This window comes from Microbacterium sp. NPDC058389, from assembly GCF_042722305.1.
Classification (GTDB): domain Bacteria; phylum Actinomycetota; class Actinomycetes; order Actinomycetales; family Microbacteriaceae; genus Microbacterium.
In genome coordinates this window covers 1-54971 of the sequence record NZ_JBHXJQ010000020.1, presented here as the reverse complement: position 1 = coordinate 54971, position 54971 = coordinate 1, and the positions used below count along the sequence as shown (strand labels likewise).

Sequence of the window (54971 nt, the reverse complement as noted above, 5' to 3'; positions counted from 1 at the left end):
TCCACGCCCCACACCGTCCGGGCGTCGCGGTCGCGCCCCGGCGAGCGCGACGTGCGCGGCATCCTGCGGTCGATGGCACGCGCCTCGCTCACCGCCTGACCGCCCGCGGTGGCCTAGTCTGGACCCACCATGGCGGGGCATGGCCGGCAGGACGACGCAGGCGGGGCGAGCCACGTCGACGGCACCGATACGTCCGGTGAAGACCGCGCGCCCGAAACGGGCGATGCCAGCTCGCGCCGCGACTTCTTGAAGCTGGGCGGCGTCGCTGCGGCGGGCCTGGTCGTCGGTGGCGCCGTCGGTGCGGCGGCCGGAGCGTCGATCGGCCACACCATCGGGTACCGCGAGGGATCCGTCGATCTCGGGAAGGTCCCCGCACGCTCCGAACCCGGCTTCGACCACGTCGTGGTGCTGATGGGCGAGAACCGCTCGTTCGACAACCTGCTCGGCTGGCTGTACACCCCCGAGACGCTTCCAGCCGGCGCCGCGTTCGACGGACTCGCCTTCGGCAGCTACGCCAACGAGGCCCCCTCCGGCGAGCGCGTCGCCGTCCACACCTACTCGGGGCCGACGGACGAGGTCATGGCGCGGCCAGATCCCGATCCCGGGGAGGAGTTCCCCCACGTCAACACCCAGCTGTTCGGCACGGTCGACCCGCCGGGCAACGCCGCGGCCCAGGTCGGCGATATGGCGGCGCCGTTCAACGCACCGCGGGCGGGCACGAAGCCACGGATGAGCGGGTTCCTGCGCGACTACTGGAACAATCTCACCCGCCTCCGCGGCGGGAAGCCCCCGACCCTCGACGAGGCCTCGCACATCATGGGCGGCTTCTCCCCCGAGCAGCTGCCGGTGCTGTCGACCCTCGCCAAGGGATTCGCCGTCTTCGACGCCTGGTTCGCCGCGGTGCCGTCGCAGACCTACTGCAACCGCTCGTTCTTCCACGCCTCGACATCGCACGGGTTCGTCACGAACAAGCACGGCGGCGGCTACGACAAGTGGCTGGACGCCGCGCAGCGGCCGACGATCTTCAACCGCCTCGAAGAGGCCGGCATCCCGTGGAAGGTGTACTTCGACGAGATGCAGCTGGTCTCGTTGACCGGCATCCTGCACGCACCGGTGCTCGAGGAGCATTGGCGCACGGGACGGTTCGGGCACATGTCGGAGTTCTATGAGGATGCCGCGGCCGGGCGTCTCCCCGCGTACGCCTTCATCGAGCCGCGCATGATCTATGACCACAACGACTTCCACCCGCCGTTCGGCGCGTTGCGCGAGAGCCGGGTCGACGGGTCCGAGGTCGTCGACTCTGCCGTCTCGGACGTCCGCGCCGGCGAGAGGCTGGTGGCCGACGTCTACAACGCGGTGAAGGACAGCGCGACCCCGGATGGGTCGAACGCGATGAACACCCTGCTGCTGATCACCTTCGACGAGCACGGCGGGACGTACGACCACGTGCCCCCTCCGGCTGCCACGCCTCCGGTGGCCGACGACGCACCCGGCGAGATGGGCTTCGCCTTCGACCGCCTGGGCGTACGGGTGCCCGCCATCGCGATCTCGGCATACACCAGGGCGGGCACCATCGTCCACGACGAGATGCACCACGCCGCCGTGGTGGCGACCATCACCCGGCTGCACGGGCTCCGACCGCTCACCCGGCGCGACGCCGAGGCCCGCGACCTGTTCTCGATCGTGAACCTCGACACCCCGCGCGATCCGTCGAGCTGGCCGATCGTGCACCCGATGTACGTGCCGCCGAATCCGGACGAGGACGAACTCTCGGATCTCAAGGACGGGCCGCACAAGGACAAGCCGCTGAGCCCGCCCGGCCGCGGGCTGCTGGGCCTCCTGCTCGCGCGCTACGGCACGTCGTCGTCGCCCGAGCCGGAGACTTACGCCGACGCGTACGCGGTGCTGCAGAAGCACGGGCTCGGACTGTTCTACCCCAAGAAGGACTGATCGGCCGGCCCCGCAGCACCGGCCGATCGACACCGCCGCACGGCTAGCGCAGCAGCATCGCCCTCCCCGGCTCGCGCAGCACGTCGGCGACCTCGACCATGAACCGCGACCCCTGCTCGCCGTCCACCAGTCGATGATCGAACGACAGCGCGAGCGTCATGACGTCGCGCAGCGCGATCTCACCGCGGTACTCCCACGGCTGGCGCCGCACCGCGCCGAGCGCGAGGATGCCCGCCTCCCCCGGGTTGATGATCGGCGTGCCGGCGTCGACGCCGAACACCCCGACGTTCGTGATGGAGAACGTGCCGCCCATCATGTCGGCGGGCGCCGTCTTGCCCGCGCGCGCGGTCTCGGCGAGCGCGCGGATCGCGTCGGCGAGCTCGACGAGCGTGAGCTCCTGCGCGTCTCGGATGTTGGGCACGACAAGGCCCCGCCCGGTGGCCGCCGCGATGCCGAGGTTCACGTAGTGATGCTCGACGATCTCACCGGCCTCGTCGTCCCATTTCGAATTGAGCCCGGGATGGCGGCCGAGAGCCATGCACACCGCCTTCGCGGCGACGGCCATCACCCCGATGCGGTGGTCCTGCAGCGCACGGTCGGCCTTCAGCGACGCGATGAGCTCGCTCGTCGCGGTGACGTCGACGGTGAGGAATGTCGTCACGTGCGGCGCCGTGAAGGCGCTCCGCACCATCGCGTCGGCCGTCATGCGGCGCACCCCGCGGATCGGCGTACGGGTCGTGCGCTCCCCCGGTGTGCGTGCGGGCCGGAGCGCCTCGGCGGTGTCGGGGATGCCGTCGGTCTCGGCCGGTGCCGCCGTCGCGGTCGCCGCGACCCCGACCCGCTCCGCGTACGCCTCGACGTCGCCGCGGGTGATGACGCCCGATGCGCCCGTGGCCTCGACGAGCGCCAGGTCGATCCCGAGCTGCTTCGCGAGCGCCCGCACCGGCGGCGTCGACCGCGGGCGCTCCAGCGGAGCGTCGATCGACCCGCCGAACGTCGGAGCGTCCAGGACGATCGCATCGTGCGGCGCCGCCTCGAGCACGGCGGTGTCGGAATGGGCGGATGCCGGTCCCGCGACGCGTGTGCGGCGCTGGGGCCGTCCGGCCCCGCGCGGGGCGGCGCCGTAGCCGACGAGGTTCGGCTCGGCCTTCTCGGCCGCGGCCGCGACGGCCGGCTCGGCGGTCTCGGCGACGGGCTGAGGCGGGGCATCCGTCCCCCCGGTGTCGAACGTGATGAGCACCGAGCCCACCTCGATGACGTCACCGGCCTCGGCGTGGAGGGCCGTGATCGCACCGGCGTACGGTGACGGGAGCTCGACGACGGCCTTGGCGGTCTCGACCTCGGCGATCGTCTGGTTGAGCGCGACCGTGTCGCCGACGGCGACCAGCCACTGCACGAGCTCGGCCTCGGGAAGACCCTCGCCGAGATCCGGAAGACGGAAGTCCTGCGTCATCGGTCCGCCACCCCCGAAAGGCTGTTGGGCCGGTCCAGGACGCGGTCCACGGCGTCGAGGATCCGGTCGAGGTCGGGCAGGTGGTGCTTCTCGAGCTTCGCCGGCGGATACGGGATGTCGTGACCCGTGACGCGCTGCGGAGCGGCCTCCAGGTAATTGAAGCAGCGCTCCGTGACGCTTGCGATGAGCTCCGCGCCCACCCCGGCCTCGCGCGCCGCCTCGTGCGTGACGACGACGCGTCCGGTCTTGCGGACAGAGGCCGTCACCGTGCGGTAGTCGACGGGAGAGATCGATCGCAGATCGATGACCTCGATCGACACGCCGTCGTCCTCGGCGGCGGTGGCGGCATCCATCGCGGTCCCCACCTGCGCGCCGTACGTGAGGAGCGTGACGTCGGTGCCCGGCCGCACGACGCGCGCAAGCCCCATGGGCGGCGCATCCGCCAAGTGCAGGTCGAGGTCGACCTCGCCCTTGGAGTGGTACAGCCGCTTGGGCTCGAAGTACACGACGGGGTCGCTGGAGGCGATCGCCTGGCGCAGCATGACGTATGCGTCCTGGGGGTTCGACACCGCGACCACGCGCAGCCCCGACGTGTGCACGAAGTACGCCTCAGGCGACTCCGAATGGTGCTCGGCGGCACCCACGCCGCCGGCCCACGGGATGCGGATCGTGATCGGCATCGTGACGTTGCCGCGCGTGCGGTAGTGCAGCTTCGCGACCTGGCACACGATCTGGTCGAACGCCGGATAGACGAAGCCGTCGAACTGGATCTCGACCACCGGCCGGTAGCCGCGGAACGCGAGGCCGACGGCCGTTCCCATGATGCCCGCCTCGGCGAGCGGCGTGTCGATCACGCGCTGTGCGCCGAACTGGGACTGCAGGCCGTCGGTGACGCGGAACACGCCGCCGAGCTTGCCGATGTCCTCGCCCATGACGAGGACCTTGTCGTCGTCCGCCATCGCATGGCGGAGACCTTCGTTGATGGCCTTCGCCATCGTGAGCTGAACCATCGTCACACCCCCTGCGCGCCCGTGCTGAGCTCCGTCGGAGCGAAGCCGTCGAGGTACGCGCCGAACCACTCGCGCTGCTCGTCGATGCCCGAGTGCGGCTCGGCGTACACGTTGTCGAACACCGTGAGCGGTGCGCGCGTCTGCGCCGTCATGGCGGCCTCGCGGACGGACGCGGCCAGCGTGTCGGCATCCGCCTCCACGCTCGCGACGAACGCGTCGTCGAACTCGCCACGCGCACGCAGCAGCGCCTCGACGCGGGCGATCGGGTCGCGGCGACGCCACTTCTCGACCTCGTCCTTGTCGCGGTAGCGCGTCGGGTCGTCGGACGTGGTGTGCGGACCCATGCGGTAGGTCACGGCCTCGATGAAGGCGGGTCCCTTTCCGCTGCGCGCGTGGTCGAGCGCCCAGCGCATCGCTGCGAAGCACGCCAGCACATCGTTACCGTCGACGCGCATGCTCGGGATGCCGAAGCCCGGCGCGCGGCCGGCGATCGGCGCCTTCGCCTGCAGGGCGACGGGCTCGGAGATGGCCCACTGGTTGTTCGTGCACACGAACACCACCGGCGCCCCGAACGACGACGCGAACACCATCGCCTCGTTGACATCACCCTGGCTGGAGGCGCCGTCGCCGAAGTACGCGACCGAGACCTGGTCCGTGCCGTCGCGCTGGACGCCCATCGCGTAGCCGACCGCGTGCAGCGCCTGCGCGCCGATGATGATCTGCTGGGTCGCGGTGTTGAGCTCGTACGGGTCGTAGGTGGAGTGCTCCTCGCCGCGCCACGCGAGCACGAAGTCGGAGGGCTTGCCGCCGCGGGCGTAGACGACGCCGGTCTCGCGGTAGCTCGGGAAGGCGAAGTCATCGGCACGCAGTGCGCGGGCGGTGCCGATCTGCGTCGCCTCCTGCCCCTGACAGGGCGGCCACAGGCCGAGCTGTCCCTGCCGCTGCAGGGCGACGCCCTCGACGTCGATGCGTCGCAGCAGCACCATGTCGCGGTACAGCGACCGCAGGGCCGCGGTGTCGACGTCGGCGATCCAGCGGTCGAGCTCGGGATCGGCGATGCGCTCGCCGTCAGGGGTGAGCAGGCGGGCGACATCCTCGATATCGGTGCCGAGATCCGCCGTGGGGGTCAGGGTGTGCGTCATCGTCATCACTCCTCGTTGCGGGCCCCCTTGTGAGGAGCCGCCTCGTGTGCGCGCCGGCCTCTTCGCCGACACCTCGAGGCTACGTCTGGGTCGCACCTCGCTCAAGCATTCGAGAGTTGCTTGAGCATGTTGACAAATTCAGACCCTGAAACCCGTGCTAACGTTTCGCACTATGAGTGCCCTCGATCACGTCGACCTGGAGCTGCTGGCCGCCCTCTCGGCCGACCCCCGCGCGACGGTCGTCGCGCTCGCCGAGCGGCTCGGCCTGTCGCGCAACACCGTCCAGGCGCGGATGGCGCGACTGGAGCGCACCGGCGTGTTCCTGTCGTACGAGCGGGCGATCTCGTCGGCCTCGCTCGGATTCCCCATCGAGGCCTTCATCAGCGTCATCGTGCGCCAGGCGGAGCTCCCCCGCATCGCCGTGGAGCTCGCCCGCGTGCCCGAGGTCGTGCAGGCGCACGGATTGTCGGGTCAGGTCGATCTGCTGGTGCGCGTGGCGTGCCGCGACACGCAGCACCTGTTCGACACCGACGCGCGCATCCTCGCGATCGAGGGCGTCGAGCGCACCGAGACGTCGCTCGTGATGGGCGAGGTCATCGCCCACCGCGTGACACCGCTCATGGAGCTGGCACGACGGGAGTCGTAGCCGCCATCCCCTTCGGGGTCCCGGTCGAGGACGCGTCCGCGCGCACGAGCACGACGCCCACGAGGATCAGCGCGCCGCCGGCGAACTGGATCGGCGCCGGCACCTCGGCGAGGAAGATCCACGCGAACATGAGGGCGAACAGCACCTCCGACAGACCGACGAACGACGCCACGCGGGAGCCGATGCGCGGTACGGCCATGACACCCAGCGCATAGCCGAGGGTCGTCGCGACCGCCGCCACCCAGAGGAGCGGCATCCACCACGGCACCTCCGTCCCGGCGAGCACGACGGTCACGGCGGGCGCCTGGAAGGGCAGGATGCCGGTCAGGCACAGCACCCCCATGACGAAGGCGCCGGTCAGCAGGCCGCTCGCGGCGAGCGCGAGCGGCGGCAGATCGTCGCCGGCGCGCTCAGAGATGACGAAGTAGGCGCACACGCAGACGGCGGCGGCGAGGGCGAGGAGCGTGCCCAGCAGGTCGAACGAGGCCCCTGAGATGTCGACGACGAGCACGAGGCCGACCATCGCCACGCCCGAGCCCCACAGCACGAGCGCCGAGGGCGCCTTGCGGGTGCGGATCCACACGAACGCGACCAGCATCACCGGCGCGAGGTACTGGATGAGCAGGGCCACGGCCACCGGCATCCGCTGCATCGCGGAGAAGAAGAACAGCTGGCAGCCGAGCACCGGCATGAGTCCGAACCCGATGATGAGCTTGTAGTGCCGGCGCAGGAAGCCGCGCTGACGCCGCATGGCGTGGAACACCGCGGGAGACAGGATGAGGCCCGCCACCCCCATGCGCACGAGCAGCGCGGCGCCGAGCGACCAGCCCGCTTCGAGCAGCGGTTTGACGAACGGCCCGCTCGACGAGAACGCGAGGGCTGACGCCACGCCCATGATCAGCCCCGTGGTGCGCATGCGCGCGGGACCGGCGGATGCGGGACCCGGCGCGATGGCGGGAGCGGACGCGGTGGAGGCGGTCATGGGCGACATCCGACTGTCAGGGGTGAAAGGTGCTTACACTGGTGACAGTAGCGATTCGGTTGTCAGGAGTCAATGTGGTTTTCATTCATGACACGCAGCAGAGCCTGCGCGCGGCCGCGTACCTCGTCAACACGATGCCCGGCTACGACGGCGAAGACACGCTGACGACCCTCGAGCAGTTCGACGACTACCTGCGGGTGAACCCCTACACCGGCGTGATCAGGCGCGACCAGACGGAGCTCGCAGCCATCCGCGCGATCCGGCCGCGGCTGCACGAACTGTGGGAGGCCGATCGCGAGGGCGCGGTGCCCCTCGTGAACGAGCTGCTCCGCGACGGCCAGGCGCTCCCCCGGCTCGTGATCCACGACGGGTACGACTGGCACGTGCACGCCACCAGCGACGACGCGCCCCTGGCGACGCGCATCCTCGTCGAGGCGGCCATGGCGTTCGTCGACGTCATCCGCGCCGACGAGTACGACCGCGTGCGCATCTGCTCGGCCGACGACTGCGAGGGCGTGTACGTCGACTACTCGAAGAACGGATCCAAGCGCTACTGCGATTCGGGCAACTGCGGCAACCGCATGAACGTCAACGCGTATCGGCGGCGGAAGGCGCGAGAAAGCGCGTGATCGCATCCGCGGCGACCGCGGGCGTCTCGTAGTGGATGAGGTGCCCCACGTCGGGGATCTCGACCAGCTCGGCGTCGGGGAACAGCGTCGCGAGGGTGCGCTCCGCCTCGATGGGCGTGATGTCGTCGCGCTGCGCCGCGACCAGCAGCGTCGGCTGGGCGATGCGGGGCGCCGCCTCGCGCACGTCGTGCGACACCGACGCCACGAACGCGTCGTGCAGCACGTCGCGGTCGGCGAACCGCGAGAAGTACGTGTCGTGCTGATCGTGGACGAATCGACGGATGCCGGGGTCCTTGGTCTTGGCCATCGAGACGCTCATCACACGCACGATGAGCCCGTTGCGCAGCAGCGCCTCGCCGAGCCCCTTCGGCAGCTTCGCACCCGCCCAGTAGTAGAACACCGCGAGCCGCGTCAGGATCCCCCGCGGCCCCTCCAGCGCCGGTGCGCCGATCGGGTTCACCAGGATCACGCGCGGCGTCTGCAGCCCCCGGGCAACGGCGGCCGACACGACGATCGACCCGAACGAGTGCCCGAGGATGACGGCGCCGGGCGCGACCTCGGCCACGAAGGCGTCGAGCCACTGCGCGTACAGATCGAGGTCGTGCGTGCGCCCCGGGACGGGCGCCGTCTCGCCGAACCCCGGGAGGTCGGGTGAGATGACCCGCACCCCGGGAAGGTGGGCGACCACCGGCTCCAGGCCGTGGTGCTCGCCCCGGAAGCCGTGCACCGCGACGATGGTGCTCTCGGCGTCGGCCGGGCCGTAGACCCAGTACGCGGTGACGCCGCCGAGCACGTCGGCCTCATGCCGCTCGACGGGGATCTCGTCGAGCAGGGCGGCGTACGGGTTGGGCGCGGTCACGGGTCGAGTCTACGTTCCGCCGCCTGCATGGCCGCGGTGCGCGGACCTCGCACACGGAGCGCCTCCGCCGTGATGTCGGAAGCCGCGCATACCGTGAAAGGCATGAGCACCTCCCGCGCCGACCAGCTGTCGCTGTGGGACGTGCCGGACTGGGTGAGCCTCGTGGGGGTGTTCGACCTGGAGACCACGGGAGTCGACGTCACGAGCGACCGCATCGTGACGGCCCATGTGGGACTCCTGGATGCCTCAGGTCGGGCTCTTCGGGCACGCGACTGGCTCGCCGACCCGGGCATAGAGATCCCCGAGGGCGCGAGCGCCATCCACGGCATCACGACCGCCCACGCGCGCGCCGAGGGGCGTCCCGCCCGCGAGGTCGTGGCCGAGACCGTCGAGGCGGTCCGCGGACTGCTGGACGCCGGCATCCCCGTCGTCGCCTACAACGCGCCGTTCGACTTCTCGCTCCTCAAGTACGAATCGCTGCGGCACGGCATCGCACCCATCGAGAACCCGTCGCCCGTGATCGACCCGCTCGTGGTCGACAAGGCCTACGACCGCTGGCGCAAGGGCAAGCGCACCCTCGAGGTGGTCGCCGCCCACTACGCCGTCCGATTGGATGCCGCACACGAGGCGTCGGCCGATGCGGTGGCCGCCGGGCGCGTGGCGCAGGCGCTCGCCGAGCGCTACGCGCCCTGGCTGCCCGACACCGCCGACGAGCTGCACACGCGCCAGATCGCGTGGGCGCGGGCACAGGCGGCGAGCCTCACCGACTACTTCATCCAGATCGGACGCCTCGACCCCGACGACCGCCTCGACGGGCGCTGGCCGATCCGCTGACACCGACATCGGGAACGCAGAAGGCCCCGCACGATGTGCGGGGCCTTCTGTCCAGACGGGCTTACTTGGAAGCGCCGCCGAAGTTCTTGAAGCGCTGGTTGAACTTCTCGACACGACCGGCCGAGTCCATGATGCGCTGCTTGCCCGTGTAGAACGGGTGCGAGGCCGACGAGATCTCGACGTCGATGACGGGGTACTCGACGCCGTCGAGCTCGATCGTCTTGTCGCTGGTCACCGTCGAGCGGGTGAGGAACGTCTCGCCCGAGCCGAGGTCACGGAACACGACGGCCTGGTAGTCCGGGTGGATTTCAGTCTTCATGATGGTCCTTTGAGGATGGTGCCCTGGATTTTGCCAGGGCGGTCAAAGTCTTGAGCGCGCGCACTCATGTGCACGCACCAAGGATCCAGTCTACCAGGGTCAGTGCGCTGCGCGTGCCGCGTAGCGCCCGCCGTCCTCGGTGAGCCGGATCGGAACCCCGAACGTCTCGGTCAGCGCGTCGCCGGTGAGCGTCTCGCGGATGGGACCGGCTGCCACCGCCTGGCCGTCGCGCAGCAGCAGCACGTGGGTGAAGCCGACCGGGATCTCCTCCACGTGGTGGGTGACCATGATCATCGCGGGCGTGGTGGGAGCCGAGGCGTAGCCGCCGAGCAGGATGAGCAGCTCTTCGCGGGCGCCGAGGTCGAGGCTCGCCGTCGGCTCGTCGAGCAGCAGCAGCTCCGGGTCGGTCATGACCGCGCGCGCGATCTGGACGCGCTTCTGCTCGCCGTCCGACAGCGTGCCGAACGTGCGATCGGCGAGGTGGTCGAGCTTCCACTCGGCGAGGACACGCAGCGCACGGCGCTCGTCGATGTCCTCGTAGTCCTCGCGCCACCGGCCGAGCACCGAGTACGCCGCGGTGAGCACCACGTTGAGCACGGTCTCCTCCGGCGGCACGCGGCGCGCCATCGCCGACGAGGCGAAGCCGATGCGAGGACGCAGCTCGAACACGTCGGTGCGACCGAGGCGCTCGCCCAGGATCGTGACGACGCCCGACGTGGGGTGCAGCAGCGTGTCAGCCATCTGCAGGACGGTGGTCTTGCCGGCGCCGTTCGGCCCGAGGACCACCCACCGCTCGTCGTCGTTGATCGTCCAGTCCAGGTGATCGACGATGTTGCGTGCGTTTCGGCGGACGACGACGTCGGAGAACTCGAGCACCTGGGGCATGCTCCCAGCCTACCGGCCGCCGGCGGCCACCTCCGCGTACAGCGACGCCGTCTGCTCGGCGATGCGCTGCCAGCTGAAGTCCTCGGTCGCCCGGCGGCGTCCGGCGGCGCCGTACGCCCGCGCCGCGTCGGGATCGCCCACGACTTCGGTCAGCACGCGGGCCAGGTCCGCCACGAAGCGCTCCGGGTCGATGGGGGTGCCGGTGCCGTCCTGCACCTGCTCGATCGGCACGATCCGTCCCGTGACGCCGTCGACGACGACCTCCGGGATGCCCCCGGTCGCGGTGCCCACCACCGCGGCCCCGCAGGCCATGGCCTCGAGGTTCACGATGCCGAGCGGCTCGTACACCGACGGGCACACGAACGTGGTGGCCGCGCTCAGGATCGTGCACAGCTCGTGGCGCGACAGCATGCGGTCGAGCCACACGACGCCCTCGCGGGTCGACTGCAGCCCGCGCACGAGCTCCTCGACCTCGGCCATGATCTGGGGCGTGTCGGGGGCACCCGCGGCGAGGATGACCTGCACGTCGGCAGGAAGCCGCTCGGCGGCGCGCAGGAAGTAGGGCAGCCCCTTCTGCCGTGTGATCCGGCCGACGAAGACCACCGACGGCTTGGCCGGGTCGATGCCGAGCTCGGCCAGGAGCGCAGGATCCTCGACGGGATGCCACGCCTCGACGTCGATCCCGTTGTAGATCACGCGCACGCGATCGGGGTCCAGCGCCGGGTAGCTGCGGAGGATGTCCTCGCGCATGCCGTTGCTGACGGCGACGACCGCGGCGGCGCCCTCGTAGGCGGTCTTCTCGATCCAGCTCGACACCGCGTACCCGCCGCCGAGCTGCTCGGCCTTCCACGGCCGCAGCGGCTCGAGGCTGTGCGCCGTGACGATGTGCGGGATGCCGTGCAGCAGCGATGCGAGGTGCCCGGCGAAGTTCGCGTACCAGGTGTGGCTGTGCACGACGTCGGCACCGGCGACGTCCGACACGATCTCGAGATCGGTGCCGAGGGTCTGCACGGCGGCGTTGGCGGCTGCCAGTTCCGCGGGCACGGCGTACGACGTCGTGCCTTCTTCGGCGCGGTCGGCGCCGAAGGCCCGCACGCGCACGTCGAGCTCGGTCCGCAGCGCTTTCACCAGCTCTGTGACATGGACTCCGGCCCCGCCGTAGATCTCCGGCGGGTACTCCTTCGTGACGATGTCGACTCGCATGCTCGAACGCTAGTACATCGGTCGGAACGCGTCCTAGTGTGGGTCCCATGCCAGCAGCGCCCAAGGTCTTCGGAATCATCCTCGCCGGCGGCGAGGGGAAGCGGTTGATGCCACTGACTGCGGATCGAGCCAAGCCCGCCGTCCCCTTCGGGGGGCAGTACCGGCTCATCGACTTCGCGATCTCGAACCTGATCAACTCGGGGCTCAGGCAGATCGTGGTGCTCACGCAGTACAAGTCCCACAGCCTCGACCGCCACATCTCTCAGACGTGGCGCATGTCGGCCCTGCTGGACTCGTATGTCGCCTCCGTCCCCGCACAGCAGCGTCTCGGCAAGCGGTGGTTCTCGGGCTCGGCCGATGCGATCCTGCAGAGCCTCAACCTCATCACCGACGAGAAGCCCGACATCGTCGTCGTCATCGGCGCCGACCACGTGTACCGCATGGACTTCCGGCAGATGCTGGCCGCCCACATCGATTCCGGCGCGCGGGCCACGGTCGCCGGCATCCGTCAGCCGATCTCGCTCGCCAACCAGTTCGGCGTGATCGACGTCGACCCGTCCGACCCCGGCCGCATCCGCGAGTTCCTCGAGAAGCCGCAGAGTCCTGTCGGCCTCGCCGACGCGCCGGATCAGGTGCTCGCGTCGATGGGCAACTACATCTTCGACACGGACGCGCTCATCGAGGCCGTCGAGTCCGACGGCGAGCTGCCGACCTCCAACCACGACATGGGCGGCGACATCGTGCCGTACTTCGTCTCGCGCGGCGAGGCCGGCGTGTACGACATGAACCGCAACGACGTGCCCGGGTCGACCGACCGCGACCGCTACTACTGGCGCGACGTGGGCACGATCGATTCGTTCTTCGACGCGCACCGGGACCTCATCTCGACGCTGCCGGTGTTCAACCTGTACAACACGGACTGGCCGATCCACTCGCAGGCGGTCAACTCGCCGCCCGCGAAGTTCGTGCGCGACTCGGTCGGGCGCATCGGCAACGCGATCGACTCGATCGTCTCGCTCGGATCGGTGCTGTCGGGCACGCACCTGGAGCGCAGCGTCGTCGGTCCGTGGACGCTCGCCGGCGGCGGATCGACCATCACCGACTCGGTGCTCTTCGACTACGTCCACGTCGGTGCGGGCGCCCGCGTTCATCGTGCGATCCTCGACAAGAACGTCGTGCTCGAGGACGGGGCGACCGTCGGGGTCGATCGCGAGAAGGACCTCGCGCGCGGGTTCACCGTGACCGACAGCGGTATCACCGTCGTGGGCAAGGGCTTCCGCGTCGAGCGCTGAAACGCGGGGCCTGACATGCGGTCGGGTGCGGCATCCGGCTCCCGCTAGCGTGGGAGCATGCCCGCCGAACCCGCCCGCTTCCTCGTCGTGCTCGACGCCGATTCGACCCTGATCCGCAACGAGGTGATCGAGTTGATCGCCGACGAGGCCGGCCGCGGACCCGAGGTCGCCGCAGCGACCGAGGCCGCGATGCGCGGCGAGGTGGACTTCGCGTCGAGCCTGCGCTCGCGCGTCGAGGCTCTCGCCGGCGTGCCGGTGGCGGCCTTCGCGCGGGTGCTCGCGCGCATCGAGCCCACCCCCGGCGTGCGGGAGCTGATCGACGCCGCGCACGCGCGCGGCGGTGCCGTCGGCGTGGTGTCGGGCGGGTTCCACGAGATCCTCGACACCGTCGCCCCCGACCTGGGCGTCGACGTGTGGCGAGCCAACCGGCTCGCGACGAGCGACGGCGTCCTCACCGGCGTCGTCGACGGACCGATCGTGGATGCCGCCGGCAAGGCCGACGCCCTGCGCGAGTGGTCGGCCGAACGCGGCGTCGACCTCCAGCACACCATCGCGATCGGCGACGGCGCGAACGACCTCGCGATGATGGCCGCGGCGGGACTCGGCGTGGCCTTCAACGCCAAGCCCGCCGTCCGGGCACAGGCGGACGTCGTGATCGGCCCGGTCGACCTGCGCGAGGTCATCCCGCTGCTCCCCTGACGCCGAGGACCCGCGCGCATGTCGGTGCCCGTCGATAGCCTCGGGACATGCACATCATCCTCGTCCCCGGCCTGTGGCTCGACGCGTCGTCGTGGGGTGACGTCTCCCCCGCCCTCGAGGCCGCCGGCCACCGCACGCATCCGCTCACGATGCCGGGCGTCGGTGCGTCCGGCCCCGATTCCGCCGGCATCGGCATGGCCGACTGGGTCGACGCCACGGTCACCGCGCTCGACGCGCTCGACGGCCAGGTCGTGCTCGTCGGCCACTCCGGCGGCGGCAACGTGGCCTACGGGGCGCTGGATGCGCGGCCCGACCGCGTCGCGCATCTGATCCTGCTCGACACGTGGCCCCCGAGCGACGGCGGAACGATCTCGGAGTTCCCGATCGTCGACGGAGTGGTCCCGTTCCCCGGTTGGGACTTCTTCGATGAGCCGGACGTGGCCGACCTCGACCCGCAGACCCGCGCCGACGCGGCCGCTCGCGCGAAGTCGGTGCCCGAGCGGGTCCCCACGGATCCGATCCGGTTGACGAACGAGCGACGGCGTACCGTGCCCGCCACGATCATCACCGGCACCGTGCCCGCAGCGCAGATCCGCGAGATCATCGCTGCCGCGCCCGAATGGGCGGCCGAGCTCGTCGCGCTCGAACGGCTCGACATCATCGAGCTCGGAGAGCCGGGCGATCCGACCGGCCACTGGCCGCAGTTCTCACGCCCCGGCGCCGTGGCCGAGGCGATCCTGCACGCGATCGGCTGACGCCGCAGTCCGCGGACGCACCGCGGATCCGGTGCGTCGCGGACCGTCTGCGTCAGTGACCCATGCCGAGGCCGCCGTCGACCGGGATGACGGCGCCAGAGATGTATGCGGCGTCGTCCGAAGCGATCCACGTCACGACGCCGGCGACCTCATCGGCCGAACCGTAGCGTCCGGCCGGGATGCTCTTCTTGTACTCGGCCTGCGTGTCGTCGGCGAGCTCGGCCGTCATATCGGTCTCGATGAAGCCGGGTGCGACGACGTTCGCCGTGATGCCGCGGCCGCCGAGTTCGCGGGTGAGCGAGCGCGCGAAGCCGACCAGGGCGCTCTTGGACGCGGCGTAGTTGATCTGCCCGGGCGATCCGTACAGGCCGACGACGCTGGAGATGAGGATGACGCGGCCCCATTTGGCACGCAGCATGCCCTTGGAGGCGCGCTTGACGACACGGAAGGCGCCGCCCAGGTTGGTGGACACGACGCTGTCGAAGTCGTCCTCCGTCATGCGCAGCAGCAGGGTGTCCTTCGTGATGCCGGCGTTCGCGACGACGATCTCGACAGGCCCCAGCGTGTTCTCCACCTCAGTGAAGGCGGCGTCGACGGCAGCGGCGTCCGTCACGTCCGCACGCACCGTGAGGGTGCCCTCGGGGCCTTCGCCGGAGCGGGCGGTCACGGCGACCTTGTAGCCGGCCGCGACGAAGCGCTCGGCGATGGCGCGGCCGATGCCGCGGTTGCCGCCGGTGACGAGGACGACGCGATCGGTGGACATAGGAATCTCCCGGGGGTTTACGACGGAACCGCACCAGCCTAGCGGCGGGCGACGCCGCGGCCCCGACGTGTTTGACACCCCTGCGCGCCGCTGGGACGCTGGACGCAGACACCGACGAAAGGCATCGCCGTGAGCGACACCTCCCCCACTCCCGCCCCCGAACCGGGCGCGAACCCTCCCGTGCCGCCGGCACCGCCCGCCGCCCAGCCCGGCGCGTATCCGCCGGCCGCACCGGCACCGCAGCCCGCCCCGCAGGCACCGCCGGCCGCCCAGCCGGCCGCGTACCCGCCGCCGGCCCAGGGCGCCTACCCGCCGCCCGCCTACGGCGCTCCGGCGACGCCCGCGCCCTACGGGTCGGCGCCCGCCTACGGCAGCGCACCGGCGTACGGCGCCGCACCCGCGTACGGTGCGGCACCGGGCTACGGCTACGGCGCACCGGCGAAGACGAACACGCTCGCGATCGTGTCGCTCATCGCCTCGATCTCGAGCTTCGTGATCCTGCCGTTCATCGGCTCGATCGTCGGAGTCATCACCGGCCACATGTCGCTCAAGCAGCTGAAGACGAGCGGCGAGCAGGGCCGCGGCATGGCGCTGGCCGGCACGATCATCGGATGGGTCGGCCTCGGCCTCACCATCCTCGGCATCATCGCGATGATCCTCTTCTTCATGTTCAGCTTCGCGATGTACTCCTCGACCGGGAGCTACTCCTCCTGACCTCGCTCTTGAGCGCCCCGGAGCCTTGCTCCGGGGCGCTCAAGGCATGTAACCGGCGTACGCTGGAAGCACCGTGAAGAACTCCAGCCACGCCCCTTCGGCCACATCTCTGCCGCGCGCCCCGCGCGACGATGTCGGCGCGCGTTCGACGCGTTATCTCGTGATGATGGGCGTGCGCATCGCGTGCTTCATCCTCATGGTGGTGATCACGCCGTACGGCTGGTACACGTGGGTCTTCGGCGCAGCGGCGATCTTCCTGCCGTACATCGCCGTCGTCTCGGCGAACGTCGGCCAGGAGGCGCGCAGCAACCGTCGCGAGGACCCCGAGCCGTCGCTGCCCGCCGTGGCGAGCAGCAGCGTGCCCGAGACCCGCGTGATCCGGATCGAAGAGAGCCGCGACGCGATCACTCCGCCGCCCGGCGCCGAGCAGGCACCCGACGACACGCCCGACGCCTCCGCCGATGCGTCCGACCGCAAGGACGACGAGGGTCCCACCGCATGAGCGACGACGGGATCGACGCGACCTGCTCGCGCGCCGGCTGCCGGCAGAGCGCCCGCTGGCGGATCGACTGGCGCAATCCCCGCATCCACACGGCTGACCGCCGCAAGACGTGGGTCGCGTGCGACGAGCACGTCGACTATCTGCGCGAGTTCCTGGCCGCGCGCGAGTTCCCCCTCGAGGTCACGCCTCTCGCCGACTCGGAGGTCGCCCGATGAGCCGCGGTGTGAGCATGCAGAACCTGCCGCGTGCGGGTCGCTGGGCGATCTACATCGCTCTGGCCGTGGTGTTCGCGATCGCGTGCGCGTTCCTGTCGCACTGGCAGTTCAGCCGCAACGAGGAGCGTTCGCATCAGCTTGCGCTGGTGGCGCAGAACTACGACGCCGACCCGGTGCCGCTCGCCGAGGCGATCCCGGCCGGTGGTGAGCTCGATCCGCAGGACGAGTGGCACCCCGTCACCCTGACGGGCGAGTATCTCGCCGACGACCAGCTGCTGGTCCGCAACCGGCCGCACGGCGGCACGTCGGCGTTCGAGGTGCTCGTGCCGTTCCGCCTCGACGACGGGCGCGTACTGCTGGTGGACCGCGGTTGGGTGCCACCGGGCGACGATCAGCCCGAGCCCGACGCGGTGCCCGCTCCCCCTGCCGGCGAGGCGACGGTCGTGGTGCGGCTGCGCCCGGGCGAGGCGCTGCCCTCCTCGGGACGGTCAGCGCCCGACGGCCAGGTGCCGACGATCAACCTCGATCTCGTGGCCGGCTCGATCTCGTCGGACGCGGGTGACTCCCTGGAGCGCAGTGCCTACGGCGTGATGGTGTCCGAGGATCCGGCGCAGGCGGCCGTGCCGAACGCGCTGGAGGCGCCGTCGGACGACCCGGGCCCCCACCTGTCGTACGCGATCCAGTGGATCATGTTCGCGATCATGGGATTCATCTTCATCGGTTACGTCATCCGCACGGAGCGCAAGCACCGCCGCGAGGACGCCGAGGACGGGGCTGCTGCAGGCGGCGACCCCGAAAGGACCCCGGATGCCGCTCCAGCGGCGGTCCCGGCATCCCGTCGTCGTCGCGATCGCGACGCCGAGGACGAGGACGCCCTGATCGACGCCGCAGGCCGCTGACGACTACGCGAGCGAGATGAGGTCGGCGTAGTCGCGACCCCAGATGTCTTCGACGCCGTCGGGCAGGATGAGCACACGCTCGGGGTTGAGCGCCTCGACCGCGCCCTCGTCGTGCGAGACGAGCACGACGGCGCCCTCGTAGTGAGCGAGCGCGCCGAGGATCTCGTCGCGCGAAGCGGGGTCCAGGTTGTTCGTCGGCTCGTCGAGCAGCAGCATGTTGGCCGACGACACGACGAGCGTCGCGAGCGACAGGCGCGTCTTCTCGCCACCCGACAGCACGCCGGCGGGCTTGAGCACGTCGTCACCGGTGAACAGGAACGATCCCAGGACCTTGCGCGCCTCGGTGGCGTTGATGTCAGGCGCGGCCGACATCATGTTCTCGAGCACCGAGCGGCTGACGTCGAGGTTCTCGTGCTCCTGCGCGTAGTAGCCGATCTTGAGCCCGTGCCCGGGCTCGAGCTGCCCGGTGTCGGGCTGATCGACGCCGGCGAGGATGCGGAGCAGCGTCGTCTTGCCGGCGCCGTTGAGGCCCAGCACGACGACCTTCGACCCTCGGTCGATCGCGAGGTCGACGTCGGTGAAGATCTCCAGCGAGCCGTACGACTTCGACAGCCCCGAGGCCATGAGCGGCGTCTTGCCGCACGGGGCGGGCTTGGGGAACCGCAGCTTCGCGACGCGCTCCTCCTGACGCACCTCGTCCAGGCCCGCGAGCATCTTCTCGGCGCGCGCGACCATCTGGTGCGCGGCGGCGGCCTTGGACGCCTTGGCGCCGAACCGCGCGGCCTGCTGCTGCAGGACGGTCGCCTTCTTCTCGACGTTCGCGCGCTCCTTCTTGCGGCGCTCCTCGTCGGCCACCCGCTGACGCAGGTAGTTCTTCCAGTCCATGTTGTAGACGTCGATGATCTGGCGATTGGCGTCGAGGTAGAACACGCGGTTCACCGTCTCGCCGACGAGCTCGACATCGTGCGAGATGACGATGAGGCCGCCCTTGTACCCCTTGAGGAACTCGCGGAGCCACACGACGCTGTCAGCGTCGAGGTGGTTCGTCGGCTCGTCGAGGATCATCGTCTGCGCGTCCGAGAACAGGATGCGGGCGAGCTCGATGCGGCGGCGCTGACCGCCCGACAGCGTCTTGAGCGGCTGGTCGAGGATGCGGTCGGGAAGCGACAGGTTGTGCGCGATGGAGGCCGCCTCGGCCTCGGCCGCGTAGCCGCCGAGCGCCTCGAAGCGCTCGGTGAGGTTCGCATACTTGCGCATGGCGCGGGCGGCGACGGTCTCGTCGTCGCTGGCCATCGCGAGGGATGCCTCGTGCATGCCGATCGCGAGCGTGCCGAGCCCGCGCGCATCGAGGATGCGCGTGCGGGCGAGCATCTCGGGGTCGCCCGAGCGCGGGTCCTGCGGCAGGTACCCGAGTTCGCCGGAGCGCTCGACCTTTCCATCGGCGGGGATGAGGTCGCCCGCGAGCACCTTGGTCAGCGTGGTCTTGCCGGCGCCGTTGCGGCCGACCAGTCCGATCTTGTCGCCGTCCGAGACGCGGAAGGAGACGTCCGACATGAGCACGCGGGCGCCCACGCGGATCTCGAGGTCGTGCACGGCGAGCACAGCGGATGTCCGTTCCGTCGAAGGTGTCAGTACGCGGCCGACTGGCCAGCCATCCAGTATACGGGGCGGCGATGCCCGCCCGGCGTCCGCAGCTGCCTCCGGAGGCGGATGCAGGACGGTACTCGAGAGGGATGCGGACGGTACCTGAGAGTGATGCCTCACGCCGCACCCGCTGCGTACCGTGCCGGAGTGGACCTGATCTCCGACATCATCCTGCAGGCGGTGGCATCGCCGTGGCTGTACGTCACGATGTTCGCCGTGGCGCTCATCGACGGCTTCTTCCCCCCGGTGCCGAGCGAGACCGTGCTCGTCGCCGCCGCGGCGGTGGCGGCATCCACGGGTCGCCCGGATCTGCTGTTGCTGGGAGCCGTCGCGGCGGCCGGAGCGGCGGTGGGCGACAACATCGCGTTCGCGGTGGGTCGCCGCACCGGAACGACGAGATTCGCGTGGATGCGGCGGCCCCGCGTCGCGGGGGCGTTCGCGTGGGCGGGGTCGGCGCTGGAACGGCGCGGCGCCGGGCTGATCCTGGGCGCGCGGTTCATCCCGGTGGGCCGCGTGGCCGTCAACCTGTCGGCCGGAGCCCTGCGGTACCCCTGGCGGCGGTTCGCCGGCCTGGCGGTGTGCGCGGGAGTGTGCTGGGCCGCCTACAGCATCGCGATCGGCCTGCTGGCCGGAGCCTGGCTGAAGGATCAGCCGCTCCTGAGCGCCGGCCTCGGCATCGTGGTGGCGCTCGGGCTCGGCCTCGCCATCGACCGTGTGATCGCGTGGCGCGCCCGCCGCGCCACCGTCTCCCCCTCGGCCGCAGGCGCGCCCTCCGCCGCGGTCACGTGCGTCGACTGACAGGATGACATCGTGAGCGACACCCCTCCTCCCGCTCCCGCCCCGCCGACCGAGCCGACCGCGCCGGCGGCGCGCCGGCGGCGCCCGACTCCGCGGACCATCGCCTTCGGCGTGCTGGCGGTCGCCGTCGGCGCACTGTTCTCGGTGCTCGTGCCGGTGGTGATCTCGCTGTACGGTCAGCCGGCGGCCTTCACCTTCCTGTTCGGCGCGCTGCTGTGCGCCGCGCCGCTGGTCGCCGTGCGGTGGCCGCGCTGGTCGATCGCGATGTTCGCGGTCGCGGCGGTGGTGCTGCCGCTGCCGATCGCCGACAACGGCGGCACGCCCTGGCCGTGGCCGTGGTCGGTGCCGGCGATGCTGGTGCTCGTCGTGCTGGTGGGAGTCCTCGCGATCGTCCACAGCTGGCGCCTGGCGCTCGTGGCGTGGCTCGTGTCGATCGGCGGGACGCTCGCCGTCGTCATCGCGCTGTCGGAGGTCGTGCCGGTCGTCGCGGCGATCGTGAACCTCGTGATCGTGACGTCGGTGTCGGGTGCCGGGCTCCTCGTGGCCGTCCTGGTCGCGAGCCGGCTGCGCGTCGGCGCCGAGCTCAGCCGGGAGCGCGAGCTGACGGCGCTGGAGCAGTCCCGGCGCCTCGTCGTCGAGGAGCGCGCGCGCATCGCCCGCGAGCTGCACGACGTCGTCGCGCACGGGATGTCGCTCATCCAGGTGCAGGCGTCCACGGCGCGGTATCGCGTGCCCGGGCTGCCCGATGACGCCGTGCGGGAGTTCGACGAGATCGCGCAGACGGCGCGCACGGGACTCGCCGAGATGCGCCGCCTGCTCGGCGTGCTGCGCACGGAGGACCACGCCGCCGACCTGGCGCCGCAGCAGGGGCTGCGCGACATCCCTGCGCTCGTCGAGACCGTGCGGCGCGCCGGGGCGGAGGTCGTGGCGACCTACCCGGCGACGTCGCGGGCCGTGCCCGACGCCGTCGACATCGCGGCCTTCCGCATCACGCAGGAAGCCCTGAGCAACGCCGTGCGCCACGCCCCGGGCGCCCCCGTGACGCTGACGGTGGACACGGATGCCGACGCCGTGCGCATCCTCGTGCGCAACGCCCCCTCCACCGACGCCGACCCCGCCGCCGCTTCGGCCGCCCGCGGGCACGGCCTCGTCGGCATGCGGGAGCGCGCGGCGCTCGTCGAAGGTAGCGTGGACGCCGCAGCGGATCCCGACGGCGGCTGGACCGTCCGGGCCGTGCTGCCGGTTCCTCCGCCGCCGCCGGCGGTCCCTGAAGCACCGCATCCGCCGACCACGGGAGAGCACCAGTGACCATCAGCGTCCTCGTGGCCGACGACCAGGCGATGGTCCGTGCCGGCTTCGCGGCGCTGCTGGACGCGCAGGAGGACATCCGCGTCGTCGGCCAGGCCGCCGACGGCGCGCAGGCGGTCGCGCTTGCGGCGCGCACGGATCCCGACGTCGTGCTCATGGACGTGCGGATGCCGGAGCTCGACGGCATCGCGGCGACGCGGCGCATCCTCGGCCCGTCCTACCCGGCGGCGCACGTGCCCCGCATCCTCATGCTCACCACGTTCGACATCGACGACTACGTCTACGACGCGTTGGAGGCGGGGGCGAGCGGGTTCCTGCTCAAGGACGCGCTCCCCGAGGATCTCGTCCACGCCGTGCGCGTGGTGGCGGCCGGGGACGCGCTCCTCGCGCCGAGCGTCACGCGCCGCATGATCGAGCACTTCGCCGCCCGGCGGCCGCGCGCCGGGCGCACGGCCGGCGTGCTGCACGAGCTCACCGAGCGCGAGCGGGAGGTGCTGACGCTCATCGGGCGCGGCCGCTCCAACGGCGAGATCGCCGCAGACCTGTTCATCTCGGAGCAGACCGTCAAGACGCATGTCGGCAAGGTGCTCGCCAAGCTCGGCGCACGCGACCGCGTGCAGGCCGTGATCTTCGCCTACGACGCGGGTCTGGTCGAGCCCGCTTCCTGAGCCCTTCCCGGGCGGCGTCCGCGGCGGCATCCCCCCACGGGGTGAGGCGACGACGGCACCACGGTGCGATGCCCTCGCGGGCACCGCCTTCCTAGCCTTCGGGGACCGATGTCCCCGAGGAGGAACCATGACCGTCGCCACCGCCGCGCCCGCGGCATCCGCTCTGCGTCCTCACAGCCGTGACCGGGCGATCGATCTCGTCCGCGCCGCCTGCATCCTCGGCGTGGTGGTGCTGCACGCCATGATGGTCGGCGTCGGAGTGGCAGGCGGCATCCCGTCGTTCGTCAACGCCAGCGACGGCACGTGGTGGATCGTCCCGCTCAGCTGGGTGCTCCAGGTGATGCCGCTGTTCTTCGTCATCGGCGGGTTCTCCGCGGCGACCGCATACCGGCGCGCCCGCGCGCGCGGATCGGATGCCGTCGCCTTCGTCTCGGGGCGGGTGCACCGGCTGCTGCGCCCGGCGATCGTCACGATCGGCGTCGTCGGCGCACTCCTGGCGCTCCTGGCCGCCGCCGGTGTGCCCGCCGACCTCGTGGCCCTCGCGGGGTTCCGGTTCGCGCAGCCGCTGTGGTTCCTCGCAGTGTTCCTCGTGTGCCAGGCACTCGTTCCCGGGCTGCTGCGGCTCCACGAGCGCGCGCCCTTCGCCACCATCGCCGTCCTCGCGGCCGTTGCCGCAGCGGTCGACGGCGTCCGCCTCGTCTCGGGCATCGACGCGCTCGGCTTCCTCAACCTCGCGTTCGTGTGGCTCACGCTGCAGCAGCTGGGCTTCTTCCTCGCCGACGGACGCATCGACGCACTGCCGCGCCGCACCCGCGTCCTCGCGGCGGCCGGCGCGGTCGCCGCGCTCGCGGTGTCGTTCGTGAGCGGCATCCACTCCCCCGATCTCGTCGCGAACATCAACCCGCCCACGACGGCGCTGCTGCTGGTCGGCATCGCGCACACGGCACTGTTCTCGCTGCTGCGCGGTCCGCTCGGACGGCTCGCCGAGCGGCGACCCGCACGGCGGTTCACGGACTTCGTGACCCCGCGGGCGATGACCGTGTACCTGTGGCACATGCCGGTGCTGCTGGGGCTCGCGGGGCTGTCGGCGATGTGGGCGCTCACGACCGGGCTGCCGCTGCCCGGGGTCGACGGACCGTGGTGGTGGCTCACGCGGCCCCTGTGGCTCGGCGCGGCGCTCACGGCGACCGCAGCGGTGGCGCTCGTCGCGGCCCGCGTCGAAGCGGCGACCCCGCCGCCGGCGACCGGTTCGGCACGCCGCGCGGGTCTCGCGGTCGTCGCGGGCGTCGCGGGCGTGGCGTTGCTGCTCGTCGTCGGCACGACCGTCGTCACGGCCGCGATCACCGTCGCCCTGGTGGCGTGGGCGCTCCGGCTCGCACGTCAGACGCGGTCCGCAGGTGTAGAGGGCGGACAGCGGATCCGCCGATCATTGGTGGACGGCGTCCAAGTTCCCCTGCCCACGGCCCCCTAGGCTGAGGCCATGTCATCCATCGCCGCTGCCCCGGCCGCCTCCGCCGGCACCCGTCGCGTGCTCGCCGACGTCATCGCCCGTCCGTCCTCGCGCGCTCGCGCGTTCGCCCTCGACGCCGGCCTCGTCATCGCCGGAGCCACCATCGTCGCGCTCCTGGCGCAGATCGAGATCCCGCTGTGGCCGGTTCCCATCACCGGTCAGACCCTCGGCGTCATCGTCGTCGGCGCTGCGCTCGGCGCATGGCGCGGCGCGGCGGCCCTCACGACGTACATGCTCGTCGGACTGGCCGGCCTGCCGGTGTTCGCCGGATTCACCGGCACCCTGGCCGCCGTCGGAAAGCCGAGCTTCGGGTTCGTCATCGGCTTCATCTTCTCGGCGTTCGTCGCGGGCTGGTTCGCCGAACGCGCGTGGGATCGCCGTCCGGCACTCGCGTTCGTCGGCTTCGCCCTCGCGAGCATCGTGCCGTTCCTGTTCGGCATCCCCTACATGGCGTTCATCCTCAACGTCGTGATGGGCCTCGACCTGTCGTTCGGCGAACTCCTGCAGGCGGGTCTGCTGCCGTTCATCGTCGGCGGACTCATCAAGGCGGGCCTCGCTGCAGCGATCATCCCCGGCGCGTGGGCGCTCGTGCGCAAGGTCGACAAGACCAAGGACTGACGGGATGCCGCGGCCCGCGGCATCCCCTCCTCGAAAGCCCCGGCCGCCTCGGCCGGGGCTTTCGCGTGCGTGCCATGGGATGACGTCACGGATTCGCAATCTGGGAGGACGCTGGGTAAGGTTGCCCTTACTCGCTCTCTATTAGGGCATCCTTACCTAACACCCTCCCGGAGGATTCCGTGCGCCTTCCCCGTCCCGCCGCCACCGCGATGCTCGCCGTCGCCGCGCTCTCCCTCGCCGGTTGCGCGAGCGGAGCCGCCGACAGCACCGATGACGCCTCCGCCTCCTCCGGCGCCGGCTTCCCGGTCACGATCGAGCACGCGCTCGGCGAGACGGTGATCGAGGCGCAGCCGGAGCGCGTCGCCACGATCGCCTGGGGCAACCAGGACGTCGCCCTCGCGCTCGGCGTCGTCCCCGTCGGCATGGACACGCAGGTCTGGGCGTGGAGCGGCGCCTCCGAGCCGGGTGTGTACGAGTGGACGAGCGACAAGCTCGACGAACTCGGCGCCGGGCTGCCGACCCTGTTCGAGACCACGGACGGCGTCGACTTCGAGGCGATCGCCGACACCGCCCCCGACGTCATCCTCGCCGCACAGTCCGGCCTCAGCCAGGAGGACTACGACACCCTCAGCGCGATCGCGCCGGTCGTCTCGTACCCCGACATCCCGTGGTTCACGCCGTGGCGCGATCAGATCACGCTGAACGCCGCGGGCCTCGGGCTCGCGACCGAAGGCGACGCGCTGGTCGCCGACCTCGAGCAGCAGATCGCCGACGCGACCGCCGATGCTGGCTTCGCCGGCAAGACCGCCGCCTTCTTCTACATGTCGCCCGCCGACCTCTCCACGGTGTCGCTGTACACCGGCGGCGACTCGCGCACCGCGTTCCTGAACGACCTGGGCTTCGACCTCCCGCAGGTCGCCGTCGACGCCGCCGAAGAGGGCTCGTTCTACCTCGACTTCAGCGCGGAGAACGCCGACCAGCTGGCCGACGTCGACGTCGTCGTCACGTACGGCGACGAGACTCTGCTGCCCGCCCTGCAGGCCGACCCGCTGTGGAGCACCCTCCCGGCCGTCAAGAACGGCGCGGTCGTCGCCGTCGGCGAGGGCGACGCCTACAGTGCCGCCGTCAGCCCCACCGCCCTGTCGATCCCGTGGGTCCTCGACCAGTACGTCGGCGACCTGAAGGCCGCCGCCGCGAAGGTTCAGTGACCGACACCCTGCTCGCACGGCGTCGTGCGTCCACCCGTCCGGTGGACGCACGACGCCGCATCGCGGTCCTCGTCATCGCGATCGTCGCCGTCCTGCTGGCGGTCGTCGTGTCGCTGTCGTTCGGCTCGCGTCCCGTGTCCGTCGACCAGATCGTCGAGGGCATCGCCCTGTGGCTGCGCGGCGAGACGCCGACCGACATCGGGGCGATCGCCGTGCAGAGCCGTGTGCCGCGCACGGTCCTTGCGCTCCTCGCCGGCGCCGCACTCGCGCTCTCGGGTGCGCTGATGCAGGCGATCACCCGCAACCCCCTGGCCGATCCGGGCATCCTCGGCGTCAACACCGGCGCCGCGCTCGCCGTGGTGATCGGCATCGCGTTCCTCGGCACCTCGAGCGCGCTCGGTCACCTCGGGCTGGCCCTCGTCGGCGCCTTCGTGACCGCCTTCTTCGTCTACTTCGTCGGATCCGTCGGCCCCGGCGGCACCACGCCCATCAAGCTGGCCCTCGCCGGAGCGGCGACCACCGCCGCCCTCTCTTCGCTCGTGGCGGCGATCCTCCTCCCCCGCCAGGCCGTCATGGACGAGTTCCGCTACTGGCAGATCGGCAACGTCGGCCGCGCGGACTGGGAGACGATGGGCATCATCGTCCCCGTGATCGTGGTCGGCACCCTCATCGCACTGCTGTGCGCCTCTTCGCTGAACGCCCTCGCCCTCGGCGACGATGTCGCCGTCGGCCTCGGGGTGCACGTGGGACGGATCCGCATCGTCGCGGCCGTCGCCGGCGTCACCCTCTGTGCCGCCGTGACGGCCGTGGCGGGCCCGATCGGGTTCGTCGGCCTCATGGTGCCTCACGCGGTGCGCCTTCTCGTCGGGTCCGATCAACGCTGGATGCTGCCGCTGTCGGCCCTCGGCGGTGCACTGCTGCTGACCCTCGCGGACACCATCGGCCGGGTGATCGGCTCACCCGGCGAGGTGGAGGCCGGCATCATCACCGCCTTCCTCGGGGCGCCCGTGCTCATCGCGATCGCCCGCCGCACCCGGATGAAGGCGATGTGATGACCGCCACCCTCCCGTTCGTCGCCGACGCGCACATCGACCTGATCCGCAGCGGACGCCGTCGCCGCAGCCGTCGCCGGGTCATCGCACTGTGGGTCATGGCCCTCCTGCTGGTTGTGCTGTTCGGCGCGATGCTCATGCTCGGCAACACCGTCTATCCGGTGTCGGACGTGCTCGCCGTCCTGGCCGGACAGCAGGTTCCCGGAGCGTCGTTCACGGTCGGCACGCTGCGCCTGCCGCGCGCGCTCACAGGCCTGCTCGCCGGCATCGCGTTCGGCGTGGCCGGCGCGACATTCCAGACGATGCTCCGCAACCCGCTCGCGAGTCCCGACGTGATCGGCATCACCTCGGGCGCAAGCGCCGCGGCGGTGCTGTCCCTCGTCGTGCTGCACTGGAGCGGCGCGGCCACGATGGGGCTCGCCCTCATCGCCGGCGTGGGCACCTCGGCCGTCATCTACCTCGCCGCGCGCGGCGGGGATGCCACCGGGGGCCGTCTCATCCTCATCGGCATCGGCGTCGGCGCGATGCTCGACGCGGTCGTCTCGTTCCTGCTGCTGCGCGCCGCGGTCTGGGACCTCGCGGTCGCGACGCGGTGGATGACCGGCAGCCTCAACGGGTCGCGCATGGAGGACGTCCCGTCGCTGGCGATCGCCGTCGCCGTGCTCGTGCCCGTCGTGCTGCTGATGGGCCGCGACCTCGGGGCCCTGGAGCTCGGCGACGCGTCCGCGACCGCGCTCGGTGTCCGGGTCGACCGGACGCGCATCGTGCTCATCATCGCCGCGGTCGCCCTCGCCTGCTTCACGACCGCCACGACCGGACCGATCGCGTTCGTGGCGTTCCTGGCCGGCCCCATCGCCGCTCGCATCGTCGGGCCCGGCACCTCCGTCATCCTGCCTGCGGCGCTCACCGGAGCATGCCTCGTGCTCGCCGCCGACCTGCTCGGGCAGTTCGCCTTCGACACGAAGTTCCCCGTCGGCGTGATCACCGGCATCCTCGGGGCGCCGTACCTCATCTACCTGCTCATCCGGACCAGCCGCCGCGGAGGATCGTCATGACCGCACACCACGCCATCCGCACCCAGGGGCTGGTCGCCGGCTACGGCGGACGCAGAGTCGTCGACGGCATCGACATGGAGATCCCCGCCGGGCGCATCAGCGTCATCGTCGGCGCGAACGCCTGCGGCAAGTCGACCCTGCTGAAGACGCTCTCTCGACTGCTGCCCGCACAGGAGGGCGCCGTCGTCCTCGACGGCAAGCGGATCGACCAGATCCCCACGAAGGAGCTCGCCCGCACCCTCGGCCTGCTGCCCCAGCAGCCGATCGCGCCGGAGGGGATCGCCGTGGCGGACCTCGTCGGCCGAGGCCGGCATCCTCACCAGAAGCTGTTCCGCTCGTGGACGGCGGCAGACGACCGCGCGGTGGCCGAGGCGCTGGCCGCGACCGGAGTCCTCGATCTCGCCGACCGCGCCGTCGACGAGCTGTCGGGCGGCCAGCGCCAGCGGGTCTGGATCGCGATGGCCCTCGCACAGCAGACCGATGTGCTGCTGCTGGACGAGCCGACGACGTTCCTCGACGTCTCCCACCAGATCGACGTGCTCGACCTGCTCGCCGACCTGAACGCCAGCCGCGGCACCACGATCGTCATGGTGCTCCACGACATCAACCTCGCGGCCCGCTATGCCGACCACCTGTTCGCGCTGCGCCATGGCCGGCTCATCGCCAGCGGCTCACCCGCCGATGTCGTGACGAGCGAACTGGTCCGCGAGGTGTTCGACCTGGACTCCCTTGTGATCGCCGATCCCGTGTCGGGCGCCCCGATGGTGCTCCCCCGCGGTCGCCATCACTCCCGAGCCGACGCCGATGCGGCCTCGATGCACGCCCCCGACCCCGCAGGAGACCCCCGATGACCGACGAACGTCCGACCAGCCGCTTCTTCCGTGCCCGTGTCACGGCGATCACCGACGTCACGCCGAGCTTCCGCCGCTTCACCTTCGGCGGCGACGATCTCGCCGACTACGGCGACCCCGGGCTCGATCAGCGCATCAAGATCGTCTTTCCCACGCGCACGCTGGGGCTGGACGCGATGCCGGTGGACGACGACTGGTACACCCGGTGGCGCGAGCTCCCGGCGGAGCAGCGCCTGCCGTTCCGCACCTACACCACGCGCTACGTCCGCAACCACGTCGGCGAGGTGGACGTCGACATGGTGTCGCACGACGTGATCGGCCCCGCCTCGGACTGGATCGACCGGGCTGCGGTCGGCGACGAGGTGCTGATCTACGCGCCCACCACACGGCACCGCGGCGTGAGCTTCGGCATCGACTTCGTGCCGCCGGCACAGGTCGAGGCGATCCTGCTCGCCGGCGACGAGACCGCGACGCCCGCTATCGCCGCGATCCTCGAGCAGCTGCCCCGCGACGCGCGCGGCGTAGTGGCGGTGGAGCTGCCCCACCCGGACGATGCGGCCTACCTGCCGCGGCATCCCGGATTCGCGTACCGCATCGGCACGCGGACCGGCGAGGACCGCCACGCGCACCTCATGACGGCGGTGGCCGACGCGGCCGCCGAGCTCGCACCCGCGGGCGCCGGCGCCGATGTCGAAGAGGTCGACATCGACACCGACATCCTGTGGGAGGTCCCACGCACCGCGAAGGGCGGCGCCGCGCTCAAGAGCGCCCGCCTGTACGCGTGGCTCGCCGGCGAGGCGGGCGCGATCAAGGCGCTGCGCCGCCACCTCGTGTCGGAGCGAGGCGTCGACCGCCGCGCCGTGGCCTTCATGGGCTACTGGCGCCTCGGTCGCGCCGAGAACACCTGAACCGCGATCGAGCGCTGATCAGAGGGATGCCGCCAGCCCGGCGATCATCGCCTCCAGACCACGATCGAACAGGGCGATGCTGCCCGGCGCGCCGACCTCGAACTCGTCCGCGGGAGCCGCGTCATCACGGTTGCGGACCCAGACCAGGAGGAACCCCGACGCGAAGGCGTCCGTGATCCCGAGGATCTGCCGGGCGTGATCGTGCTCGAGGCCCGCCCGTTCCAGACTCCGCACGACGGCCGCGAGATGGTCCGCGACGACCGGCAGGTCGTTGCGCGCCGACGCGAGGAGCTCGAACGACCGGGGCAGGCGGACCGCCAGATCGCGGTAGGACGTCCACGCGCGGCGCATCAGCCCCTGCCAGTCCTCTCCGTCGCGATGGTCCACCTCGAGCTGGGCGATGAGCAGTCCGATAATCGCCGCGACGAGATCGTCACGGCTGCTCACATGCGTGTAGAGGCTCATCGGCGCGCAGCCGAGCGCTTCGGCGAGGCGCCGCATCGTGAGCGCGTCGAGCCCGTCGCGCTCCACCAGTTCGACCGCCGCCGTGGCGATGTCGACGCGGGTGAGCCGCGGCCGGCGGTCGAGGTCGATTTGACGTGGTGCCACGGGTGCCACAGTATCGTCCGTACATTGTACGGACGAAGGAGTGTCGACCGATGGAGCTGTTCCGACTGACCGCCGCGGAGGCGACCACGCTGTTCCGAAGCCGCGAGCTGTCTCCCCTCGAACTCCTCGATGCGGTGCTCGCCCGCACGGCCGCGACCGAGCCGGAGGTGAACGCTGTCACCGAGCAGTGGGTCGACGAGGCCCGCGCGGCGGCTGCGGAGTCCGAGCGACGGTTCGCGCGCGGCGAGCGGGTGCGGCCGTTGGAAGGCATCCCGCTCATGCTCAAGGAGGAGCAGCCCGTGGCCGGCCGCCGCATCGAAGAGGGCAGCCTGCTGGAGCAGGGCACGATCGCCCACGAGACCCACCCGGTCGTGGAACGGGTCCGGGCCGCAGGCGCGGTGATCCACGGGCGCACCTCGACGCCGGAGTACTCCTGCGCGCCGGTCACGCACTCGGCCCTGTGGGGCGTCACGCGAAACCCGTTCAACCGGCAGCTCAGCCCGGGCGGGTCATCAGGCGGCGCCGGTGCGGCGCTCGCCGCCGGGTCCACCGTGCTCGCCACCGGCTCCGACATCGGCGGCTCGATCCGCATCCCCTCGGCGTTCTGCGGTGTCGTCGGCTTCAAACCGCCGTTCGGCCGCGTGCCCGGCCTCGCCCCCTTCAACTCGGACACGTACTGCGCCGACGGCCCGATGGGCCGCAGTGTCGCCGACGTCGCCCGACTGCAGAACGTCATGGCGGGGCCGTGGGCAGGTGACCAGGCGGCCCTGCCGACGTATCCGGCACTCTCGGCCGAGCCCGGCTCGCTGGCCGGCCTGCGCATCGCGCTGTGCGTCGACCTCGGCGGCTACGAGGTCGACCGCGCGGTGGAGCGGAACACCCGCGAGGTCGCCGCCGCGCTGGCCGATGCGGGCGCCACCGTGAACGAGGTCTCGCTGCCGTGGGGCCCGGAGCTCGTCCAGCGCACCGCGTGGCCGCACTTCGGCGCCATCATGGGTCCGTTCATCGAAGACATCGCCCACGGCGATCCCGCTCGGACCGAGCTGCTCATGCCCTACACGCGCGCGTTCGCACGGTCGGCAGCCGAGGCGGGTTCGTACGTGGAGGGGCTCGTCGCCGAAGCCGCCTTCTACCGCCCGTTCGGCGAGCTCATGGCGGATCACAACGCCCTGCTGTGCCCGACCGTCGCCACGACGGGATTCGCCGCCGACGCCGACTGCACCGACAGCCGCGACGTGTTCTCGCAGCTGATGACGCTCCCGTTCAACGTGATCGGCCGCGTGCCCGTGCTCGCCGTGCCGTCCGGGATGGCGCCGAACGGTCTGCCCACGGGAGTGCAGCTCGTGGGGCGCACGTACGACGACGCGGCGGTGTTCCGCATCGGCGCGGCCCTGGAGCGCGAACTCGCGCTCTGGACGGACGCCTCCTGGTGGCCCGAGCTCTGACCCGGTCGGGCGCTTCAGCCGACCTTGACCGTCTCATGCGCATGCCCGAGCCGCAGGCCGGGAACGAGCGCCGCGAGCGCCAGCACGGCGGTGATGGCGAACACGGCCGGGAAGCCGGCGCCCGTCCCCGCCAGCGCCGTGAAGACGAGCCCCGCGACGGCGATCGCCGACGCGGACCCCACCGAGTCCGAGATCGACAGCGCTGAAGAGTTGAATCCCTGGTTCTGCGGCGTCGAATACGCGAGCGTCAGCACCGTGAGCCGCGGGTACATGAGGCCCATGCCACCGCCCGCAAGGCCCCATCCTGCGATCAGCACGGCCGGGTGCAGCCCCAGCAGCGCCGTCAGCAGCGCGAAGCCGAGCGCGGCGACGAGCAGCGCCGTGCCGATGAGGGTGATCCTGGTATTTCCGATGCGGTCGCCGAATCGTCCCTGCACGTCGGCGGCCGCCGCCCATGCCAGGGCGGCGGCGGTGAGCCCGAGCCCGGCGAACGTCGGCGAGAAGTCGTAGTCGTCGATCAGCAGGTACGGCACGTAGATCTCGGCGCCGAACAGCGCTCCGGCGATGAGCCCGCGCATGAGCACGACGCTCGGCAGTCCGCGTGCGGCCCGTAGCGTGCCGCGGGGCAGCAGCGGCCGCGCCGCCAGCCCGATCACGAGAATGGATGCCGCCACCGCCACCCACGACCAGGCGCCGAGCTCTCCGGCCAGGCTCAGCCCCAGCGCCCCTGCGGCGACAGCGACGGCGCACGCCACGCGCGGCGCGATGCGCCCGGTGGCCGGCTCGTCGGTATGCAGCGGAAGCCCGTACAGGCGTGCGACGACCATCGCGAACGCGATCACCGTGAGTCCCGCGACGCCGAGGAACACCCACCGCCAGTGCAGGAACTCGGTCACCGCGCCCGCCAGGAAGGGGCCGATGAGCGAGGGCACGACCCACGCTGCCGAGAACGCGGCGAACACACGACCGTGCAGGATGCCCGGGTACACCCGCGCAACCACGACGTACAGCGCCACGGTCTGCCCGCCGGTGCCGAGACCCTGCACGAGCCGACCCGCGACGAGCACCGGCATCGTGAGCGCGACACCGGCGATCACGAGGCCGACGACGAACAGCGCCACCGCGGTCGTGAGGGGTGCCAGCACGCCGCCGCGGTCGCACCAGGCGCCGACGACGACCATGCCGATGACGCTCGTGGCCAGCGTGCCCGCGAACGCGACCGCGTACAGGCGGTCGCCGTCCAGATCTGCGCTCACGACGGGCATCACCGTGGTGACCGCGAGCGACTGCATCGCGGCGAGGAAGATCAGCGCGACCGCGCCGATCGTCACCCAGACGTAGCGCGAATGCCAGATACCGCCGGTGGTTGCCTCGCTCACGAGCGCACCAGCGCCGCGATGCGCTCCACCGCCTCGCGCAGGAGCTCCGGCGCGCACCCGAAGTTGATGCGGACGTATCCCTTGCCTTCGCCGCCGAACAGCGGGCCGTGGTGCAGGGCGACCTTGGCCTCGCGCAGCACCTTCACTGCGGGGTTGTCGCCCCAGCCGTACGCGGACAGGTCCACCCACGCCAGGAACCCGGCGTCCGGGGGCAGGTAACGGGCCTCGGGGAGCGACTCGGCGAGCAGCTCCGCCAGCAGGCGCCGGTTGGCGTCGAGGGCGGCGAGCAGGCTCTCCAGCCACTCGTCGCTCTCGGCGGAGTAGGCGGCCACGTTGGACAGCGCCCCGAACAGTCCGGTGCGCCACTCGACCTCCCACGGCAGGGCGCGCAGCCTCTTCGCCTGCTCGTCGCCACCGGCCACCATGACCGCGCACTTCAGACCCGCGAGGTTGTACGTCTTGCTCGCGCTCGTGACGGCGTAGCCGATCCGCCGCGCCGACTCGGAGACGGAGAGGAAGGGCGTGAACGGCTTGTCGGGATAGGTCAGCGGCCCGTGGATCTCGTCGCTGATGACCGGCACGCCGAAGCGCTCGGCGAGGTCGGCGAGGGCAGCGAGGCCGGCAGCGGAGTGCACCGTGCCGGTCGGGTTGTGCGGGTTGCACAGCAGCACGGCGCGTGCACCGGCGGCGAGGGATGCCTCCACCCCGGCGAGATCGATCTCCCAGCCGGAGTCGCTCTGGGTGAGCGGAACGCGCTCGACGACCCCGCGCGCCTCTTCGACCGTGTCGTAGAACGGCGGATACACCGGGGGCATGACGACCACGCGATCGCCCGGCTCGATGACCAGGCGCAGGATCTCGACGACGCCCATCATGACGTCACCCGTCCAGTACACGTGCGAGGGGTCGACGTTCCATCCCCACCGACGGTCGGCGAAGCCGACGAACGCCTCACGCACACCCGGGTCCGGCGGCGTGTAGCCGGTGTCGCCGAGCTCCACCGCACGCGTGAGTACGCGGGTGATCGCCGGCGCGAGCGCGTAGTCCGTCTCCGCGACGAAGAACGGCAGCACGTCCGCTCCGTACTTGCGCCACTTCGTGCTCGAACGCTGGCGCAGCTCGTCGATGGGCAGGGCTTGCAGGGGGGTGACGCTCACCTTTCGAGACTATCGAGCCGGCGGCCCGGCGGCGCCGAGTGAGTCACCGTGTGAAGGTGCCCAGGTCGTGCTGGTCGAAGTACTCGAGCACGAGGGTGTCGCCGTCGAACGTCGCGTTCGAGATCGATCCCGGCGGCGCGTTCTCGCTGAACGGCCGGAAGACGAACTCGTCGCCCTCCCAATGCTCCAGCGGCCAGCGTCCGGTCGGACCGAGCGAGAGTTCCAGCCCGCCGTCGACCACGGCGACCGTGGCCGGGCCGAAGTAGTCGTTCGCATACGTCCCCGCGTACGTGTCGAGCGCCTGGGCGGGCTCGGCATCGGAAGGAGGATTCGCGCCGACGAGCGACCCGATGGGTTCGGACTCCCCCTCGAAGACGCCCATGAACAGCGGCAGCCAGTCGCGGCGCTCCGATCCGTACTGCGCGATGTCGAGGAATCGCGCCGCGATGCCCTCGGGCACGCCGTTGGCCGACGCGTTCGACAGCACGACGATGCCCAGGCCCTCGCGCGGCAGCAGCTTGAACACCGTGCCGGCGCCGAGGAGGAAGGCGCCCGAATGGTTGACGTCGACGAGACCGCCCGCCGTCGTGCCCACGTTGAAGCCGTAGCCGTAGTACCCGGCGCGCGACCCGAACGAGCTGGGCGGCGACCCGACGATCTGCGGCGACATGGCGGGTACGAGGGACGCCGCCTCGATGAAAGGCTCGCCGTCGTGCTCGCCGCTCGCGAGCAGCATCGACAGCCACGTCGTCAGGTCGGTGACGTTCGAGCTCACCCCGCCGGCCGGGGACTGCTGGTCGGGCTGGCGCTGATCGGGTGTCACGATCCACTCGCCGTCCTGTTTCATGTGCCCCATGGCGCGGTTCTCGCGCGACTCCAGGTCCGCGTACCGCGAGCTCGTCGAGGTCATGCCGAGCGGCGCGTAGAGGAGGCGCTCTGAGAGGTCGGCCCAGCCCTCACCGGCCGCGCTCGCGACGGCCTCACCCGCAGCGGTGATGTCGAAGTTGCCGTACGCGTAGGTCGAGCGCCACGGCGCGAGCGGGATGAGGCTCAGCCGCTCGAGGATCGTCGCACGGTCGTACCCGATCTCCTCCAGCTCGTCACCGGCGTGCTTGTAGAGCCCCGATCGATGCGCGTACATGTCGGCGATCGTCACGTGGGCGCCGACGTACGGATCGGCCAGGGTGAAGCCGGCCAGGTGGTCGGCGACCGGCGTGTCCCACGTCACGTAGCCCTCGTCGACGGCGCGTGCCACGACACTCGCGCCGATCGACTTCGAGACCGACGCGAGGGCGAACACCGTGTCGGCGTCGACGGGCTCGCCGCTGTCGAGATCCCGCACACCGAAGCCGTCGGCGTACAGCACCTCGCCCTGGTAGACCACGCCGACCGCGATCCCCGGCGTGCCCGAGGCATCCATCGCCGACCGGACGGCGTCGGGCAGATCGTCGACCGCCGCCTCCACCTGGGCGCGCGTCACGGTCGCGAGGGCATCCGCGCCGGGATCCGGATCGACCGTGGCGGCGGGCGCGGGCGTGGCCTCGGTAGCGGCGTCGGCGAACGTGCAGCCGGTCGCGGCAGACAGGATCAGGACGGCGACGCCGACCGCGGAAACGACACGTCTCTTGTTCCCCGACATGTGCCGAGTGTGGCACACGCCGGCGAGGACGCGTCAGCGGACGCGAGGCGTCCGGAAGGCGTCAGATCGCGAAGCCGAGCGCCCGCATCATGTCGCGGCCGTCGTCGGTGATCCGCTCGGGACCCCACGGCGGCATCCACACCCAGTTGATGCGGAACCGCTCCACGATGTCGTCCAGCGCCTGCGCCGTCTGCTCTTCGAGCACGTCGGTGAGCGGGCAGCCGGCCGACGTCAGAGTCATGTGGATGACCAGTGCGTCGTTCTCGTCATCCCACGCGAGGTCGTAGATGAGGCCGAGGTCGACGACGTTGATCCCGAGCTCGGGATCCATGACGTCCTTGAGCGCTTCGGTGACCTCGTCGTACTTCTCGGGCGTGAGAGTAGCGGTCATGGGAACGATCCTACGCTTCGCTGCCCACGGGGGCTTCGGCCGTCTCTTCCTCGCCCTCGGGCAGGAAACGGTCGTAGCCCTCGTCCTCAAGGCGCTCGGCGAGCTCGGGGCCGCCCTCCTCGACGATGCGGCCCTTGACCATGACGTGCACGAAGTCGGGGTGGATGTACCGGAGGATGCGCGTGTAGTGCGTGATGAGCAGCACACCCAGATCGGTCTCGGCCTTGGCGCGGTTGACGCCCTCCGACACGATCTTCAGCGCATCGACGTCGAGGCCCGAGTCGGTCTCGTCCAGCACGGCGATCTGCGGCTTCAGCAGCTCCAGCTGGAGGATCTCGTGGCGCTTCTTCTCGCCGCCCGAGAAGCCTTCGTTGACGTTGCGCTGCGCGAACTTCGGGTCCATGCGCAGGTTCTTCATCGACGCCTTGACGTCCTTCGTCCACGTGCGGATCGAGGGCGCCTCGCCGTCGATCGCGGTCTTCGCGGTGCGCAGGAAGTTCGTGACGGTGACGCCCGGGATCTCGACCGGGTACTGCATGGCCAGGAAGAGCCCGGCGCGCGCACGCTCGTCGACCGTCATCGCGAGGACGTCCTCGCCGTCGAGGGTGATCTCACCGCTCGTGACGTTGTACTTGGGGTGGCCGGCGATCGTGTACGCCAGCGTCGACTTGCCCGAGCCGTTGGGGCCCATGATGGCGTGGGTCTCGCCGGTGCGGATCGTGAGCGACAGGCCGTTGAGGATGGGCGTGGTGCCGGCATCCGTCTCGACCGTCACGTGGAGGTCGCGGATCTCGAGGACAGACATTCTTCGTTACCTTCTTCAGTTCACTTCGAGCTTGACGGACGGGTCGATGAGCACGTCATCTCCGTCGACCGTGACCGCGAACACCGGGACCGGCTCGTACGCGGGGAGATTGAGGGGCTTGCCGGTGCGCAGCGAGAACGCCGAGCCGTGCGCCCAGCATTCGAGCGAGTCGCCGTCGACGAAACCCTCCGACAGCGAGATGTCGCCGTGGGTGCAGGTGTCGCCGATCGCGTGGACCTCGCCGTTGGAGTCGAGCACGACCGCCATCGGCACGCCGTCGATCTCGACGCGGCGGGCCTCGTCCTGCACGAGGTCGCTGAGGGCGCAGGCGCGCTGAGCACTCATGCCAGGTCCTCCTTGGCGAGCTCTTCCTCGATGGCCGCGAACAGCTCGGCCTCGAGGTCGGCGACGCCGATCTTCTGCACGATCTCGGCGAGGAAGCCGAGCACGACCAGTCGCCGGGCCTCCGCCTCCGGGATGCCGCGCGCCTGCAGGTAGAACAGCTGCTCGTCGTCGAAGCGCCCGGTGGCGCTGGCGTGGCCGGCACCGCGGATGTCGCCCGTCTCGATCTCGAGGTTCGGGATCGACTCGGCACGCGCGCCTTCGGTCAGCACCAGGTTGCGGTTCGCCTCGTACGAGTCGGTCGCGACGGCATCCGGTCCGATCAGCACGTCGCCGATCCACACCGTGCGCGCCGCCGCGCCCTGCAGGGCGCTCTTGTACAGCACGTCGCCGGTCGTCTCGGCGCCCTTGTGGTGCAGGTACACCTGGCTCTCCAGGTGCTGCCCCGAGTCGGAGTAGCTGAGGCCGTACAGCTCGGCGCGCGAGCCGGCGCCCGCGAGCTCGACGCTCGGGTTGACCCGCACGACACCGCCGCCGAAGCTGACGACGACGTGGCGCAGGGTCGCGTCGCGATCGACGCGGGCCTGGTGGGATGCCGCGTGCACCGCGTCGTCGTCCCAGCGCTGCACGGTCACGAGTTCGAGGTGGGCGCCCTCGCGGACGATGATCTCGACGTTCTGCGCGAACTGGGCGCTGCCCTCGTGACGCAGGACGACGGTGGCACGGCTGTGACGGGATGCCTCGACCACGACGTGGGAGTGACCCACGAGGTCGGCTCCCCCGCCGGTCGCCTCGATCACGACGGGCTCGTCGAGCTCGGCCTCGGCAGGGATCGACACGTACAGCGCCTCGGCGGAGCGGGTCCACGCCACAGCGGCAGGGACGTCCTCGGGGACGAAGAACTCGCCGCGCGGCGCCTGGCCGACCGCGAGGCCGGCGGCGGCGACGGGGCCGCCGACGCTCAGCGAGACGGCGCCGGCGTCACCGGCGGCGTCCGCGAACAGGCGCTGCAGGCGCTGGATCGGGGTGTGCTTCCAGTTGACCTCGCGACCCGTGGGGGCCTCGAAGGCGGCGGGATCGGTCGAACGGAAACGCTCGGAGCGAGTCTGAACCGGTACGAACGCACCGGCGCCATCGGTGTGGCCCTTCGCGCCGGGAATGGTGGGGGCCTCAGTCGTGGGGCTCATCTAGCCGACGGATCCTTCCATGCCCATCTCGATGAGCTTGTTGAGTTCGAGCGCGTACTCCATGGGCAGCTCGCGGGCGATCGGCTCGATGAAGCCGCGCACGATCATGGCCATGGCCTCCTCTTCGGGCATGCCGCGGCTCATCAGGTAGAACAGCTGCTCTTCACTGACCTTCGAGACCGTGGCCTCGTGGCCGAGCTGGACGTCGTCGACGCGGATGTCGATCGCCGGGTACGTGTCGGAGCGCGAGATCGTGTCGACCAGCAGCGCGTCGCAGCGGACGGTGTTCGCCGAGTGGTGCGCGTTCGCATCGACGCGGACCTCGCCGCGGTAGCCGGCGCGGCCGCCGCCGCGGGCGATCGACTTCGAGACGATCGAGGACTGCGTGTACGGCGCCATGTGGATCATCTTGGCGCCGGCGTCCTGGTGCTGGCCGGGCCCGGCGAACGCGACCGACAGGGTCTCGCCCTTGGCGTGCTCGCCCATCAGGAAGATCGACGGGTACTTCATCGTGACCTTGGAGCCGATGTTGCCGTCGATCCACTCCATGGTCGCGCCCTCGTGCGCCACGGCGCGCTTGGTGACCAGGTTGTAGACGTTGTTCGACCAGTTCTGGATCGTCGTGTAGCGCACGCGCGCGTTCTTCTTCACGATGATCTCGACGACGGCCGAGTGCAGCGAGTCGGACTTGTAGATCGGGGCCGTGCAGCCCTCGATGTAGTGCACGTACGAGCCCTCGTCGGCGATGATGAGCGTCCGCTCGAACTGGCCCATGTTCTCCGTGTTGATGCGGAAGTAGGCCTGCAGCGGGATCTCGACGTGGACGCCCGGGGGCACGTAGACGAACGAGCCGCCCGACCAGACCGCGGTGTTCAGCGCCGCGAACTTGTTGTCGCCCGCGGGGATCACGGTGCCGAAGTACTCCTCGAAGAACTCCGGGTGCTCGCGCAGCGCGGTGTCGGTGTCCATGAAGATGACACCCTGCTTCTCGAGCTCCTCGTTGATCTGGTGATAGACCACTTCGGACTCGTACTGCGCGGCGACGCCGGCGACCAGGCGCGCCCGCTCGGCCTCCGGGATGCCGAGCTTCTCGTACGTGTTGCGGATGTCTTCGGGGAGGTCCTCCCACGACTGCGCCTGCTTCTCGGTCGAGCGCACGAAGTACTTGATGTTGTCGAAGTCGATCTCGCTGAGATCGGCGCCCCACGTCGGCATCGGCTTGCGCCCGAAGAGTTGGTGACCCTTGAGACGGGTCTTCAGCATCCATTCGGGCTCGGACTTGAGCGCCGAGATGTCGCGCACGACGGCTTCGCTCAGGCCTCGCTTGGCGCTCGCTCCGGCGGCGTCGGGGTCATGCCAGCCGAACTCGTAGACACCCAGGCCTTCCAGCTCGGGGCGATCGATCAGCACATCAGTCATCGTCACGTTCTCCTCCGGGTCCTGCGGTGTCATCCGCCCCGGCATTCCGGTTCCCCCGGTGGAGTTACCTGGGGTGGATGCCGCTCGTCGGACCCTCTCAAAGCGGCGCAGAGATCGCGCCTAGACTGTCGGTGGTGCGCTGCGCCCAAGGCGTTTGCGACCGACCCCTCGATTCTACAGGTTCCACCCCGGAGCGGACGCGCGTCGTCCGTCACACGCGGCGTCCGGAGCCTCTGCCAGGAGGCGATCATCAGTATGTCCGCGGACCAGCCGACCACCGCAGCACCCGGACTGTGGCAGCGATTCCGGCAGTGGCTGCCCGATCGGGTCGACGCGCGGGTGCGCGTCGCCGCCTGGATCTCACTCGTGCTCGAGATCGCCATCGTGGGAACCGGCGGCGCAGTGCGCCTGACGGATTCGGGACTGGGATGCGAGTGGCCGCTGTGCACGCCCGACTCGCTGTTCCCTACGGCGGAGCAGAGCTACCACAGCCTCATCGAGTTCGGGAACCGCGGGCTGTCGTTCTTCGTGGGGCTCGCCGCGGTCGCCGTCATCGTCTTCGTGTCGCAGATCCGCCGCCAGCGCCGCGACCTGTGGACCATGGCCTGGATCATCTTCGGCGGCGTGCTGCTGCAGGCCGCGGTCGGCGGCATCCTGGTCATCTTCGATCTGCACCCGAACCTGGTGTCGTTCCACTACATCGTGTCGCTGGTGCTCGTGGGCGTCTCGGCCGCGTTCGTCGCGCGCATGGGTCAGCCCGTCGGCCCGCGAGAGCGCGCGGTGCCGCGATGGCTGGCGATCGTGACCCACATCACCTCGTTCGTGCTCGCGGTCACCGTCCTCATCGGCGTGCTCACGACCGGCGCCGGCCCGCACTCGGGCGACCCCGAGGTGACGCTGCGCAACGGCTTCGACGCCACGCTGCTCGAGCACATCCACTCGTGGCCCGCGTACGCGATGTTCGCGCTCACCCTCGTGCTGGTGATCGGGGCGTCGGTGGTCGGCTCCACGCGGTTCCGGTCCTGGGCGATCGCGCTCCTCGCCGTCGAGCTCGTGCAGATCGGCGTCGGCCTGTACCAGGCGCGCAACGACCTGCCTCCGCTCGCGGTCGGCGTGCACATGGTGCTCGCGGCGATCGCGGTCGCCGTGATGACGGCTGTGGTGATGCACGTCAAGCGCCCGGTCGCCACCGACGCCTGAGCCCCGCACCGCTCCTGCGCACAGGGAACGCATAGGGTTCGCATTGCGGCCCCACGGACTCTGCTGTCATGGTGGATGCCGCGACCACCCGGGTCGCGCCTTCGAGGAGTGATCGACACATGTCCACCCGTCCCCGTCTCGCCCGCAGCATCCCGTTCTGGGGCCTTCTCGTCGTGTCCCTGGGCACGGCGGCCGCAGGCGCCTTCCTGCTCACGTCCAAGGTGGAGTCGCTGACCGCGGTGCTCACGGACAACTCTGCGACCGCCGTCGACGTCTACGTCGGCCAGGTCGTCGCGATCACCGCCGCCATCCTGCTCGCCGCCGGCATCGTCGGCATCCTGCTCACGCTCACCGTGGCCGCCCTCGCGACGCTGCGCCCGGTGCCGGCCGTCGAGGTCGTCGAGCCCATCGACTGGAAGGCCGAGGCCGACGAGGTCGCGGCCGAGCCCGTCGTGGACGCGGAGCCCGTCGTCGCGGCGGAGCCCGTCGTGGAGGCGGAGCCCGTCGTCGCGGCCGAGCCCGTCGTCGAGAAGGACTCCGAGGCGACCGCCACGCGCTGACCTTCAGACAAGGGGCCGCAGGGCCGGGAGCTTTCGAGCCCCGCCCTGCGGCTTCGTCGTTCCCGGCTGCGTCGTCCCGCTCAGCAGCCCGGGCCGTGCGGGTCCTCGGTGCACGTGTGCTCGACGAGCGCCGTGCGCACCTCGACGACCTGCACGGGGTAGTCCCCGGTCCGGGCGGTGACCACACCGTCTACCGGACGCCAGCCCGCGCCGAAGTCGACTGCCGCGGAGTACTCCGTCGTCACGCGCGACGCGTACGTGCCGCGGTCCTGATACACGTGACTCGTGTCGGTGGGCGTGAACTGCGGACTCCCGGACGCCGACCACGCGACACCGCCCGTCGGGGCGCGCAGCGTCTGCCCGTCGCCGTAGTCGAAGATGAAGGCGACCGGGACGAACCTGACCGTCACCGGGTAGCCGAGCAGCACCCCCGGGATGTCCTGAGGGGATGCCGCCGCCACGAAGTTCGTCGGCATCCGCACGACGCCGAACCCCGCCGGCTCCCCCGCCAACTGCGGCATCGCCGGCCGGAACGACACGAGGTCGGCAAGCGTCACCGCGGGAAAGCCCGCGTCGACAGGCTCGGCCGGAGCTGGCTTGCCGAGACAGACCTCGTCGGGCGTGTCACACGTGCGGCCGGGGTCGGGGGCGTACCAAGTTACGGGAGTGTGGATGCCATCCGAGCCCGGGCTCCTAGTTCCGTTCACCCCGCCGTACTCGCGTTCCAGGCTGACATCGACGTGATCGCCCCCGTTGACGCTCTTCGAAGGGCAGGTTCCAGCAGCGATCTCCCACTCGGTGCACCGAGTTGCGTCGCCTGAAGTGACCCCCGGCTGCGCCAGCATGAAGGCGACTGCTGTGGCGGCCAGCAACTTCGTCAACACTCGTCGCTCGTCACTCCGAGCAAGGTCTCGATCAACAGTTGCTCGCCACTGTCGGTGAGGTGTACTTCGGTTAGAACGGTCGGATCACGATCCGGAACGGTGACGTCCTCGCCAGCCTCATTCAGGACACGAGTACTGGAGGAGTCGTAACAAGCACGGATGACGACGTCACCCTTGACCGAGTCAGCCGAAACGTCGACTACTGACACGATCGTGGAAGTTCCCTCGAGCCGTATGCCCAGACGACCAGCCTCCTGCTGCGATCGTATATCCGCGGTCAGCGCCTCACCGGTCAAGAACGACTGCGGTTCGGGCATAGATTCTGCGTCTGCGCGACGAGCGTTGATCGCATCCACGTAAGCCCGGTACGTCTCCTCCGCCGCCGCGAACGCTTCGTCCTCGCTCGCGAACGCCGCGGTCGACGTGGGCGTGGGCTCGGGCGCGGCGGCGAGGCATCCACTGAGCATCACCGCTGCCGCCGCGAGCCCGAGGGCAGCCGTCGTCGCGCGCAGGATCACCCGTCCACCGTAACGGGACCCGCCTCCCCGCCTTCGGAGTTATCCACAGCCGCGCGCAGCCGCGCGTCGGCCGTCTGTCCGCGCAGCCGCTCGCGCTCGGCGGTGCTGCCGGCGAGGACCGCGGCGGCCGCGTACGCGTCGGCCGCCTCGTCCCAGCGGCCGAGCTCGCCGAGGAACGCCGCACGGGCCGCAGGAAGGTACGGGTAGCGGCTGAGGGCGGGGTCGGCCGACACGGCGTCCACCGCGGCGAGACCGGCGGCCGGTCCGTCGCGCATGCCGAGGGCGACCGCGCGGTTGAGCGTCACGACCGGACTCGGCCACGCGAGGCCGAGCAGGCCGTACAGCTCGACGATGCGCGCCCAGTCCGTGCCGCGCCACGTGGGCGCCTGCGCGTGCGCGGCGGCGATCGCGGCCGAGATCGCGTACCGGTCCGCTGCGCCTGTCGTGGCGGCGGCCAGCAGCGCCAGGCCTTCGTCGATGAGCGCACGGTCCCACCGCGACCGGTCCTGGTCGGGCAGGAGCTCGTCACGGGTGCCGCGGCGGGCGTCGATCAGCAGCATGAGCGCGAGCAGCCCGGTCACGGCGCGGCTCTTCGGCAGCATCCCGTGCAGCATCCGGGTGAGCGCGATCGCCTCGTCGACGAGGTCCGCGCGCACGCGCGCCTCTCCCGAGGGCGGCGCGTGCCCGACCGTGAAGACGAGGTACAGCACGTCGCACACGACATCGATGCGCGCGGGCAGCTCGGCCGCGTCGGGCACGCGGAACGGGATGCGGGCGACGGCGATCTTGCGCTTGGCGCGCGTGATGCGGGCGGCCATCGTGGGCTCGCTCACGAGCAGCACGGCCGCGACGTCGCCGGTGGAAACGCCGCACACGAGGCGCAGGGTCAGCCCGACCTGTGCCTCTCGCGAGAGGGCGGGGTGGCAGCACGTGAAGACGAGGCGCAGCCGGTCGTCCGCGTGCCAGCACGCGTCGTCGTCCGGCGGGTCCTCGCGCACGAGCAGCGGCAGACGCCGCCGCAGCGCCGTCCGCCGCCGCAGCTCGTCACGGGCGCGGTTCGCGGCGACCGTCGTCAGCCACGCGCCGGGACGATCCGGGATGCCGCGCACCGGCCACACCTCGACGGCCCGCGCGAACGCCTCCTGCGCGCACTCCTCCGCCAGGTCGAGGTCGCCCGTCAGACGCGCGGTCGACGCGACGACCGCCGCCCACTCGGCGCGGTGCGCACGAGTGAGGGCGGTGTCGACGTCGCCCGCGGCGGACGGCGGCGTGACGGCATCCATTCGTCAGCTGTGGTCGACGAGCGGATGGACCTGCACGCCGCTGTGGTCGTCCGAGACCTCCTGCAGGAGCCCCGCCAGCCGCAGCGCCGCGTCGAGGTCGGGCACGTCCACGAGGTAGAAGCCGCCGAGCACCTCTTTCGTCTCCAGGAACGGGCCGTCGGTGACGAGCGGGCGATCGCCCCCTGCCCGCAGCGTCGTGGCGGTGCGGCTGGACTCGAGCTCGCCGGAGGCGAGGATCGCCGGACCGGCCTCGGCGCGGAAGGCGCGATGCCCCTCATCGATCGCCCGCAGCTCGTCGGCGGTGAGCGCCTCCCACCGGGCCTCATCGCCGTAGATCAGGATCATGTACTGCGCCATCGTGTGCTCCTTCGTCGTCGAGAGGCATTGTGCCCCTCACCTGACCGACGAACGAGCCCCTGCCGGAATCGACAGGGGCTCAGGATCAGAACGGCAGCAGCGGATCGATCGCGATCGCGACGAACAGCAGCGTGAGGTACGTGATCGAGGCGTGGAACACGCGCATCGGCCGCGGCTCGGTGCCGCGCACGGCGCGGTTGTAGAGCACGTGCGATTCGTAGATGAACCAGCCGCCGAACACCACCGACGAGACGGTGTAGACGAGACCCATGTCGGCGACCGGGATGAGCAGCAGCGAGCAGACGACGGTCGCCCACGCGTAGAGGATGACCTGCAGACCGACCTGCGAGCCCTCGCGCGTCGCGCCGAGCATCGGCACGTCGACGTTCTCGTACTGGTCCTTGTACTTCATCGACAGCGGCCAGTAGTGCGGCGGCGTCCACAGGAAGACGAGGGTGAACAGGATGACCGGCGGCCACGCGAGCGAGCCGGTCACGGCCGTCCAGCCGATGAGCACCGGGAAGCAGCCGGCGATGCCGCCCCACACGATGTTCTGCTCGGTGCGGCGCTTGAGGATCATCGTGTAGATCACGACGTAGAAGAAGATGGCGACCGCCGACAGCGTCGCGGCGAGCCAGTTCGTGGTGAGCCACAGCCATACGGTCGAGAACACCGCGAGCGACCACGCGAAGATCAGCGCGCCCCGCGGCGACACCTCGCCCGTCACGAGCGGGCGGTTCACCGTGCGCTGCATGTGCGCATCGATGTCGCGATCGAGGTACATGTTGAACGCCGCGGCGGAGCCCGCGCTCGCCGTGCCGCCGATGACGGTCGCGATGATGAGCCACAGGCTCGGGAACCCGCCCTGCGCCAGGATCATCACCGGCACGGTGGTCACCAGCAGCAGCTCGAGGACGCGCGGCTTCATCAGGGCGACATACGCCTTGACCGTGCGGCCGATTCCCTGGCGAGTCCGGCGGGGTGCGTCGACGACGGATGCCTCGCTCCCGGCCGTCTTCGTGATGTCCATGGCCCCCGCTATCGCCGCCTGCAGAATCCCCACAAGTCTAGGGCATAGGGTCACCGCCGCCCTCCCCCCGGGAGGGCGCGGCCGACGCTGTTACCGATCACAACGAAGCGGACGACGGAGTGAGCGGATCGTGACGAACGCGTCACCCGCCGGTGACCGGGCGGGCCATCGCGTTCGCAAGACTCTGTCACATTGACGGCTCGCATGGCCTGGGCGGCATACCGCTTCGCTATGCTGAACACACGCGCGCCCGCCGCCGATTTCCCCTTCTCCCTCCGGACAAGGGCCGCGAAATCGGCCATCTGCCGGGCGCACCTCCTCGAGAAAGGCGCCTGGGTGTCGGAACTGCGTTGGGATGAGATCGATCGGCGCGCGGTGGACACTGCCCGCGTGCTCGCGGCAGACGCCGTGGAGAAGGTCGGAAACGGCCACCCGGGGACGGCGATGAGCCTGGCCCCCGCGGCATACCTCCTCTACCAGCGCGTGCTCCGCCACGACCCCGCCGACACCCACTGGGTGGGCCGCGACCGGTTCATCCTGTCGGCCGGGCACTCGTCGCTGACCCAGTACGTGCAGCTGTACCTCGGCGGCTTCGGGCTCGAGCTCGACGACCTGAAGGCGCTGCGCACGTGGGGCTCGCTCACGCCGGGCCACCCCGAGTACGGCCACACCAAGGGCGTCGAGATCACCACCGGCCCGCTGGGCCAGGGCCTCGCCTCGTCCGTCGGCTTCGCGTACGCTGCCCGCTACGAGCGCGGCCTGTTCGACCCGGACGCCGCCGCGGGCACGTCCCCGTTCGACCACTTCGTGTACGTCATCGCCGGTGACGGCGACCTGCAGGAGGGCGTCACCTCCGAGGCGTCCTCGCTCGCGGGTCACCAGGCCCTCGGCAACCTCATCGCGATCTACGACTCGAACCAGATCTCGATCGAGGACGACACCAACGTCGCCTTCACCGAGGACGTCGCCAAGCGCTACGAGTCCTACGGCTGGCACGTGCAGGTCGTCGACTGGAAGAAGACCGGCCAGTACGTCGAGGACGTCGCCGAGCTGCACTCCGCCCTCGAGGCCGCGAAGGGCGAGACGGCCAAGCCGTCGCTCATCATCCTCCGCACCATCATCGGCTGGCCCTCGCCCGGCAAGCAGAACACCGGCAAGATCCACGGCTCCGCGCTCGGCGCCGACGAGCTCGCCGCGACGAAGAAGGTGCTGGGCTTCGACCCCGAGCAGTCCTTCGTGGTCGCCGACGACGTCATCGCCCACACGCGTTCGCTGAAGGACCGCGCCGCCGAGGAGCGCGCCGTCTGGCAGGAGTCGTTCGACGCATGGGCCGCGGCCAACCCCGAGCGCAAGGCGCTGTTCGACCGGCTCGAGGCCGGCGAGCTGCCGGCGGACGTGGCATCCGCCCTCCCCTCGTTCGAGGCCGGCAAGGACGTCTCCACGCGCGCCGCATCGGGGATCGTCATCAACGCGCTGGCCGCCGAGCTGCCGGAGCTGTGGGGCGGCTCTGCCGACCTCGCCGAGTCGAACCTCACCACCATCAAGGACGCCAAGTCGTTCATCCCGGCGGAGTGGTCCACCCACGAGTGGTCGGGCGACCCGTACGGCCGCGTGCTGCACTTCGGCATCCGCGAGCACGCCATGGGCGCGATCGTCAACGGCATCAAGCTGCACGGACCGACGCGTCCGTTCGGCGGCACGTTCCTGATCTTCAGCGACTACATGCGCCCGTCGGTGCGCCTGGCCGCGCTCATGGACATCCCGTCGATCTTCGTGTGGACGCACGACTCCGTCGCGCTCGGCGAGGACGGCCCGACGCACCAGCCGGTCGAGCAGATCGCGACGCTGCGCGCCATCCCGAACTTCACCCTCGTGCGTCCCGCCGACGCGAACGAGACCTCGGCCGCGTGGCTGGAGATCGTCCGCCGCCAGGGCGGTCCGTCGGGAATCGCGCTGACCCGCCAGAACATCCCGGTGTTCGCGCGCGGCGAGGGCGAGGCCGAGGGCGACGTGTTCGCGTCGACGGACGGCGTCGCCAAGGGCGCGTACATCCTCGCCGAGGCGCCGGGCGGCACGCCCGACGTGATCCTCATCGCCACCGGCTCCGAGGTGCAGCTCGCCGTCTCGGCGCGCGAGACGCTCGCCGCCGAGGGCGTGAACGCCCGCGTCGTGTCGGCGCCGTCGCTGGAGTGGTTCGCCGAGCAGGACGAGGCGTACCGCGAGAAGGTGCTGCCCGCCGCCGTCAAGGCGCGCGTGTCGGTCGAGGCCGGCTCCGCGCTGTCGTGGCGCGGCATCGTCGGCGACGCCGGCCGCTCCGTCGCGATCGACCACTTCGGCGCATCCGCCGACTACAAGACCCTGTTCCAGAAGTTCGGCATCACCGCCGACCACGTCGTCGAAGCCGCCCGCGAGACCCTCGCGGCCGCGTCGGCCGAGTAACACGAGGAGAACGCAGCATGAGCACCCCCACCGAGAAGCTGGTCGCCGCGGGCGTCAGCATCTGGCTGGACGACCTGTCGCGCGAGCGCATCACGTCGGGCAACCTGACCGAGCTCATCTCGACGCGCAACGTCTCCGGCGTCACGACGAACCCGACGATCTTCCAGGGCGCGATCGGCGGCGGCGGCCACTCGTACGCCGCGCAGCTCGCCGAGCTGGCGGCCGCCGGCGCTTCGGTCGACGACGCGATCTTCGCGGCGACGACGGATGACGTGCGGGATGCCGCCGACATCTTCCGCCCCGTGTACGAGGCCACCGACGGCATCGACGGCCGTGTGTCGATCGAGGTCTCCCCCGACCTCGCCCACGACACCGACGCGACCATCGCGCAGGCCAAGGAGCTGTGGGCCAAGGTCGACCGCCCCAACGTGCACATCAAGATCCCGGCGACGAAGGCGGGCCTGCCCGCGATCACCGCGGTGCTCGCCGAGGGCATCTCGGTGAACGTCACGCTGATCTTCAGCCTGGAGCGCTACGCCGAGGTCATCGAGGCATTCCTTGCCGGCCTCGAGCAGGCGCAGGCGAACGGCCACGACGTCTCGAAGATCCACTCGGTCGCGTCGTTCTTCGTGTCGCGCGTCGACACCGAGGTCGACAAGCGCCTCGTCGCGATCGGCACCGACGAGGCCGAGGCGCTGAAGTCGCTCGCCGGTGTCGCGAACGCGCGCCTCGCCTACGAGCTGTTCGAGCAGCAGTTCGCGACCGACCGCGCCACGGCGCTCACGAATGCCGGCGCGCACGTGCAGCGCCCGCTGTGGGCCTCCACCGGCGTCAAGGACCCGAACCTCCCCGACACGCTGTACGTCACCGAGCTCGTCGCCCCCGGCACCGTCAACACGATGCCCGAGAAGACGCTCGAGGCGACCTTCGACCACGGCCAGGTGGCCGGCGACGCCGTGACCGGCACGTACGCCGCCGCCCACGAGGTGTTCGACCGCCTCGCCGCCGTCGGCGTCGACTTCGCCGACGTCACCCAGGTGCTCGAGGACGAGGGCGTGTCGAAGTTCATCGCCTCGTGGCACGACTTGCAGGGCACCGTCAAGACGGCGCTCGAGGACGCCGTCCAGGCCGCACGATGAGCTTCGAGATCCACCTCAGCGGACACGTCAAGTCCGTCGTCGAGGAGACGCTGCCGGGGCTCGTCGCGAGCCTCGTCGCCTCGGGCATCACCGCCGGCGATGCGTCGCTGTGGGGGCCCGATGCCGAGTCGGAGGCATCCCAGCGTCTCGGATGGGTCGAGGCGGTCAGCGTCTCGCGTCCGCTCGTGCCCGAGATCCTCGCGCTGCGCGAGCGCCTGCGCTCGCAGAACATCACGCGCGTCGTGCTCGCGGGCATGGGCGGCTCCTCGCTCGCGCCCGAGGTCATCGCGCAGACGGCCGGCGTGCCGCTCGTGATCCTCGATTCGACCGCGCCGGGCCAGGTGCTCGCCGCGATCGACGGCGACGCCGAGAGCGGCGACCTCACCCGGACCGTGCTCGTGGTGTCGTCGAAGTCGGGATCCACCGTCGAGACGGACTCGGCAATGCGCGCGTTCGAGGCCGCGTTCCGCGACCTGGGGATCGACCCCGCCGAGCGCATCGTGGTCGTCACCGACCCCGGGTCGCCGCTGGACCAATCGGCCCGCGCCGACGGCTACACGGTCTTCAACGCCGACCCCACTGTCGGCGGCCGGTACTCGGCGCTCACCGCGTTCGGGCTCGTCCCGGCCGGCCTCGCCGGCGCCGACATCTCGGAGCTGCTCGACGAGGCCGAGGCGTCGCTCCTGGAGCTCGCGATCGACAGCCCCGACAACCCCGCGCTCGTGCTGGCCGCGGCGATCGCCGGTGGCGAGCCGCGGCGCGACAAGCTGGGCCTCATCACCGACGGGACCCACATCGTGGGCCTTCCGGACTGGATCGAGCAGCTCGTCGCCGAGTCGACGGGCAAGGGGGGCACCGGCATTCTTCCGGTCGTCCTGCTGCCGGTCTCGCCCGAGGTGGACGCGAAGCCGGCCGATCTGCAGATCGTCCGGTTCGTCGACGAGGCGAAGCAGTTCCACCTGTTCGAGCACCACGAGGGCGAGATCCTCGTGAGCGGATCTCTCGGCGCGCAGTTCGTGGTGTGGGAGTACGCGACGGCGATCGTGGGACGGATGCTGGGCATCAACCCGTTCGACCAGCCCGACGTCGAGTCCGCCAAGGTGGCCGCACGGGGCCTGCTCGACGCGCGTCCCGCGCCCACTCCCCCGGCGTTCGCCGTGGAGGGCGTCGAGGTGCGGGTCTCGGACCCCGCGCTGGCGGCATCCGGAACCGTCGCCGGTGTGCTCGATGCACTGTGGGCGCGGCTCCCCGAGGACGGCTACGTCGCCATCCAGGCGTACGTGAACCGGCTGGAGCTGCCGCAGCTCGAAGGCCTGCGCGAACTGGTCGCCGCCGACTCCGGCCGGCCGGCCACGTTCGGCTGGGGCCCCCGGTTCCTGCACTCGACCGGCCAGTACCACAAGGGCGGCCCGGCGAACGGCGTGTTCCTGCAGATCCTCGAGCAGACCGACGTCGACCTCGAGATCCCGGAGCGTCCGTTCACCTTCGGTCAGCTGATCCAGGCGCAGGCCGCCGGGGATGCGGCCGTGCTCGCCGACGGCCACGGCCGTCCCGTCGTGACCCTCACCCTGACCGACCCGCAGATCGAAGTGCTGTCGCTCTTCGAAGCGGCCCAGTAGGAGTTCAAGCCCCCTCATGACCGTCGAGATCACGCGCGGGCACAACCCGCTGCGCGACCCCGAAGACCGTCGCCTCAACCGCATCGCCGGCCCGAGCGCCCTCGTCATCTTCGGTGTCACGGGAGACCTCTCCCGCAAGAAGCTCATGCCCGCCGTCTACGACCTCGCCAATCGCGGCCTGCTTCCCCCGGGGTTCGCCCTCGTCGGGTTCGCACGTCGCGACTGGGAGGACCAGGACTTCGCGAAGGTCGTGTACGACGCGGTGCGTCAGCACGCGCGCACCGAGTTCCGCGACGAGACCTGGCAGCAGCTGCTGCAGGGCATCCGGTTCGTGTCGGGCGAGTTCGGCGACCCCGATGCCTTCCGGCGCCTGCGCGAGACGGTCGACCGCCTCGACACCGAGCGCGGCACGATGGGCAACCACGCGTTCTACCTGTCGATCCCGCCGAAGGACTTCGCGGTGGTCGCGGAGCAGCTGAAGTCTTCGGGCCTCGTCGACGACACCGCGGATCAGCCCGACCGCTGGCGCCGCGTCGTCATCGAGAAGCCCTTCGGGCACGACCTCGAGTCGGCGCGCGCCCTCAACGACGTGCTGCGCTCGACGTTCCCGACGGACTCGATCTTCCGCATCGACCACTACCTCGGCAAGGAGACGGTCCAGAACATCCTGGCGCTGCGCTTCGCGAACGAGCTGTACGAGCCGATCTGGAACCGCAACTACGTCGACCACGTGCAGATCACGATGGCCGAGGACATCGGCGTCGGCGGCCGTGCCGGCTACTACGACGGCGTCGGCGCTGCGCGCGACGTCATCCAGAACCACCTGCTGCAGCTCCTCGCGCTCACCGCGATGGAGGAGCCCATCTCGTTCGACGCGAAGGACCTGCGCGCAGAGAAGGAGAAGGTGCTCGCCGCCGTCACCCTCCCCGACGACCTCGAGCGCTCCACCGCGCGCGGGCAGTACGCGGGCGGCTGGCAGGGCGGCGAGAAGGTTCTCGGCTTCCTCGAAGAGGACGGGATGAACCCGCAGTCGACGACCGAGACGTACGCCGCCGTCACGCTGGAGATCAACACGCGCCGCTGGGCGGGCGTGCCGTTCTACCTGCGCACCGGCAAGCGGCTCGGCCGTCGTGTCACCGAGATCGCGGTCGTGTTCAAGCGGGCGCCCGAGATGCTGTTCCGCCAGGGGCAGACCTCGGGTCAGGGCCAGAACGCCCTCGTGATCCGCGTGCAGCCCGACGAGGGCGTCACGATCCGCTTCGGATCGAAGGTGCCCGGCGCCGGTGCCCAGGTGCGCGACGTCACGATGGACTTCGGCTACGGCCACGCGTTCACCGAGGCCAGCCCCGAGGCGTACGAGCGCCTCATCCTCGACGTGCTGCTCGGCGACCCGCCGCTGTTCCCGCGGCACGAGGAGGTGGAGCTGTCGTGGCGCATCCTCGACCCGATCGAGCAGTTCTGGGACGCCCAGGGCGGCCCGCTCGAACAGTACTCGCCCGGGTCGTGGGGCCCGGCATCCGCGGACGAGATGCTCGCCCGCGACGGACGGAGCTGGAGGCGCCCGTGATCGTCGATCTTCCCGACACCACCGTCAGCAAGATCTCGCGTGCGCTGGTCAACGTGCGCGAGGAGGGCGGCGCGGTCGCGCTCGGCCGTGTGCTGACGCTCATCATCCTCACGCGCGAAGGCGCTGTCGAAGAGGTCATCGAGGCCGCGAACGACGCCTCGCGCGAGCATCCGATGCGTGTCATCGTGCTGCTGCTGCCCGACAGCTACGACGAGGGCTCGCGCCTGGACGCGCAGATCCGCGTGGGCGGCGACGCCGGCGCGAGCGAGGTCGTCACGCTGCGCGCCTTCGGCGACGCCGGCCGCTCCAATCTCGAGAGCCTCGTCACCGGGCTGCTGCTGCCCGACGCGCCGGTCGTGGTGTGGTGGCCGAACCGCACGCCGGAGCACATCTCGAAGACGTCGATCGGCCGCATCGCACAGCGACGGATCACCGATGCCGCCGCGCAGTCCGACCCGTCGGCGTGGGTCGCCGGCCTCGGCGCCCAGTACGCGCCGGGCGACACCGACCTGGCGTGGACGCGGCTGACGCGTTGGCGCGAGCAGCTGGCCGCGATCCTCGACCAGCCGCCGTACGAGCCGATCGTGGGTGTCCGCGTGCGCGGCGCCGCCGACTCGCCCTCCACTGCGCTGCTCGCGGCGTGGCTGCGCCTGACGCTCGACGTGCCCGTCGACTGGGCGTATCTCGACGCCGAGGAGTGGCCGCACGGCATCAAGTCGGTGGCGCTGGTCCGCCCAAGCGGCGAGGTTCTGCTGGAGCGCCCGACCCCGGGTGCGGCGATCCTCACGCAGCCCGGCCAGCCCAGCCACGAGCTGGCTTTCCCGCGGCGCACGCTGCGCGAATGCCTGGCCGAGGAGCTCCGCAGGCTCGATCCGGACGTCCTGTATGGTCGAGTCATCACCGAGGGCTGGGAGCTGCTCGACCCGCCGGCGACGAAGGAGACGCAGAACCGATGATCGTGGCGCAGGGTCGGGGGGCACGGGTGAATCGACATGGTTGAAGGCTGGGCCGAGAAGCGTGTCGTCATCGCACCGGATCCTGCGACTCTGGCCGATTCGGTCGCCGCTCGGTTCCTGAGCCGCGTCGCCAAGCGCCTCGACGAGGGCAAGCTCGCACACATCTCGCTCACGGGCGGGTCGATGGGGTCGCGCGTGCTGGCCGCGGCCGCACGCAGCCCCCGCGCTGAGCGCATCGACTGGTCGCGTGTGCACTTCTGGTGGAGCGACGAACGGTGGCTGCCTCGCGGCGACGCCGAGCGCAACGACCGTCAGGCGCTCGACGCGATGCTGGACGGCATCGACATCCCGGCCGGCAACATCCATGCGACGCTCGCGAGCGACGACGGCGCCGATCTCGATGCCGCAGCCGCCGCCTACGCGCAGGAGCTCGCCGGCTTCCCGGGCGCCGAGGGACCGTGGCCGTCGTTCGACGTCTGCTTCCTCGGCGTCGGCCCCGACGGGCACATCGCGTCGCTGTTCCCCGACCGTGAAGAGATCCAGATCACGGACCGGTCGGTCGTCGCCGTGCGCGACTCCCCCAAGCCCCCGCCGGAGCGCGTCACGATGACCCGCCCGGTGATCAACAGCTCGAAGCGCGTGTGGATGGTGCTCGCGGGCCCCGACAAGGCGTCGGCGCTCGGCCTCGCCCTCGCTGGTGCGAGCTACGCGAGCGTCCCCGCGGCGGGCGCGAAGGGCCGCAAGCGCACGATCTTCTTCGTCGACGAGGCCGCCGCCGCGCAGGTGCCGCCGGAGCTCATCGATCGGGAGTACTGAAAGACGAAGAGTGGATGCCGTCCGGCATCCACTCTTCGTCTACGTCTGGCCCTCAGACCTTCGACAGGCTCAGACTTCGACAGGCTCAGACTTCGACAGGCTCAGTCCTGGCCGCGACGCTCGCGCAGCTGCTGCAGCGCGTCGTCGAGCAGCTGCTCGGCCTCTTCCTCGGTCCGGCGCTCCTTCACGTACGCGAGGTGCGTCTTGTAGGGCTCCGTCTTGGCGAGTGCCGGCGGGTTCTCCTTGTCGCGCCCAGCCGGAAGGCCCGAGTGCGGCGAGTCGATCGTGTCCGGGATCTCCTCTTCGGGGATCCCGGCAGCGAAGTAGCGGACGGTCTCGTTGCCCAGGGCGTCCCAGTACGAGACGGCCACACGCTCGGCGTGGAAGCCGTGGTCCTGCTCGCCCATGGGTCCGGCACCGACGCGGGTGCCGCGGATCGCGTTGCCTCCGGTAGCCATCAGATCGCCTGGAACTTCGTGATGAGGCCGAGAGCCACGATCGACGCGAACCACACGAGCGCGAGGATCACCGTGAAGCGGTTGAGGTTGCGCTCCGCGAGACCCGACGAGCCGAGGGCGGACGTCATGCCGCCGCCGAACATGTCGGACAGGCCGCCGCCGCGCCCCTTGTGGAGCAGGATGAGAAGGGTCAGCAGGAGACTCGTGATGCCGAGAAGCACCTGCAGGACGAACTCGATGATCTGCACAGTCGTTGAAGCCTTTCGGTGCGATCATTCGCCGATCGCACAAGGGACAAGTATACGTGTGGGGGGCGGACGCTTCGACAGGCTCAGCGACCCGGGCCCCCGGCGAGCTATACGCCGCGGGACACCCCCCCCCGGGGTATAGGGAGGCACTGA

The 54971-nt window shown here is 70.8% G+C and carries 57 protein-coding genes (1 of these 57 running past the window's edge); 31 read left to right on the top strand and 26 right to left on the bottom strand.

Annotation, left to right across the window (positions count from 1 at the left end; all coding sequences use genetic code 11):
• Both ACFWJ8_RS19330 and ACFWJ8_RS19325 read left to right on the top strand, forming a co-directional pair.
• Positions 1–99: the final stretch of a TetR/AcrR family transcriptional regulator gene (locus tag ACFWJ8_RS19330; protein WP_378814606.1), read on the top strand. The gene continues 498 nt to the left of window position 1, outside the view; the window shows 99 of its 597 coding nt (coding positions 499–597); its start codon lies off the left edge, out of view; its stop codon occupies positions 97–99.
• A 30-nt stretch (positions 100–129) separates the two neighbouring features.
• The gene (locus ACFWJ8_RS19325) at positions 130–1950 is read left to right on the top strand and encodes an alkaline phosphatase family protein (RefSeq protein WP_378814604.1); all 1821 of its coding nucleotides are present in this window, start codon (positions 130–132) and stop codon (positions 1948–1950) included.
• Between the two features lie 43 nt (positions 1951–1993).
• Here ACFWJ8_RS19325 and ACFWJ8_RS19320 read toward each other — a convergent pair whose 3' ends face one another.
• From ACFWJ8_RS19320 to pdhA, 3 genes are read right to left on the bottom strand one after another with little or no spacing between them, the layout of a single operon-like run.
• Complete coding sequence (locus ACFWJ8_RS19320) at positions 1994–3403, bottom strand: dihydrolipoamide acetyltransferase family protein (RefSeq protein ID WP_378814602.1); 1410 nt, start codon at positions 3401–3403, stop codon at positions 1994–1996.
• Positions 3400–4413 (bottom strand): alpha-ketoacid dehydrogenase subunit beta, encoded by a 1014-nt coding sequence (locus ACFWJ8_RS19315; RefSeq protein WP_378814600.1) that lies wholly within the window; start codon positions 4411–4413, stop codon positions 3400–3402. Before ACFWJ8_RS19315 ends, ACFWJ8_RS19320 begins: the two co-directional genes overlap by 4 nt.
• A gap of 2 nt (positions 4414–4415) precedes the next feature.
• Positions 4416–5561, bottom strand: a complete 1146-nt coding sequence (gene pdhA, locus ACFWJ8_RS19310; protein WP_378814598.1) for a pyruvate dehydrogenase (acetyl-transferring) E1 component subunit alpha — start codon at positions 5559–5561, stop codon at positions 4416–4418.
• Positions 5562–5727: 166 nt separating this feature from the next.
• Between pdhA and ACFWJ8_RS19305 the strand changes: the two genes are divergently transcribed.
• Positions 5728–6201: an Lrp/AsnC family transcriptional regulator gene (locus ACFWJ8_RS19305; protein ID WP_378814596.1), complete on the top strand. Its 474-nt coding sequence runs from the start codon at positions 5728–5730 to the stop codon at positions 6199–6201.
• Here the strand turns inward: ACFWJ8_RS19305 and ACFWJ8_RS19300 are convergent.
• Positions 6173–7183 carry a DMT family transporter gene (locus ACFWJ8_RS19300; RefSeq protein WP_378814594.1) on the bottom strand — a complete coding sequence of 337 codons (1011 nt, stop codon included), beginning with the start codon at positions 7181–7183 and terminating at the stop codon, positions 6173–6175. The genes ACFWJ8_RS19305 and ACFWJ8_RS19300 overlap by 29 nt on opposite strands.
• Positions 7184–7257: 74 nt before the next feature.
• On the opposite strand from ACFWJ8_RS19300, the gene ACFWJ8_RS19295 reads away from it, so the two are divergent.
• On the top strand, positions 7258–7812 hold the full coding sequence (locus tag ACFWJ8_RS19295; protein WP_378814593.1) for a CGNR zinc finger domain-containing protein: 555 nt from the start codon (positions 7258–7260) through the stop codon (positions 7810–7812).
• Here ACFWJ8_RS19295 and ACFWJ8_RS19290 read toward each other — a convergent pair.
• Positions 7772–8671: an alpha/beta fold hydrolase gene (locus ACFWJ8_RS19290; protein ID WP_378814591.1), complete on the bottom strand. Its 900-nt coding sequence runs from the start codon at positions 8669–8671 to the stop codon at positions 7772–7774. The genes ACFWJ8_RS19295 and ACFWJ8_RS19290 overlap by 41 nt on opposite strands.
• A 102-nt stretch (positions 8672–8773) precedes the next feature.
• Between ACFWJ8_RS19290 and ACFWJ8_RS19285 the strand changes: the two genes are divergently transcribed.
• Complete coding sequence (locus tag ACFWJ8_RS19285; protein ID WP_378814589.1) at positions 8774–9505, top strand: 3'-5' exonuclease; 732 nt, start codon at positions 8774–8776, stop codon at positions 9503–9505.
• Between the two features lie 61 nt (positions 9506–9566).
• Here ACFWJ8_RS19285 and ACFWJ8_RS19280 read toward each other — a convergent pair whose 3' ends face one another.
• From ACFWJ8_RS19280 to glgA, 3 genes are all read right to left on the bottom strand, one after another.
• Complete coding sequence (locus ACFWJ8_RS19280; RefSeq protein ID WP_378814587.1) at positions 9567–9824, bottom strand: type B 50S ribosomal protein L31; 258 nt, start codon at positions 9822–9824, stop codon at positions 9567–9569.
• Between the two features lie 99 nt (positions 9825–9923).
• Entirely contained in the window at positions 9924–10709 is a 786-nt protein-coding gene (locus tag ACFWJ8_RS19275) for an ABC transporter ATP-binding protein (RefSeq protein ID WP_378814585.1), read from the bottom strand.
• A 9-nt stretch (positions 10710–10718) separates the two neighbouring features.
• Positions 10719–11912, bottom strand: coding sequence for a glycogen synthase (gene glgA, locus ACFWJ8_RS19270; RefSeq protein ID WP_378814583.1), 1194 nt, complete (start codon positions 11910–11912; stop codon positions 10719–10721).
• A 47-nt stretch (positions 11913–11959) separates the two neighbouring features.
• On the opposite strand from glgA, the gene ACFWJ8_RS19265 reads away from it, so the two are divergent.
• From ACFWJ8_RS19265 to ACFWJ8_RS19255, 3 genes are read left to right on the top strand one after another with little or no spacing between them, the layout of a single operon-like run.
• Entirely contained in the window at positions 11960–13204 is a 1245-nt protein-coding gene (locus ACFWJ8_RS19265) for a glucose-1-phosphate adenylyltransferase (protein ID WP_378814581.1), read from the top strand.
• A gap of 57 nt (positions 13205–13261) precedes the next feature.
• Entirely contained in the window at positions 13262–13903 is a 642-nt protein-coding gene (gene serB, locus ACFWJ8_RS19260; RefSeq protein WP_378814579.1) for a phosphoserine phosphatase SerB, read from the top strand.
• 47 nt (positions 13904–13950) lie between these two features.
• On the top strand, positions 13951–14658 hold the full coding sequence (locus ACFWJ8_RS19255) for an alpha/beta fold hydrolase (protein WP_378814577.1): 708 nt from the start codon (positions 13951–13953) through the stop codon (positions 14656–14658).
• 52 nt (positions 14659–14710) lie between these two features.
• Here the strand turns inward: ACFWJ8_RS19255 and fabG are convergent, their stop codons facing one another.
• Positions 14711–15421: a 3-oxoacyl-ACP reductase FabG gene (gene fabG, locus ACFWJ8_RS19250; RefSeq protein ID WP_378814576.1), complete on the bottom strand. Its 711-nt coding sequence runs from the start codon at positions 15419–15421 to the stop codon at positions 14711–14713.
• A gap of 129 nt (positions 15422–15550) precedes the next feature.
• On the opposite strand from fabG, the gene ACFWJ8_RS19245 reads away from it, so the two are divergent.
• The 4 genes from ACFWJ8_RS19245 to ACFWJ8_RS19230 all read left to right on the top strand — a co-directional run bounded on the left by ACFWJ8_RS19245 (position 15551) and on the right by ACFWJ8_RS19230 (position 17751).
• A complete protein-coding gene (locus tag ACFWJ8_RS19245) occupies positions 15551–16135 on the top strand; it encodes a DUF4190 domain-containing protein (protein ID WP_378814574.1) in 585 nt (194 codons plus the stop codon).
• Between the two features lie 73 nt (positions 16136–16208).
• On the top strand, positions 16209–16637 hold the full coding sequence (locus ACFWJ8_RS19240) for a DUF3099 domain-containing protein (protein WP_378814572.1): 429 nt from the start codon (positions 16209–16211) through the stop codon (positions 16635–16637).
• Positions 16634–16852 carry a hypothetical protein gene (locus ACFWJ8_RS19235; protein ID WP_378814570.1) on the top strand — a complete coding sequence of 73 codons (219 nt, stop codon included), beginning with the start codon at positions 16634–16636 and terminating at the stop codon, positions 16850–16852. Before ACFWJ8_RS19240 ends, ACFWJ8_RS19235 begins: the two co-directional genes overlap by 4 nt.
• Before the next feature lie 14 nt (positions 16853–16866).
• Positions 16867–17751 (top strand): SURF1 family protein, encoded by an 885-nt coding sequence (locus ACFWJ8_RS19230; protein ID WP_378814635.1) that lies wholly within the window; start codon positions 16867–16869, stop codon positions 17749–17751.
• A gap of 3 nt (positions 17752–17754) precedes the next feature.
• On the opposite strand, the gene ACFWJ8_RS19225 is transcribed toward ACFWJ8_RS19230, so the two are convergent.
• Complete coding sequence (locus ACFWJ8_RS19225; protein ID WP_378814569.1) at positions 17755–19353, bottom strand: ABC-F family ATP-binding cassette domain-containing protein; 1599 nt, start codon at positions 19351–19353, stop codon at positions 17755–17757.
• Positions 19354–19542: 189 nt separating this feature from the next.
• Here ACFWJ8_RS19225 and ACFWJ8_RS19220 point away from each other — a divergent pair, with 189 nt between their 5' ends.
• From ACFWJ8_RS19220 to ACFWJ8_RS19175, 10 genes are all read left to right on the top strand, one after another.
• The gene (locus ACFWJ8_RS19220) at positions 19543–20193 is read left to right on the top strand and encodes a DedA family protein (RefSeq protein ID WP_378814568.1); all 651 of its coding nucleotides are present in this window, start codon (positions 19543–19545) and stop codon (positions 20191–20193) included.
• A 12-nt stretch (positions 20194–20205) separates the two neighbouring features.
• The gene (locus ACFWJ8_RS19215) at positions 20206–21501 is read left to right on the top strand and encodes a sensor histidine kinase (protein ID WP_378814566.1); all 1296 of its coding nucleotides are present in this window, start codon (positions 20206–20208) and stop codon (positions 21499–21501) included.
• Entirely contained in the window at positions 21498–22169 is a 672-nt protein-coding gene (locus ACFWJ8_RS19210) for a response regulator (protein ID WP_378814564.1), read from the top strand. Before ACFWJ8_RS19215 ends, ACFWJ8_RS19210 begins: the two co-directional genes overlap by 4 nt.
• A gap of 127 nt (positions 22170–22296) precedes the next feature.
• Positions 22297–23640, top strand: a complete 1344-nt coding sequence (locus ACFWJ8_RS19205) for an acyltransferase (RefSeq protein WP_378814562.1) — start codon at positions 22297–22299, stop codon at positions 23638–23640.
• Between the two features lie 9 nt (positions 23641–23649).
• Positions 23650–24297, top strand: a complete 648-nt coding sequence (locus tag ACFWJ8_RS19200) for a biotin transporter BioY (RefSeq protein ID WP_378814561.1) — start codon at positions 23650–23652, stop codon at positions 24295–24297.
• Between the two features lie 179 nt (positions 24298–24476).
• Positions 24477–25505 carry an iron-siderophore ABC transporter substrate-binding protein gene (locus ACFWJ8_RS19195; RefSeq protein WP_378814559.1) on the top strand — a complete coding sequence of 343 codons (1029 nt, stop codon included), beginning with the start codon at positions 24477–24479 and terminating at the stop codon, positions 25503–25505.
• The gene (locus tag ACFWJ8_RS19190; protein WP_378814557.1) at positions 25502–26557 is read left to right on the top strand and encodes a FecCD family ABC transporter permease; all 1056 of its coding nucleotides are present in this window, start codon (positions 25502–25504) and stop codon (positions 26555–26557) included. Before ACFWJ8_RS19195 ends, ACFWJ8_RS19190 begins: the two co-directional genes overlap by 4 nt.
• Entirely contained in the window at positions 26557–27612 is a 1056-nt protein-coding gene (locus tag ACFWJ8_RS19185; RefSeq protein ID WP_378814555.1) for a FecCD family ABC transporter permease, read from the top strand. The genes ACFWJ8_RS19190 and ACFWJ8_RS19185 overlap by 1 nt, the downstream gene beginning before the upstream one ends.
• Positions 27609–28463, top strand: coding sequence for an ABC transporter ATP-binding protein (locus ACFWJ8_RS19180; protein ID WP_378814553.1), 855 nt, complete (start codon positions 27609–27611; stop codon positions 28461–28463). Before ACFWJ8_RS19185 ends, ACFWJ8_RS19180 begins: the two co-directional genes overlap by 4 nt.
• Complete coding sequence (locus ACFWJ8_RS19175) at positions 28460–29371, top strand: siderophore-interacting protein (RefSeq protein ID WP_378814551.1); 912 nt, start codon at positions 28460–28462, stop codon at positions 29369–29371. The genes ACFWJ8_RS19180 and ACFWJ8_RS19175 overlap by 4 nt, the downstream gene beginning before the upstream one ends.
• An 18-nt stretch (positions 29372–29389) precedes the next feature.
• Here the strand turns inward: ACFWJ8_RS19175 and ACFWJ8_RS19170 are convergent, their stop codons facing one another.
• Entirely contained in the window at positions 29390–29980 is a 591-nt protein-coding gene (locus tag ACFWJ8_RS19170; RefSeq protein ID WP_378814549.1) for a TetR/AcrR family transcriptional regulator, read from the bottom strand.
• Positions 29981–30030: 50 nt separating this feature from the next.
• On the opposite strand from ACFWJ8_RS19170, the gene ACFWJ8_RS19165 reads away from it, so the two are divergent.
• The gene (locus ACFWJ8_RS19165) at positions 30031–31425 is read left to right on the top strand and encodes an amidase (RefSeq protein WP_378814547.1); all 1395 of its coding nucleotides are present in this window, start codon (positions 30031–30033) and stop codon (positions 31423–31425) included.
• 14 nt (positions 31426–31439) lie between these two features.
• Here the strand turns inward: ACFWJ8_RS19165 and ACFWJ8_RS19160 are convergent, their stop codons facing one another.
• From ACFWJ8_RS19160 to sufB, 8 genes are all read right to left on the bottom strand, one after another.
• Positions 31440–32804, bottom strand: coding sequence for an MFS transporter (locus ACFWJ8_RS19160; RefSeq protein WP_378814545.1), 1365 nt, complete (start codon positions 32802–32804; stop codon positions 31440–31442).
• On the bottom strand, positions 32801–33961 hold the full coding sequence (locus tag ACFWJ8_RS19155) for a MalY/PatB family protein (protein ID WP_378814543.1): 1161 nt from the start codon (positions 33959–33961) through the stop codon (positions 32801–32803). Before ACFWJ8_RS19155 ends, ACFWJ8_RS19160 begins: the two co-directional genes overlap by 4 nt.
• A 43-nt stretch (positions 33962–34004) precedes the next feature.
• The gene (locus ACFWJ8_RS19150; protein ID WP_378814541.1) at positions 34005–35600 is read right to left on the bottom strand and encodes a serine hydrolase; all 1596 of its coding nucleotides are present in this window, start codon (positions 35598–35600) and stop codon (positions 34005–34007) included.
• A 61-nt stretch (positions 35601–35661) separates the two neighbouring features.
• Positions 35662–35991 carry a metal-sulfur cluster assembly factor gene (locus tag ACFWJ8_RS19145; protein ID WP_045298811.1) on the bottom strand — a complete coding sequence of 110 codons (330 nt, stop codon included), beginning with the start codon at positions 35989–35991 and terminating at the stop codon, positions 35662–35664.
• Between the two features lie 10 nt (positions 35992–36001).
• The gene (gene sufC, locus ACFWJ8_RS19140; protein ID WP_378814539.1) at positions 36002–36796 is read right to left on the bottom strand and encodes a Fe-S cluster assembly ATPase SufC; all 795 of its coding nucleotides are present in this window, start codon (positions 36794–36796) and stop codon (positions 36002–36004) included.
• Positions 36797–36811: 15 nt separating this feature from the next.
• Positions 36812–37141 (bottom strand): non-heme iron oxygenase ferredoxin subunit, encoded by a 330-nt coding sequence (locus tag ACFWJ8_RS19135; protein WP_378814538.1) that lies wholly within the window; start codon positions 37139–37141, stop codon positions 36812–36814.
• On the bottom strand, positions 37138–38325 hold the full coding sequence (gene sufD, locus ACFWJ8_RS19130; RefSeq protein ID WP_378814536.1) for a Fe-S cluster assembly protein SufD: 1188 nt from the start codon (positions 38323–38325) through the stop codon (positions 37138–37140). The genes ACFWJ8_RS19135 and sufD overlap by 4 nt, the downstream gene beginning before the upstream one ends.
• Positions 38326–39744: a Fe-S cluster assembly protein SufB gene (sufB, locus tag ACFWJ8_RS19125; protein ID WP_378814534.1), complete on the bottom strand. Its 1419-nt coding sequence runs from the start codon at positions 39742–39744 to the stop codon at positions 38326–38328.
• A 255-nt stretch (positions 39745–39999) separates the two neighbouring features.
• On the opposite strand from sufB, the gene ACFWJ8_RS19120 reads away from it, so the two are divergent.
• Positions 40000–40944: a heme A synthase gene (locus tag ACFWJ8_RS19120; RefSeq protein ID WP_378814532.1), complete on the top strand. Its 945-nt coding sequence runs from the start codon at positions 40000–40002 to the stop codon at positions 40942–40944.
• A 119-nt stretch (positions 40945–41063) separates the two neighbouring features.
• Complete coding sequence (locus ACFWJ8_RS19115) at positions 41064–41504, top strand: dinucleotide-utilizing enzyme (RefSeq protein WP_378814530.1); 441 nt, start codon at positions 41064–41066, stop codon at positions 41502–41504.
• An 80-nt stretch (positions 41505–41584) separates the two neighbouring features.
• Here the strand turns inward: ACFWJ8_RS19115 and ACFWJ8_RS19110 are convergent, their stop codons facing one another.
• The 5 genes from ACFWJ8_RS19110 to ACFWJ8_RS19090 form a co-directional block, all read right to left on the bottom strand.
• Positions 41585–42061: a hypothetical protein gene (locus ACFWJ8_RS19110; RefSeq protein WP_378814528.1), complete on the bottom strand. Its 477-nt coding sequence runs from the start codon at positions 42059–42061 to the stop codon at positions 41585–41587.
• A gap of 320 nt (positions 42062–42381) precedes the next feature.
• The gene (locus tag ACFWJ8_RS19105) at positions 42382–42906 is read right to left on the bottom strand and encodes a hypothetical protein (protein ID WP_378814526.1); all 525 of its coding nucleotides are present in this window, start codon (positions 42904–42906) and stop codon (positions 42382–42384) included.
• Positions 42903–44189: an RNA polymerase sigma factor gene (locus ACFWJ8_RS19100; RefSeq protein WP_378814524.1), complete on the bottom strand. Its 1287-nt coding sequence runs from the start codon at positions 44187–44189 to the stop codon at positions 42903–42905. Before ACFWJ8_RS19100 ends, ACFWJ8_RS19105 begins: the two co-directional genes overlap by 4 nt.
• A gap of 3 nt (positions 44190–44192) precedes the next feature.
• The gene (locus ACFWJ8_RS19095; protein WP_378814522.1) at positions 44193–44546 is read right to left on the bottom strand and encodes a YciI family protein; all 354 of its coding nucleotides are present in this window, start codon (positions 44544–44546) and stop codon (positions 44193–44195) included.
• Positions 44547–44631: 85 nt separating this feature from the next.
• Positions 44632–45576, bottom strand: a complete 945-nt coding sequence (locus ACFWJ8_RS19090) for a heme o synthase (RefSeq protein ID WP_378814520.1) — start codon at positions 45574–45576, stop codon at positions 44632–44634.
• A gap of 336 nt (positions 45577–45912) precedes the next feature.
• On the opposite strand from ACFWJ8_RS19090, the gene tkt reads away from it, so the two are divergent.
• From tkt to pgl, 6 genes are read left to right on the top strand one after another with little or no spacing between them, the layout of a single operon-like run.
• Positions 45913–48015: a transketolase gene (gene tkt / locus ACFWJ8_RS19085; RefSeq protein ID WP_378814518.1), complete on the top strand. Its 2103-nt coding sequence runs from the start codon at positions 45913–45915 to the stop codon at positions 48013–48015.
• Positions 48016–48032: 17 nt separating this feature from the next.
• Positions 48033–49154, top strand: coding sequence for a transaldolase (tal, locus tag ACFWJ8_RS19080; RefSeq protein ID WP_378814516.1), 1122 nt, complete (start codon positions 48033–48035; stop codon positions 49152–49154).
• Positions 49151–50773 (top strand): glucose-6-phosphate isomerase, encoded by a 1623-nt coding sequence (locus tag ACFWJ8_RS19075; protein WP_378814514.1) that lies wholly within the window; start codon positions 49151–49153, stop codon positions 50771–50773. Before tal ends, ACFWJ8_RS19075 begins: the two co-directional genes overlap by 4 nt.
• A 16-nt stretch (positions 50774–50789) precedes the next feature.
• The gene (zwf, locus tag ACFWJ8_RS19070) at positions 50790–52340 is read left to right on the top strand and encodes a glucose-6-phosphate dehydrogenase (protein ID WP_378814512.1); all 1551 of its coding nucleotides are present in this window, start codon (positions 50790–50792) and stop codon (positions 52338–52340) included.
• Entirely contained in the window at positions 52337–53296 is a 960-nt protein-coding gene (locus ACFWJ8_RS19065) for a glucose-6-phosphate dehydrogenase assembly protein OpcA (RefSeq protein ID WP_378814510.1), read from the top strand. Before zwf ends, ACFWJ8_RS19065 begins: the two co-directional genes overlap by 4 nt.
• Before the next feature lie 36 nt (positions 53297–53332).
• Complete coding sequence (gene pgl / locus ACFWJ8_RS19060; protein ID WP_378814508.1) at positions 53333–54112, top strand: 6-phosphogluconolactonase; 780 nt, start codon at positions 53333–53335, stop codon at positions 54110–54112.
• Between the two features lie 101 nt (positions 54113–54213).
• Here pgl and ACFWJ8_RS19055 read toward each other — a convergent pair whose 3' ends face one another.
• Complete coding sequence (locus tag ACFWJ8_RS19055; protein ID WP_141893555.1) at positions 54214–54570, bottom strand: RNA polymerase-binding protein RbpA; 357 nt, start codon at positions 54568–54570, stop codon at positions 54214–54216.
• Complete coding sequence (secG, locus tag ACFWJ8_RS19050; RefSeq protein ID WP_378814506.1) at positions 54570–54818, bottom strand: preprotein translocase subunit SecG; 249 nt, start codon at positions 54816–54818, stop codon at positions 54570–54572. The genes ACFWJ8_RS19055 and secG overlap by 1 nt, the downstream gene beginning before the upstream one ends.
• Between the last annotated feature and the right edge of the window lie 153 nt (positions 54819–54971).

What these genes read in the sequence shown, in the direction of transcription:
- fabG (WP_378814576.1), bottom strand. Translation starts at nt 15,421, where the DNA reads ATGTCCACCGATCGCGTCGTCCTCGTCACCGGCGGCAACCGCGGCATC.
- glgA (WP_378814583.1), bottom strand. Translation starts at nt 11,912, where the DNA reads ATGCGAGTCGACATCGTCACGAAGGAGTACCCGCCGGAGATCTACGGC.
- ACFWJ8_RS19185 (WP_378814555.1), top strand. Translation starts at nt 26,557, where the DNA reads ATGACCGCCACCCTCCCGTTCGTCGCCGACGCGCACATCGACCTGATC.
- ACFWJ8_RS19275 (WP_378814585.1), bottom strand. Translation starts at nt 10,709, where the DNA reads ATGCCCCAGGTGCTCGAGTTCTCCGACGTCGTCGTCCGCCGAAACGCA.
- ACFWJ8_RS19165 (WP_378814547.1), top strand. Translation starts at nt 30,031, where the DNA reads ATGGAGCTGTTCCGACTGACCGCCGCGGAGGCGACCACGCTGTTCCGA.
- ACFWJ8_RS19055 (WP_141893555.1), bottom strand. Translation starts at nt 54,570, where the DNA reads ATGGCTACCGGAGGCAACGCGATCCGCGGCACCCGCGTCGGTGCCGGA.
- sufB (WP_378814534.1), bottom strand. Translation starts at nt 39,744, where the DNA reads ATGACTGATGTGCTGATCGATCGCCCCGAGCTGGAAGGCCTGGGTGTC.
- ACFWJ8_RS19115 (WP_378814530.1), top strand. Translation starts at nt 41,064, where the DNA reads ATGTCCACCCGTCCCCGTCTCGCCCGCAGCATCCCGTTCTGGGGCCTT.
- ACFWJ8_RS19135 (WP_378814538.1), bottom strand. Translation starts at nt 37,141, where the DNA reads ATGAGTGCTCAGCGCGCCTGCGCCCTCAGCGACCTCGTGCAGGACGAG.
- tal (WP_378814516.1), top strand. Translation starts at nt 48,033, where the DNA reads ATGAGCACCCCCACCGAGAAGCTGGTCGCCGCGGGCGTCAGCATCTGG.
- ACFWJ8_RS19325 (WP_378814604.1), top strand. Translation starts at nt 130, where the DNA reads ATGGCGGGGCATGGCCGGCAGGACGACGCAGGCGGGGCGAGCCACGTC.
- pdhA (WP_378814598.1), bottom strand. Translation starts at nt 5,561, where the DNA reads ATGACGATGACGCACACCCTGACCCCCACGGCGGATCTCGGCACCGAT.
- ACFWJ8_RS19205 (WP_378814562.1), top strand. Translation starts at nt 22,297, where the DNA reads ATGACCGTCGCCACCGCCGCGCCCGCGGCATCCGCTCTGCGTCCTCAC.
- ACFWJ8_RS19200 (WP_378814561.1), top strand. Translation starts at nt 23,650, where the DNA reads ATGTCATCCATCGCCGCTGCCCCGGCCGCCTCCGCCGGCACCCGTCGC.
- sufC (WP_378814539.1), bottom strand. Translation starts at nt 36,796, where the DNA reads ATGTCTGTCCTCGAGATCCGCGACCTCCACGTGACGGTCGAGACGGAT.
- ACFWJ8_RS19095 (WP_378814522.1), bottom strand. Translation starts at nt 44,546, where the DNA reads ATGGCGCAGTACATGATCCTGATCTACGGCGATGAGGCCCGGTGGGAG.
- ACFWJ8_RS19150 (WP_378814541.1), bottom strand. Translation starts at nt 35,600, where the DNA reads ATGTCGGGGAACAAGAGACGTGTCGTTTCCGCGGTCGGCGTCGCCGTC.
- pgl (WP_378814508.1), top strand. Translation starts at nt 53,333, where the DNA reads ATGGTTGAAGGCTGGGCCGAGAAGCGTGTCGTCATCGCACCGGATCCT.
- ACFWJ8_RS19180 (WP_378814553.1), top strand. Translation starts at nt 27,609, where the DNA reads ATGACCGCACACCACGCCATCCGCACCCAGGGGCTGGTCGCCGGCTAC.
- ACFWJ8_RS19265 (WP_378814581.1), top strand. Translation starts at nt 11,960, where the DNA reads ATGCCAGCAGCGCCCAAGGTCTTCGGAATCATCCTCGCCGGCGGCGAG.
- ACFWJ8_RS19100 (WP_378814524.1), bottom strand. Translation starts at nt 44,189, where the DNA reads ATGGATGCCGTCACGCCGCCGTCCGCCGCGGGCGACGTCGACACCGCC.
- ACFWJ8_RS19305 (WP_378814596.1), top strand. Translation starts at nt 5,728, where the DNA reads ATGAGTGCCCTCGATCACGTCGACCTGGAGCTGCTGGCCGCCCTCTCG.
- zwf (WP_378814512.1), top strand. Translation starts at nt 50,790, where the DNA reads ATGACCGTCGAGATCACGCGCGGGCACAACCCGCTGCGCGACCCCGAA.
- ACFWJ8_RS19175 (WP_378814551.1), top strand. Translation starts at nt 28,460, where the DNA reads ATGACCGACGAACGTCCGACCAGCCGCTTCTTCCGTGCCCGTGTCACG.
- ACFWJ8_RS19230 (WP_378814635.1), top strand. Translation starts at nt 16,867, where the DNA reads ATGCAGAACCTGCCGCGTGCGGGTCGCTGGGCGATCTACATCGCTCTG.
- ACFWJ8_RS19320 (WP_378814602.1), bottom strand. Translation starts at nt 3,403, where the DNA reads ATGACGCAGGACTTCCGTCTTCCGGATCTCGGCGAGGGTCTTCCCGAG.
- ACFWJ8_RS19075 (WP_378814514.1), top strand. Translation starts at nt 49,151, where the DNA reads ATGAGCTTCGAGATCCACCTCAGCGGACACGTCAAGTCCGTCGTCGAG.
- ACFWJ8_RS19145 (WP_045298811.1), bottom strand. Translation starts at nt 35,991, where the DNA reads ATGACCGCTACTCTCACGCCCGAGAAGTACGACGAGGTCACCGAAGCG.
- ACFWJ8_RS19235 (WP_378814570.1), top strand. Translation starts at nt 16,634, where the DNA reads ATGAGCGACGACGGGATCGACGCGACCTGCTCGCGCGCCGGCTGCCGG.
- ACFWJ8_RS19285 (WP_378814589.1), top strand. Translation starts at nt 8,774, where the DNA reads ATGAGCACCTCCCGCGCCGACCAGCTGTCGCTGTGGGACGTGCCGGAC.
- ACFWJ8_RS19090 (WP_378814520.1), bottom strand. Translation starts at nt 45,576, where the DNA reads ATGGACATCACGAAGACGGCCGGGAGCGAGGCATCCGTCGTCGACGCA.
- ACFWJ8_RS19280 (WP_378814587.1), bottom strand. Translation starts at nt 9,824, where the DNA reads ATGAAGACTGAAATCCACCCGGACTACCAGGCCGTCGTGTTCCGTGAC.
- ACFWJ8_RS19120 (WP_378814532.1), top strand. Translation starts at nt 40,000, where the DNA reads ATGTCCGCGGACCAGCCGACCACCGCAGCACCCGGACTGTGGCAGCGA.
- ACFWJ8_RS19255 (WP_378814577.1), top strand. Translation starts at nt 13,951, where the DNA reads ATGCACATCATCCTCGTCCCCGGCCTGTGGCTCGACGCGTCGTCGTGG.
- ACFWJ8_RS19315 (WP_378814600.1), bottom strand. Translation starts at nt 4,413, where the DNA reads ATGGTTCAGCTCACGATGGCGAAGGCCATCAACGAAGGTCTCCGCCAT.
- serB (WP_378814579.1), top strand. Translation starts at nt 13,262, where the DNA reads ATGCCCGCCGAACCCGCCCGCTTCCTCGTCGTGCTCGACGCCGATTCG.
- sufD (WP_378814536.1), bottom strand. Translation starts at nt 38,325, where the DNA reads ATGAGCCCCACGACTGAGGCCCCCACCATTCCCGGCGCGAAGGGCCAC.
- ACFWJ8_RS19300 (WP_378814594.1), bottom strand. Translation starts at nt 7,183, where the DNA reads ATGACCGCCTCCACCGCGTCCGCTCCCGCCATCGCGCCGGGTCCCGCA.